Origin of the sequence: Bradyrhizobium sp. 159 (assembly GCF_023073795.1) — a bacterium.
GTDB lineage: Bacteria > Pseudomonadota > Alphaproteobacteria > Rhizobiales > Xanthobacteraceae > Bradyrhizobium.
In genome coordinates this window covers 1-56,501 of the sequence record NZ_JADPKE010000053.1, presented here as the reverse complement: position 1 = coordinate 56,501, position 56,501 = coordinate 1, and the positions used below count along the sequence as shown (strand labels likewise).

Below are 56,501 nucleotides of genomic sequence, written 5' to 3'. Positions count from 1 at the left end.
AGCCGGGCGATCCAGCCGGCCACCACGAAATCGGTCTTGAAGGCGTAGATGGCCGAGCGCAGCGGCTCCAGCATGTTCGGCTTGATCACGGATGGCGCACGGAACAAGCCGGAAGCGACACGCGCGAGCAACTCCCGCTCGGTGAGGCGGTCCTGGACCAGGCTTGCGTGAACGTCGATCGCACGCGCGAGCGCGATCCGGTCCAGCGCCAGCTCCTGATCGTGAACGCGATAGGCCGCAAGCCCGGAGAGCAGGGCTCCGAGCAAAGCGATGAAGCCGATGATGAAACCCAGCCGGACCACTTCGACTACTCAGGCGAAAGCAAGAGGTCGGCAATAATTGTGGACCATATGAACGCCGCTCGAACGGCCATCTGCCGAAACAGGGTGAACCCCAGTGGCGGAGATAATGGAGGAGGAGGCATCAGTACGCAACGTAGGTCGGCTGACAAGCTTAATCCGCCCGGCCGATGGTCAGGCCGGAATGGCTGCCCCGAGGCGGAGGTAGTTAATCTCCGTGTCTAAAATTTGTTCCGCCGCTCTGGGCCTGCTTCACCCGTCAACGGCGAAAATCACCTGCGCCAAGTCGTCGCGTCGGTCAGCCTGCCCGCCTCAGGCCACCTTTGGCCTCGATGAACTCGACAATGCGGTCGAGCCCCTGGCTCTTCTTCAGGTTGGTCATGACGAAGGGACGCTGGCCGCGCATGCGCTTGGCGTCCGTCTCCATCTTTTCCAGGGAGGCCCCGACATGGGGCGCCAGGTCGATCTTGTTGATGACAAGAAGGTCTGACCGGGTGATGCCCGGGCCGCCCTTGGACGGAATCTTGTCGCCGGCGGCAACGTCGATGACGTAGATGGTGAGGTCGGCCAGCTCTGGGGAAAAAGTGGCAGCGAGATTGTCGCCGCCGGACTCGATCAGCACGAGATCGAGGCCCGGAAATTTCGCGCGCATGTCCGCCACCGCCGCGAGATTCATCGAGGCGTCCTCGCGAATCGCGGTGTGCGGGCAGCCGCCGGTCTCGACCCCGGCGATCCGATCCGGTGTCAGCGAACCCGAACGCACGAGGTATTCGGCATCCCATTTGGTGTAGATGTCGTTGGTGATCGCGGCGATGTCATAGCGCTCGCGCATGGTCTTGCAGAGCAGGTCCATCAGCGCGGTCTTGCCCGATCCGACCGGGCCGCCGACGCCGACACGTAAGGGGCCGTGAGACGTAGCCATTGATTCCTTCCTATCGTCGTCCTGGCGGAGTGTGACGCAACGTGCTCACGATCTGAACAGCCGCGTATATTGTGTCTCGTGCCGGAGGCTGGCGAGATCGGCGCGGAAAGTCGCGCTGCCGAGATCGTCCAATGTCGCCTTCAGGGCACGATTGGCGGTCGCGGCGACGGCGGCTTCCAGCGTCACCAGCACACGCTGGCTGTCGGTCTGGCCCAGCGGAATGAGACGGCTGGCCGCGGAAATCCAGTTTGAGACCAGCGCATGCAGGAAAGCGTGCAGCGTCGGCGCCAGCGGGACACCATGCATCGCGGCGACCACGCCGACGGCGACCGGATAGACCAATGGCGCGCGGCATGCCGCGACCATCACATCCAGCCCATCGGCATCCCACGCCGCGCGCGCGATGTCGATGAAGGCGCGGCCTTGGGAGGTCGTTTCCAGCTGTCGTTCGCGCGACGGCACGAAGGCGGCCGCGAGCTCGGCGGTATCGTTCAAAGTGGTGCTCTCGTCGGCTTCCGCGGCGCGATAGGCATGGACCAGGAACGTCGCATCGCAAAGGCCGGAGCCGTCGCCGAGCATAGTGTCGAGCCAGTCGGCCAGCGTCGCGGTATCGGTGATGTCGCCGGCCTCGACGGCCCATTCGATGCCGCTGGAGTAGGAGAAACCACCGACAGGAAACGCCGGCGACAACCAGGTCATCAACCGGTACAGCGCCGCCGCCTCGCGCTCGGCGAGGTCAGCGGCGCCGACCGGCTCATTTGTGGTCATGAGCATGCTTGTGGCCGTGGTGATGGTCGCGGTGGTCGCAATGCTCGTCGTGGTGATGGTGATGATCGTGACCATGATCATCATGGTCACGTTCGTGATGATGGTGGCCGTGATCGTGATGCGCATGGGCGTCGTGACCATGCGCGTGACCGGCGTCGGCATAGGCGCCGCCTTCGGGATCGAACGGCGCCTCGATCTCGATCACGCGGGCGCCGAGACCCTTCACCATGGCTTCGATGACGTGGTCGCGGCGGATACGCAAGGCCTTGGCCATGATCTGCGTCGGCAGGTGGCGGTTGCCGAGGTGCCAGCCGACGCGGATGAGATGGTGCGGATCGTGGCCGCGGATCTCCAGCAGCGGTTCGGGCGCCGCCACCACCTCCACCAGCCGGCCGTCCTCCAGCACCAGCGCATCGCCGCCGCGCAGCGCGACGGCATGCTCCAGGTCGAGCAGGAATTCGAGCCCCCGCGTCCCCGTCATGGCCATGCGGCGACGGTGCCGATCGTCGAAATCAAGCACCACCGTATCCACGGGTGCTTCCGTGAAGCGGTGCTGCCCCCTGACCTGCGTCGCCCGGATCATGCGTTTACCCCGTTTACCGTGTCTCGACCTTCTCGGGCGTGATCACCTCGATCTTCGGCGGCGCCGTGAAGCACTTCACCGCGACGCGGCCGAACGTCTTCATATGCTCCATGGCACGATGCGGCACCAGCGCCTCGGCGTTCTCCCACTGCTCGACGAACACCATTTTGGCAGGGTCGGTGACGCTCTCGTGCAAATCATAAGCGATATTGCCGGGCTCCTTCCGCGTCTCCTTGATGCAGGCGGTGGCGGCTGCAATGAATTCGGCGCGCGTTTCGGGCTTGATGGTCAAGGTGGCAACGACATAGATCACGAGAAATCCTCCCGGCTTTTCTTCTGGGTTCAAGATACCGGCGGGACATTAGACCAGGCAGGGTCGAACTCAAGACCGGAAAACAACCCCGAGGCATGCAGCACAGGCTATTTCAGTACATGAAATATCGCTGCGCCATCGGCAGCACCTCGGCGGGGGCGCAGGTGAGCAGCTCGCCGTCGGCGCGCACCTCATAGGTCTCCGGATCGACCTCGATCTTGGGCATGGCGTCGTTGTGGATCATGCTCTTCTTGGAGATCTTGCCGCGGGTATTCTCGACGGCATAGAGCGTCTTATCGATGCCGAGTTTTCGCGCAAGACCTCCGGTGACGGCGGCCTTCGAGGTAAAGACAACGGAGGACGCCGTGCGCGCCTTGCCGAAGGCACCGAACATCGGTTGGTAGTGCACCGGTTGCGGCGTCGGGATCGAGGCGTTGGGATCGCCCATGGGCGCTGCGACGATGCTGCCGCCCTTGACGATGCAGTCCGGCTTGACGCCGAAGAAGGCCGGCGACCACAGCACGAGATCGGCGAGCTTGCCCTTCTCGACCGAGCCGATCAGTTTCGACACGCCGTGCGCGATCGCGGGATTAATGGTGTATTTGGCGATGTAGCGCTTGACGCGGAAATTGTCGTTGCCCTTGCCCTTGTCCTGCGGCAGCGATCCGCGCTGCTTCTTCATCTTGTCGGCGGTCTGCCAGGTCCGGATGATGACCTCGCCGAGGCGGCCCATCGCCTGCGAGTCCGAGGACATCATCGAGAGCGCGCCGAGATCATGCAGGATGTCCTCGGCGGCGATGGTCTCCTTGCGGATGCGGCTCTCGGCGAAAGCCAGATCTTCCGCGATCGAGGGGTCGAGGTGGTGGCACACCATCAGCATATCGAGATGCTCGTCGATGGTGTTGCGCGTGAAGGGCCGCGTCGGATTGGTCGAGGACGGCAGCACGTTTTTCAGGCCCGCGACCTTGATGATGTCGGGGGCGTGACCACCGCCCGCCCCTTCGGTGTGGAAGGCATGGATGGTGCGGCCCTTGAACGCCTTGATCGTATCCTCGACGAAACCGGATTCGTTGAGCGTGTCGGTGTGGATCATGACCTGGATGTCGTGATCGTCGGCGACCGACAGGCAGTTGTCGATCGCTGCTGGCGTCGTGCCCCAATCCTCGTGCAGCTTCAGCGCACAGGCGCCGGCTCTGATCATCTCGACCAGCGCGGCGGGCCGCGAGGCGTTCCCTTTGCCGGAAATGCCGAGATTAACCGGAAAGGCGTCGAACGACTGGATCATCCGGGCGATATGCCAGGGCCCCGGCGTGCAGGTCGTGGCGAAGGTGCCGTGCGAGGGGCCGGTGCCGCCGCCCAGCATCGAGGTGACGCCGCTCATCAGCGCGTGCTCGATCTGTTGCGGGCAGATGAAATGGATGTGGCTGTCGAAACCGCCGGCCGTGAGAATCTTGCCTTCGCCCGCGATCACATCGGTGCCGGGACCGATGATGATGGTCACGCCCGGCTGGATGTCTGGGTTGCCGGCCTTGCCGATCGCGGAAATCATGCCATCCTTGATGGCGACGTCGGCTTTCACGATGCCCCAATGGTCGACGATCAGCGCATTGGTGATGACCGTGTCGGCGGCGCCCTGCTTGTTGGTGACCTGCGACTGGCCCATGCCGTCGCGGATCACCTTGCCGCCGCCGAACTTCACCTCTTCGCCGTAGGTTGTGAAATCCTTCTCGACTTCGATGATGAGGTCGGTATCAGCTAGACGCACCTTGTCGCCGGTGGTCGGGCCGAACATGTCGGAATAGACGGACCGCTTTATTTTGACGGACATCACAAGCCCCGTATGCGTTTGAATAACTGGTCGGTCACAGCACGGCCCTCGCTGCTTTCACGGCATCGTCGAACTTCTCGTCGAGCCACGCGTTGCCGCCGCGGCAGCCCGCAACGACTTGCGTGGCCCACTCAACGTAATCGACGAGTTCGTCGTGCTCCTCGGCACTCAAATCGGTTTGAATGCGCGCCGCTGTATTGCTGATCTTGTCGGCAATCTTGATCAGCTTCGCGCCGGCGGATTTTTTTGGCGCGTCCATCGCCTGCCGACGCCGTCGCTCGGCTTTCGGCAGACTCATGTCGTCGGTGCATTCCGCGACGAGGGCGGCGACACGCTCGGAGAATCTCTGCGCCAGCTCCTCGCGCGTGGTGTCGGTGTCCTCGATGGAATCATGCAACCATCCGGCCGCCACCAGCTCGGCATCGGCACCACCGGTCGCGGTCGCAAGCAGGTTCGCGACCTCTGCGAGATGATTGATATAGGGCTCGTTGCCGCGCCCCTTGCGCGCCATGCCGTTATGACGGCGCGCAGCGAGTTCGGCAGCTTCAGAGACGAGGCGGATGGGTGAGAGCATGGCTTAGGCCTCCTTCGCGCCATCAGATACACCGATCTCTCCGTTCCCTCCCCTCTTGCGGGGGAGGGCCAGGGAGAGGGGTGCTCCGGGCTCCGCTACCTGAAGGATGGCGAGAACCACTCCCTCCAGGTTCTTCATTACGTCGTTATTGGTGAAGCGCAACACGCGATATCCGCGCGACGCGAACCACTCGTCGCGCACCTCATCGTGACGTATGCGCGCCGCGAATTCGTGGCTTTCACCGTCGACCTCGACGACGAGCTTGCAGGAATGCGCAACGAAATCGGCTATGTAATCGCCCATTGGAGCTCGACGGCGAAACCCGAGGCGAGCCAAGCGGTGAGCTTTAAGATGGCGCCAGAGAAGCGTCTCCGCGGGCGTCATCGCCCGCCGCAATTGCTTGGCACGGGTTCTTTGCGACCGGGAGACTTCGTCGTGTGGCATACCCCCCTCCCCGCCCCTCCCCCGCAAGGGGGGAGGGAGCGCGACAGTTGCGCTCACCTCACCGTGGATCACTGCACTCGCCTCAATCGCGTCGCGCTGCGCTCGCCGTTATTGCACTCACAGCCTCCCCATCACCTCGCCACGAAAACCGTAGATCGTCTTCTTGCCGGCCATGGCGACGAGCTGGACATCGCGGGTCTGGCCCGGCTCGAAGCGGACGGCGGTGCCGGCCGCGATGTCGAGGCGCATGCCGCGGGCGCGTCTGCGGTCGAACTTCAACGCCGGGTTGGTTTCAAAAAAATGGTAGTGCGAGCCGACCTGGATCGGACGGTCGCCGGTGTTGGCGACTGTCAGCGTCACGGTCTTGCGGCCAGCATTAAGCTCGATCTCGCCGTCCTGGATGAAGAGTTCGCCGGGAATCATGTCTGCTCCTACCTGATCGGCTCGTGGACGGTGACGAGCTTGGTGCCGTCCGGAAAGGTCGCCTCGACCTGGATATCGTGGATCATCTCCGGAATTCCCGGCATCACCTGATCGCGGGTCAACACCTGCGCGCCGGATTGCATCAGTTCGGCGACGGTGCGGCCGTCACGGGCGCCTTCGAGGATAAAATCGGAGATGATCGCGACCGCCTCGGGATGGTTGAGCTTGACGCCGCGGTCCAGCCGGCGGCGCGCCACGATGGCGGCCATGGAGATCAGAAGCTTGTCCTTTTCGCGGGGAGACAGGTTCATGCGAAATCTCTTCCGTTCAACACGTCAATTCAACCACAGCCGCGGCAGCACGGCGCCGGTGCGCGCCAGCACCGCCATCATGTCAGCGCGCAAACGCGCCGCATCTTGGGCACAGAACCGCGCCATTGCAAAGCCATTCCAGGCGGATATCCCGACCTCGCCCGCGAACGAGTCCGATGCTTCGCGCAGGCGCTCAACCAGGGCCTCGTCTCCAGGCAGGATCAGGGCCGTGCCGATCGCGGCGCCATCTTTGGCAACGGCAGATCGGCCGAGTTTTGCGCCGATATTGCCGTCGAGCCTGATGGTTTCGGCGAACACCAGCTTGCCGCCGCGAGAGAGCCGCCAGCGATCGACAAACTCGCCCTGCTCCATCCGCTCGCCCATGGCGGTGCGACCGAACACCACGATCTCGCAGAGCAGAAGCGAAGCCGTCTCATCGAGCGCGATGTCGAAGCGGCGATGGACACGGGCGCGATCGAACAGGATGGTCTCCTGAGGCAGCCAGGACAGATGCGCGCCTGCGCCGACCTTCAGCGCGATATTGAGCTCGGCCGCCTGTCCCGGCGCACGATAGACCTTTTCTGCGGCCGCAGTAGTCAGCGTCAGCCGCGCAGCATCAGCGGCCGTGATCTCAATGTCGAAGCGGTCGCCGCCAGCGACCCCGCCGGCCGTGTTGACGAACACGCCAGACAGCCCCTCGCCTTCTGGCGACGGAACGCGCACGCGCAGCGAGCCGCTTTCATGCAACGTGCCACGCCGCGTCACGCCGTCGCGCGCCTGAACATCGAAGCTCACCGCGCCGCGGGCACGGTTCGCCTCGAAAACGGTTGATGTGACTGAAAAGTCGCTGCGCATCCGCCTCCCCAGCCGGTCGCGGCAGAATGGCCTACAGCGCCATCTGGCGGCTGATTTCGCTCGCGTCGAGATTGGAGCGGTCGCAGGTGAACTTCACCGCGCCGCGATCCATCACCGCGAAACTGTCGCCGAGTTCGCAAGCAAAGTCGAGATATTGTTCGACCAGCACGATCGCAATGTTGCCGAGGTTGCGCAGGTAGGAGATGGCGCGGCCTATGTCCTTGATGATCGACGGCTGGATGCCTTCGGTCGGCTCGTCGAGCAGCAGCAGCTTTGGCCGCATCACCAGCGCGCGCCCGATCGCGAGCTGCTGCTGCTGACCGCCGGAGAGGTCGCCACCGCGCCGGCCGAGCATGGATTGCAGCACCGGGAAGAGCGAGAACACGTCATCCGGAATGTGCTTGTCCTCGCGCTTGAGCGGGCCGAAGCCGGTCTTGAGGTTCTCCTCGACCGTGAGCAACGGAAATATCTCGCGGCCCTGCGGCACGAAGCCGATGCCCCTGCGCGCGCGCTCGTAGGGCTTCAGGCCCGTGATGTCTGTGCCGTCGAGCACGATCGCGCCCGAGGAGATCGGATATTGCCCGACCATGGCGCGCAAGAGCGAGGTCTTGCCGACGCCGTTGCGGCCGAGCACGCAAGTCACCTTGCCCGGCTCCGCCGAGATCGAGACGCCGCGCAGCGCCTGCGCCGCGCCGTAGAACAGGTTGATGTCCTTGACCTCAAGCATCGCTCAGCGTCCCAGATAGACTTCGATGACCCGCTCGTTGGACGAGACCTGGTCGATGGTGCCTTCCGCCAGCACGGTGCCTTCATGCAAGCAGGTGACCTTGACCCCGAGCTCGCGTACGAAAGTCATGTCGTGCTCGACCACCATCACGGTGTGGGTCTTGTTGATCTCTTTCAGCAGCTCGGCGGTGAGATGCGTCTCGACGTCGGTCATCCCGGCGACCGGCTCGTCGACGAGGAGCAGCTTTGGGTCCTGCGCGAGCAGCATGCCGATCTCGAGCCACTGCTTCTGGCCATGGCTGAGGCTGCCGGCGAGACGGTTGCGGGCGTCGGTGAGCCGGATCGTCTCCAGCACCTTGTCGATGCGCTCGGACTCCGCTTTGCTGCCGCGCCAGAACAGCGTGCCCCGGACCGAGTGATCGACATTGAGCGCGAGCAGGAGATTGTCCTGCACGCTCTGGCTCTCGAACACGGTCGGCTTCTGGAATTTGCGGCCGATGCCGAGCTCGGCGATCCGGGTCTCATCGAGCCGCGTCAGATCGGTGACCCCATCGAACAGCACAGCGCCCTCGTCCGGCTTGGTCTTGCCCGTGATGATGTCCATCATCGTGGTCTTGCCGGCGCCGTTCGGGCCGATGATGGCGCGCATCTCGCCGGGCTCGAGTGTCAGCGACAGGTTGTTGATGGCGCGGAAGCCGTCGAACGAGACGTGCACGCCGTCGAGATAGAGCATCGCGGAGGTGGCGCGGGTATCCATGACGTTCATCGCGCTACTCCGCCATCTTGGGTTCGGTGACGCCATCTTCGGCCGCAGCGCTCGCAATGGCCGCGGCGGTGCGCTTTTCCTTCGATGAGTCCCACCAGGCGTTGAAGGTGCCGACGATGCCCTTCGGCAGCAGCAGCGTCACCAGGATGAACAACGCACCCAGCATGAACAGCCAGTACGGCGCGAGCACGCCGGAGGTGAAGAAGGTCTTGGCGTAATTGACGACGACGGCGCCGAGCGCCGCGCCGACCAGTGTGCCGCGGCCGCCGACCGCAACCCAGATCACCGCCTCGATCGAATTGCCCGGCGCAAATTCGGATGGATTGATGATGCCGACCTGCGGCACGTAGAGCGCGCCGGCGACGCCGGCCATGCAGGCCGACACCGTGAACACGAACAGTTTGTAGGATTCGACGCGGTAGCCGAGGAAGCGCGTCCGCGATTCCGCGTCACGCACCGCAATCAGCACCTTGCCTAGCTTGGAGGAGACGATGGCGCGACAGATCAGGAAGCCGACGATCAGCGCCAGGCAGCTCAGCGCGAGCAATGCGGCGCGCGTACCCTCCGCCTGCACGTTGAAGCCGAGGATGTCCTTGAAATCGGTCAGGCCGTTGTTGCCGCCGAAGCCGAAATCATTGCGGAAGAAGGCGAGCAGCAGCGCATAGGTCATCGCCTGCGTGATGATCGACAGATATACGCCTGTGACGCGGGAGCGGAAGGCGAGCCAGCCGAAGCAAAAGGCGAGAAGGCCCGGCACGACCAGCACCATCAGCGCCGCAAACCAGAACATGTCGAAGCCGTACCAGTACCAGGGCAGCTTCTGCCAGTTCAGGAACACCATGAAGTCGGGCAGGACCGGATTGCCGTAGACGCCGCGGGTGCCGATCTGTCGCATCAGATACATGCCCATGGCGTAGCCGCCGAGTGCGAAGAAGGCGCCGTGGCCGAGCGAGAGGATGCCGCAATAGCCCCAGATCAAGTCGATCGCGAGCGCGAGGATGGCGTAGCAGACATATTTGCCCCAGAGCGCGACGAGATAGGTCGGCACCTGAAGGAACGAGCCCGCAGGCAGCAGCAGGTTGGAGAGCGGGATGAGGATGCCGCAGGCCGCGACGACGGCGAGGAAAATCGTCGCGCTGCGGTCCAGCGATCGCGTCAGCATGTGAGGGGTCATGCTTCCACCGCACGGCCCTTGAGCGCGAACAAGCCGCGCGGCCGTTTTTGGATGAACAGGATGATCAGAACCAGGATGGCGATTTTGCCGAGCACGGCGCCTGCGACCGGCTCCAGGAACTTGTTGGCGATGCCGAGCGTGAAGGCGCCGACCAGGGTGCCCCAGAGATTGCCCACGCCGCCGAACACCACGACCATGAAACTATCGATGATGTAGCTCTGGCCGAGATTGGGGCTGACATTGTCGATCTGCGACAATGCCACGCCTGCAATGCCGGCGATGCCCGAGCCGAGCCCGAAGGTGAGCGCATCGACGCGCGAGGTGGCGATGCCCATCGAGGCCGCCATGCGGCGGTTCTGCGTCACCGCGCGCATCTCGAGGCCGAGCGCGGTGTAGCGCAGCATCGCGAGCAGGATCGCGAACACGGCCAGCGTGAAGCAGAGGATCCAGAGCCGGTTATACGTGATAGTGATCTGGCCGAGTTCGAACGCGCCGCTCATCCAGGAGGGATTGCCGACCTCGCGGTTGGTCGGGCCGAACATGGTGCGCACCGCCTGCTGCAACACCAGCGACAGGCCCCAGGTCGCCAGCAGCGTCTCCAGCGGACGGCCGTAGAGAAAGCGGATGATGCTGCGCTCGATGAGGACGCCGATGGCGCCGGCGACGAGAAAGGCGAGCGGCACGGCAATCAGCAGCGAATAGTCGAACAGGGCGGGATAGCGGGTACGGATCACCTCCTGCACCACGAAGGTGGTGTAGGCCCCGATCATCACCATCTCGCCATGCGCCATGTTGATGACGCCCATCACGCCGAAGGTGATGGCGAGCCCGATCGCAGCGAGCAGCAGCACCGAGCCGAGTGAGAGGCCGTACCAGGCGTTCTGCACCATCGACCAGACCGCAAGCGAGCTTTGGATCGAGCCGATCGCGCTCGCGGCAGCCTTGGTCACCGAGGCCGGCTGGTCGCCCATGCCGGTGAGCAGCGCCAGCGCCTCCTGATCGCCGCGCGCCTTGAGCGTGGCGACGGCCTCCAGCTTCTCGACCTCGGTGGCGTCCGACTTGAACAGCAGGATGGCCGCCCGGGCTTCGCCTAGCGCAGCCTTGACGGATCGGTTGGTTTCCTTGGCGAGGGCGCCATCGACGGCTTCGAGTGCGGTCTCCTCATGCGACTTGAACACGGATTGCGCGGCCTGGAGGCGCGTTCCGACATCCGGCGACTGCAGCGTGAGGCCGCCGACCGCGGCATCGACGCTGCGGCGCAGACGGTTGTTGAGGCGAACCGCGCTCGCGCTGTCGGGAATGCTGGTCACCGGCTGGCCGGTCGCGGCATCGATCGACTTGCCGTCGGCGCCGGTAACATAGACCTTCTTGCTATCTGGATCGGCCATGAGGCGGCCGTCTTGAAGCGCGCTGATGATCGGCAATGCCAGCGGGTTGCCGCTGCTTGCGACCGCGCCGATCGCCTCTTCCGTATCGGAAAAATCGTCGTTGGCGAATTTTGTGACCGCATCCTCGAACGGACCGGCGAAGGCCGGCAGCGCGAACGCGATCAGGAACAACGAGAGCAGGAGCGAACGGAGACGGGCGGACAAATGGGCTGGCACTGTGAATGACCCCGGCGGAAATGGGTGGAGAAGGCGGCGGGATCGCCGCCCTCTCCAATCTTGCAATGGAGCGTCAGATCGGGATCAGGAGCCCGAACCGAGGCACTTGTTGGTCTTGGTATTGAAGTTGCCGCACTTCTTGCCGACCCAGTCGCCGATCAGGTCCTTGGAGCCGTCGAGCTCCTTCGACCAGGCATCGCCAGCAACGAGACCCGGGGTCTTCCAGACCACGTCGAACTGGCCGTTGCCCTTGATCTCGCCAATGAACACCGGCTTGGTGATGTGGTGGTTCGGCAGCATCTTCGACACGCCGCCGGTCAAGTTCGGCGCCTCGATGCCCGGAAGCGCATCGATCACCTTGTCCGGATCAGTCGACTTCACCTTCTCGACTGCCTTCACCCACATGTTGAAGCCGATCACGTGTGCTTCCATCGGGTCGTTGGTCACGCGCTTCGGGTTCTTGGTGTAGGCCTGCCAATCCTTGATGAACTTCTCGTTCGACCCGTCCTTGGTCTTGATCGACTGGAAGTAGTTCCAGGCGGCGAGATGCCCGACCAGCGGCTTGGTGTCGATGCCGGCAAGCTCTTCCTCACCCACCGAGAACGCGACCACGGGGATGTCCTTGGCCTTGATGCCCTGGTTGCCGAGTTCCTTGTAGAAGGGAACGTTGGCGTCGCCGTTGATGGTCGAGACCACCGCGGTCTTCTTGCCAGCCGAGCCGAACTTCTTGATGTCGGCAACGATCGTCTGCCAGTCGGAGTGACCGAACGGCGTGTAGTTGATCATGATGTCTTCCTGAGCCACACCCTTCGACTTCAGATAGGCTTCCAGGATCTTGTTGGTGGTGCGCGGATAGACGTAGTCGGTGCCCGCGAGCACCCAGCGCTTCACCTTCTCTTCCTTCATCAGATAGTCGACGGCGGGAATCGCCTGCTGGTTCGGCGCAGCGCCGGTGTAGAATACGTTGCGCTCGCTCTCCTCGCCCTCGTACTGCACGGGGTAGAACAGGATGTTGTTCAGCTCCTTGAAGACCGGCAGCACGGACTTGCGCGACACCGAGGTCCAGCAGCCGAACACGACCGCGACCTTGTCCTTCGTGATCAGCTCGCGCGCCTTCTCGGCGAACAGCGGCCAATTGGAAGCGGGGTCGACGACGACGGCCTCGAGCTTTTTGCCGAGCACGCCGCCCTTCTTGTTCTGCTCGTCGATCAGGAAGAGGATGGTGTCCTTCAGCGTGGTCTCGCTGATGGCCATGGTGCCGGAAAGGGAGTGAAGCACGCCGACCTTGATCGTGTCGTCCGCGGCCTTGGCGCCAGTCAATGAAGCCAGACCGAGCATCAGCCCGGCGGTCGCGGCGAGGACGCCGCGGCGGCTAAATGACGCCGCTATATCGTGAGTGGATTTGCTAAGCATGAGTGTATCATCTCCCTGACGCAGACGTGAAAAACGCTGCGAAACGGCCCCACGGCCGCCTGCGATTAACGGATTCGCAAGAACCATGCCATGGGCTAGACAGCCCTCAAGCCGTTGGTTTTGCTGTGAAAACGGCTTATTTTCTAAGTCTCGCCGCGATCTGCTCGCCTAAACCCTAGGCAATGGGAATGTATGCGAAAGCGGCAGATGGCCTGTTTTATATGCAAATCGTCCGTCTTGGCTAAATTTCCGGCACAACTATTTCTGCGCCGCAACCACCGTTTAGGACGAACCCGCCTTGAAAGCGCCCCGACGATGTTCCATATGAACGGTCGAGACTGCTTGCGAATCAAGCCGTCGTTGCGAGCTGCGTGTTCTTAAGCCCCTACGGGCCTCTGGCTTGCCCCATATCTCCCAAGCCCATCCGACACCCCAAACACGCAGGTGTCTTCTCGACACCCTATGCGCGCGCCGCGCCGAATGCGCCGGGCGCCCGCCTTTGACATGGAAAGAACCCCTCTTTTGACTTCGTTTCAGGATTTCGGCCTCGCCGAACCCATCGCACGCGCTCTTCGTGAAGAGAACTACGTCACCCCCACCCCGATCCAGGCTCAGACCGTCCCGCTGGCGCTGACCGGCCGCGACGTCGTCGGCATTGCCCAGACCGGCACCGGCAAGACCGCGTCCTTCGCGCTGCCGATCCTGCATCGCCTGCTCGATAACCGCATCAAGCCGCAGCCCAAGACCGCCCGCGTCCTGGTGCTGTCGCCCACCCGCGAGCTGTCCGGCCAGATCCTCGACAGCTTCAATGCCTATGGCCGCCACATCCGCCTGTCCTCAACACTCGCCATCGGCGGCGTGCCGATGGGCCGCCAGGTCCGCTCGCTGATGCAGGGCGTCGAGGTTCTGGTCGCCACTCCCGGCCGCCTGCTCGATCTTGTCCAGAGCAACGGGCTGAAGCTTTCAAGTGTCGAATTCCTCGTGCTCGACGAGGCCGACCGCATGCTCGACATGGGCTTCATCAACGACATCCGCAAAATCGTTGCCAAGCTGCCGATCAAGCGGCAGACGCTGTTCTTCTCGGCCACCATGCCGAAGGACATCGCCGAGCTCGCCGACGCTATGCTGCGTGATCCCGCCCGCGTCGCGGTGACCCCGGTCTCCTCGACCGCCGAACGGATCAACCAGCGCATCCTCCAGGTCGACTTCTCGGCCAAGCCGGCCTTCCTCGCCAAGCTGCTGAAGGAAGAACCGGTCAACCGGGCGCTGGTCTTCACCCGCACCAAGCACGGCGCCGACAAGGTCGTAAAGACACTGGAGAAGGCGGGCATCCCCGCCAGCGCCATTCATGGGAACAAGTCACAGAACCATCGCGAACGAACGCTGGGCCAGTTCCGGTCGGGCGAGATCCGTACCCTGGTCGCCACCGACATCGCCGCCCGCGGCATCGACGTCGACGGCATCACCCACGTCATCAATTTCGATCTGCCCAACGTGCCCGAGACTTACGTCCACCGCATCGGCCGCACTGCGCGCGCCGGCGCCGACGGCACCGCGATCTCGCTGGTTGCCGGCGGTGACGAGCTCGGCTATCTCCGCGACATCGAGCGCCTGATCCGCGTTGCGTTGACGCGTGAGGACCACCGCACCGATGCCGGTCGCCGGGATGCCGGTCCTCCCCCGCCGCAGCAACGACAAGGTCGGCCAGGCCGCCCGGGCCAGCGTCCGCAGGGCGCACGGCACGGGCAGGGTGACGGGCGGCGTGCCGACGAAAGGCATGGCGACGGGCGCCACCACAGCGCCGGCAAGCAGGGCGACGGACGCCCCGGCGAGGGACGGCATATTGACGGGCGGCCCGGCACTGGCCCGAAAGCTTCGAAGGCATCTCGTCGCCGCCGTTCCGGTGCTAAGATGCATTCGTCGCTAACCGACCGTCCGGAACAGCGTTCCGCGCATAGCGCCGGGACGCCTGATGGGATACAAGGCGTTGCCTTTTTGCGCCGCGAGAGTCGGCCGAACGGTCAACCGAATCGCAAACCCTTTTCGCACTAGCCGTCCACGACCTGGAGAAATTCATGGCTAAGGAAGAGCTGATCCAGTTCGAAGGACTGGTCACCGAAATCCTCCCCGACGCACGCTACCGCGTGCAGCTCGACGCCGGACACGAGATCGTTGCTTACACCGCCGGCAAGATGAAGAAGAACCGGATCAAGACGCTCGCGGGCGACCGCGTGACGGTGGAGATGTCGCCCTATGACCTCGAGAAGGGCCGACTGATTTTCCGCCACAAGGACGAGCGTCCCGCCACGTCCGGCGGCCCGCCGCGGGGTGGAGCGCAGCGCGGCGGCCAGTTCCGCCGCCGTTAGTCTTCGGGCGCCTCAGCGCGGAAGTAAAATTCTGGTCTGTATGCTGATCCGCCGCGCACCTCGCGGCGGATCAAAAAATCGTACGCTCCGGATTGTTTTGAAGCCCTAATTCCGATAAAATGAATTAATCGATTTTCGGCCGGACGACATTAGCATCCACCGGTACAGCCGGTTCAGACACGCTGACGACCTTTCCAAAAATTCGATCTAACCTGCCTGCGCGAGCGGGCTCTTACATGGTGCTATCTAGAAGGGACTACCCCAGTGAGCATGGGAACCGTGAAGTGGTTTAACGCGACCAAGGGTTATGGCTTCATTCAGCCCGATGACGGTGGCAAGGACGTGTTCGTTCACATCAGCGCCGTCGAGCGCGCCGGCCTCGGCTCGCTGCACGAAGGCCAGAAGGTCTCCTACGAGATCGTGGCCGACCGCCGCTCCGGAAAGTCGGCAGCGGACAACCTCCGCGCCGCAGGCTGAGCCCGCCGGGCCCATAGCCCGGATATTGCCCCGGACCAGCTCAGGCGAGCCAAGGAATCAAAAAGGCCGTGCGCAACGCACGGCCTTTTTCATGTCGGAAGGAGGCGCTGCGATCAGTAGACCGTGCAGGCCGTAGCCGGGCTGTAATAGACGCAGGTGGACTGGCGCGGGCGGGTATAGGCAACATCGCTCAGCGTGACCGCGTTCTTGAGCACGTAACCGATCGTCGGCGTGTAGGTGTAGCTGACCTCACTGAAGATCAGGTAGGTGCCGCCGACCGCAAGCGTCGTGGGAATCGTGACCGGGGACTTCTCCGTGCGCGGCGCGGATCCCTTGCTCCACTGCACATGCGCCTGCAGGGTCGATGGGTCGACATAGAGTTCGCTGATCGTCGCCGACACCGTCGTGGTGGGATACGGCGTCATGACGCCGGTCGAGGCCGCGAAGAAATTGGTCATGTCGGTATCGCCGACCGAAATCGATTGCGAGGTGAGGTCGGACAGCGTCCGCGCCATCAGCGTCACCTTGCGATCGATCGCCACCGCCGACGAGAACTCGACCGTGCCGAAGAACATCACCAGCATCAGCGGCACGATCACCGCGAATTCGGTCGCCGCGAGCGCCCTGCTGTCCGCGACGAACTCGCCCACGGCGCAGCGGGCCGCCCACCAGATTCTCGACATCGTCTGCATCGTTCCGTCCAGATCCATTGGTCTTAGTAAGGCTCGTTCTTGAACGCGGCCGTGGCAACCAGCAGCCGCTTGCTGCCCGCAAGATTGGAGGTGTTGTAGCCGAGGCCGGTGACGAACAGCGGCCATTGATAGAACAGCCGCACCACCACGATGTCGCCCGCACCGCCCGGGCTGTAGCTCGTGTTCGTGTCGAAATTTCCGGAGCCGTCGATATGGGTCGGCAGCGTCACCGCAGCGAAGGACGAGAAGCTCGTGACTTCGACATAGAGCTTGCTGCAATCGAACAGCGCCGGAATCTGGCTACAGACATAGGACTTGAACGTTGCTTGCGTGCAGGGCTTGCTCACGCCGGAGACGGCGCAGGCCGTCACTGAACCGGATTGCGCCTGCCCGGTCAGAACCACGCGCGCGGAATTCTGCGTGATGGTCTCGAGCACCTGGCCCGCGAAGAACATCAGCGCCGTCTCGATGATGGCGAACAGCAACGCGAAAAACACCGGAGCGACCAGCGCAAACTCGACGACCGCGGAGCCGCGGCGGTTACCGCGAAACCGGCGCAGCGCGGCGAGCAGCGTGAACCTCGTTGGTGCAGGCGATGGCATCGCGTCAAATTCCCCGGCAACGGCAATCATCTGCCCGTTTCAATAGCGAAAACTGATTGTTTAAGTGTTTCAGGCGATCCGCTCCGGTCAGACCGCCTCATTAAGCATGCGTTAACCGCGAACGCCCAAGCACAGGCAGGCAGACAGGACGGCCACGCGGAAACAAGGGCGCGCGGAGAGAAGAACTCCTCGTGGGAGGCGCCAGCGTCCGGGCCGGTCAGGCGATCCTGCCCGAGCAACTTCGCCGGTTCTGCTAGTTGGTCTTGGCGCCGGCTCCGGCCGTGCCGCTGGCATTGCCGCTCAGTGTGCCCGCCTGGTTCATCGTGTTGTTGAAGTAGGCATCGCTGTCGCCGAGCGTGACGCGGCGCTGGCAAAGCGGCAGGCAGCTATAGGACTCGCGCTCGATCCCGCGATAGACGGTGACGAGCCGGTCGCTCGGACCTTCGACCTGGATCTGGCGGTCGACCAGGATCTCGCCGCCCCGGTCGAGCGCGATGAAATTGGTGGCACCATAGCCTTTCCCGGTCACGACGATCATGCCGCCAGGCTGGAGCGTGACGTCCGCGATCAGGGGATTGCCGACCACGATGGTCGCGACCTTGCCGGGGAGCCGTACCAGCTTGGCCTGGTCGACATTGACGGCGATGGTATCGGCGGTGGGCTCGGCAAGGCCGGCACCAGGCAACGCCAGCATCGCGGCCGCAACCAGAAGGCAGACGCGCGCCTGACGGCGCAGCAATTCTTTACGCATACTCTTACCCCCGGGACGTCACAAACCGGCAGAAACGATCAGACAGCGGAGCCGGTGCCCGACCCGACTAACCTGCCCTTAATTCGTGAACGTTCCGCAAACTCGCCGACTATTGTTTGAAGGGAGCTTCCGAATCGTCGGCGCCGCGCTAACGGCGGAACGGATAGGCGAGTTGCCCGCCGATTTCCTTCGGCATGGTCGCTTCGTCCTTGCCATAATCCTGCGGCAGCCTGCCCTCCGGCATCCGGAAGGTGCCGAACAGCACGTCCCAGATCGGGAACGTCCCGGCAAAGTTGGTGTCGCCGCCCTCTTCGAGCGAGGTGTGGTGCCAGCGGTGGAATACCGGCGTCGCCAGCACGTATCTGAACGGTCCGAAGGTCCAGTTCAAATTGGCGTGCACGAAGGCCGAATGAAAGGTGGTGAACGGACCGACCCAGATCATCACGTTGGGGGAGATACCGGCCATCAGCAGCACGACGTCGACGCTGATCGTCCCGAGCATGAGGTTGACGGGATGGAAGCGCGCCGCGGAAATCCAGCCGATCTCCTCCGACGAATGATGAATTGCGTGGTACTTCCAGAAGCCACCGTCGTGGAAAAGCCGGTGCAGCCAGTACAGCATGAAATCGGACAGCACCAGGAACAGCACGGCCTGTAGCCATAGCGGCAGCTGTGACAGCGGGCCATGGCCGTTGTCGTAGAAAGCGATGAGGTCGTCGGCATCGCGGATGCTGAAGACGACGCCGGCGCCCACGATCAGCAGTCCGATCCGCATGGTGCGGGCGAACACCGGCACGAAGAACCAGTAGCAGATGTCGGTGAGGATCTCCCGCTTGCGCCACCACGGCGCGCCGGGATTGCAGGCCCAGAAATGCTCGAGCACGGTGAAGATTGCTGCGAGCACCAGGGTGACGGGGACCATCTTCTGGATCGTCTCGCCGAGCATCAGGGCGACTTGCATGGGCAGGCTCGACATCGTCGCCTCACTTCCGAATTGCTGGTCCCGCCTAGGCCTACTCCGCTAGATTTAAGGGAGGGTGAAGCCGGCGGTGCATGCGCTGCATTCGGAACAGACCGAATTCAACTGCCGCGTTAAGACGAAATTCACTCTGGCCAAAAGCACCGCGCCACAAGCGGGTTTGCTCGAATGAATTAACGCTACCGAAAGAGCTCGACTCTCATGTTCGTCGCGTCAAAGACAGCGCCGAACGAGGCGATCCCATCCAGACGGAGTTTTGTTCATGAAGAACCTGATTGCGCGTTTCGCGAAGGACGAATCCGGTGCCACCGCCATCGAATACGGTCTGATCGCCGCCGGCATCGCGCTGGCCATCATCACCGTCGTCAACAATCTCGGCAGCACGCTGAACACCAAGTTCGGCTCGATCAGCACGTCGCTGAAGTAAGCGGCTTGACGAGCGACCGCAAAAGCCCCGGACCTCCGGGGCCTTTGTTTTTCTGAAGACGGCGAGTTCCAGTGGCGTTGCGCGAGTACAGAACCGATGCCGCCGTCGCGGCGAACGAGGCGGTGTCGCAGACCAGCTCGCCGGCCTATTGGGTCTGCCTTGCGCTGCTGCTGGCGACGCTCGTCCTCGCCGTGCGCATTGCCAGCCTCTGGTGAGCACGCTTGCGGCGGTGCCACCCCCGCCGCCCGGCTGCCGTTGTCGGTTTGTTTAGCACTGCCGGCTAGCATCCGCGCCGCCAGCTTCCGCGACACAACCAGGCCTCAAGACGCAGCCCATGATCCTCGACCTTGCGCGCCTTCTGCTCTTCCCGGCCCTCATGGCGTTCGCCGCCGCGAGCGATCTCTTCACGATGACGATCTCGAACCGCGTTTCGCTGGCGTTGGTCGCAGGCTTCTTCGCCCTCGCCCTCGCCGGTGGCATGGCACCTTACGAGGTGCTGAGCCATGTCGGTGCCGGCGCACTTCTCCTGATCGTGGCCTTCTCCTGCTTTGCGATGGGCTGGGTCGGCGGCGGCGATGCCAAGGTCGCGGCCTCGGTCGCACTCTGGTTCGGCTTTGCACATCTGATGAACTTCCTGCTCTACGCGTCGCTGTTCGGCGGGGCGCTGACGCTGCTCCTGCTCCAATTCCGGCAATGGCCGCTGCCCTACGGACTGGCGGGCCAGGCCTGGCTCGCACGGCTGCACGCCAAGGAGAGCGGCATTCCCTATGGAATCGCGCTCGCACTGAGCGCGCTGATGGTCTACCCGGAGACCGAATGGGTGAAGGCGATCGACCTCGCTCACCTCGTACTGCGCTGAACGCACCGGGTAAACCAGGCGTTAAGGCGATTTAGATACGCCTCATTAACCATGCTTTGACGAATAGCTGGTCAACTGCCGATTACGGCGGCGGCAGCGTCGCGGCGTTTTGTTGGAAACTGAAGCGTATGAATAGGGCACGCATTGTCGTCCTGACGGTCGCCATCGGCGCCGGCGGCGTCGCCGCGTACCTGGCGAGCGGCACGGACAATTCTGCGCCGCCTCCGGCTCCGGTCGCGCAGCTTCCGACCGTCGACGTTCTGGTCGCCAAGAACGATATCGGTCTCGGCCAGACAGTGAAGCCGGACGACGTGCAATGGCAGACTTGGCCGGCCGCGACCGCCAGCGCCACCTTCATCCGCCGCAACGAGCGTCCCGAGGGCGCGAGCCAGGTGACCGGCTCGATCGCGCGCGCTCCCTTCATCCAGGGTGAGCCGATCCGAGACCAGAAGCTGGTCAAGGCCGACGGCTCCGGCTTCATGGCGGCAATCCTGCCTTCCGGTATGCGGGCGATCTCGACCGAGATCTCGCCGGAGACCGGCGCAGGCGGCTTCATCCTGCCCAACGACCGCGTCGATGTGATCCTCACGCGCCGCCTCAAGAACCCGGACCAGAGCAGTGGCGCCCCGGACATTGTCACCTCCGAGATCATCCTCGCCAACATCCGCGTCCTGGCCATCGACCAAGCGCCGAAGGAGAAGGACGGCCAGAACACGGTGGTCGGCAAAACCGTGACCTTGGAGCTCAATGCGGCCCAGACCCAGGCGCTTTCGTCGGCCCGCCAGGCCGGAACGCTGTCGCTGGCATTGCGCAGCATATCCGACGTCAAGCTCAGCGAGATCACGCTCGACGAATCCGCGCAGAAGCGCGACGGCGTTTCGATCATTCGCTACGGCATTCCAAGTCAGACGGCAAAAGCACGATGAACACAGTCGATATGAAATGCAGGGCAAATCTGGCGACGATGCGAACCTCAGTGGTTCGCGCCCTGTCGTTTTCGGCCGTCCTCGCGCTGACGCTGAACCCGGCCCTCAGCCCGGTGGTCGCCGCCGACTACCGTCCCGTGGTGCCGGTCGCGGCCGACGGCCAGATGAACGCGCGTTTCCTCTCGCTCGGCATCGGCAAATCTGTCGTCATCGATCTGCCGCGGGACATCAAGGATGTGCTGGTCGCCGACCCCAAGATCGCCAATGCGGTGGTCCGCTCGGCGCAGCGCGCCTACATCATCGGCGCCTCGGTCGGCCAGACCAATATCGTGTTCTTTGATTCCGCCGGCCAGCAGATTGCGGCCTATGACATCGCGGTCAAGCGCGACCTCAACGGCGCGCGGGCCGCACTGAAGCAGATCCTGCCCAACTCCGACATCCAGATCGACGGCCTCGGCGACGGCATCGTCCTGACCGGCACGGCTGCGAACCCGCTCGAAGCGCAGCAGGCCAATGATCTCGCCGCGCGACTCGCCGGCGGCGCCGACAAGGTGGTGAACTCGATCGTGGTCCGCGGCCGCGATCAGGTCATGCTGAAGGTAACGGTGGCCGAAGTCCAGCGCAACATCGTCAAGCAGCTCGGCATCGACCTCTCCGCGAACCTGAACTACGGCACCTCCGTGGTGAGCTTCTCCAACTCCAACCCGTTCACGGCCCTTGGCCGCAATCTCGTGGACGGCAACAACCTGACCACGAAATTCGGCGCGACGCCGTCCGTGCAGGCCACCCTCCGCGCGATGGAGACCGCGGGCGTGATCCGTACGCTGGCCGAGCCGAATCTCACCGCGATCTCCGGCGAGTCGGCGACCTTCATTGCCGGCGGTGAATTCCCGGTGCCGGCAGGCTATGCGTGCGATCCGACCACGCATGTCTGTACCACCCAGATCAGCTTCAAGAAGTTCGGCATCTCGCTCAACTTCACTCCGGTGGTTCTGAGCGAGGGCAAGATCAGCCTGCGCGTGATGACCGAAGTCTCGGAACTGTCGAACGAGAATGCGATCACGCTCTCCCAGGCGGTGACCTCGACGTCGGTGAACTCGCTGACGGTGCCCTCGATCAGGACCCGTCGCGCCGAGACTTCGCTGGAAATTCCCTCGGGCGGCGCGATGGCGATGGCCGGCCTGATCCAGCAGCAGACCAAGCAGGCGGTCAGCGGACTGCCGGGGCTGATGCAGCTCCCGATCCTCGGCACGCTGTTCCGCAGCCGCGACTTCGTCAACAACGCGACCGAACTGGTCGTGATCGTGACGCCTTATGTCGTTCGCGCGGTTGCGCAAAAGGATCTGTCGCGGCCGGATGACGGCTTCGCCGCGCCTTCCGATCCGCAGGCCGAGCTGATCGGCAACATCAACCGCATCTACGGCGTGCCCGGTCGGACCGAACCGGCCAGAAATTACCGCGGCACCTACGGCTTCATCACCGACTGAAGCGGAACGGGGACTTCAAGATGATCACAAGACCACCCCAGCTTCGCAAACGCGCCATCCGCCTCGGTGGCGCGCTCGTCGGCATGGCGCTCGCCCTCGGCGGCTGCCAGCACGACGAAGCGGTCACCGCCTCCATTCCCGACGATTACAAGCAGCGCCATCCGATCGCGATCGAAGAGCAGAACCGCTCGATCGTCGTCTTCGTCGGCCACGCCCGCGGCGGCTTGACCGCCGCCCAGCGCGCCGACGTGATGGGCGTCGCCTCGGCCTGGCTGCACGAGGGCACCGGCGCGATCCGGATCGACGTGCCATCCGGCACGCCCAACGCACGTCCGGTCGCGGATACCATGCGTGAGATCCAGGCGATGCTGGCGGCGGCCGGCGTTCCGCCGCGCGGCGTCAACGTTCGCCCCTATCAGCCGGAAGACAAGCGCTTCCTGCCGCCGATCCGGCTCACTTACTCCAAGATCGCCGCGGTCGCGGGTCCCTGCGGCCTGTGGCCGGAGGACATCGGCCCCTCGATGAAGAACAAGAGCTGGTTCGAGAACAAGGACTATTACAATTACGGCTGCGCCTATCAGCGCAACCTCGCTGCGATGGTCAACAATCCGTCGGACCTCGAGCAGCCGAGGGCCGAAACGCCGTCCTACATGGCGCGTCGCACCACGCTCCTCGAGAAGTATCGCAAAGGAACGTCGACGGCGGTCTCCTATCCTGAAGCCGACAAGGCCAAACTCAGCGACACCGGCAAATGATCAGCTACGCTCGCCAGCCTCAAGAAGAGCAGCCGGAGGCCCCACCCCCGCCGGTCGATGAGCATATTGCGCCCTCGCCGCGTGTCTCGGTCCAGGCCTTCTGCGAGACCGTAGAGACCGCTGCCGCGGTGCAGTCGGCCGGCGAGGATCGCCGTCTCGGCAAAGCCCATCTGAAGATCCAGATGGGCGGCATGGCGGCGGCGATCGAAGCCTATCGCTCCGCCCCGACACCAAACGTGATCGTGCTCGAAAGCGACGGCCGCAACGATCTCCTGGGCGGGCTCGACCAGCTTGCCACCGTCTGCGACGCCGGCACCCGCGTGGTCGTGATCGGCCGCATCAACGACGTGATGCTCTACCGCGAGCTGGTGCGCCGCGGTGTCAGCGACTACGTGCTCGCGCCGGTCGGCGCGATCGACGTCGTGCGCTCGATCTGCAACCTGTTCTCGGCGCCCGAAGCCAAGGCAGTCGGCCGCATCATCGCCGTGGTCGGCGCCAAGGGCGGCGTCGGCGCTTCCACCATCTCCCACAACGTTGCCTGGGCGATCGCGCGCGATCTCGCGATGGATGCGGTCGTCGCCGATCTCGACCTCGCCTTCGGCACGGCCGGGCTGGACTACAACCAGGACCCGCCACAGGGCATCGCCGACGCCGTGTTCTCACCCGATCGCGTCGATACAGCCTTCATCGACCGTCTGCTGTCGAAATGCACCGACCATCTCAGCCTGCTGGCGGCGCCCGCGACGCTCGACCGCGTCTATGACTTCGGCTCCGACGCTTTCGATGCCGTATTCGACACGCTGCGCTCCACCATGCCCTGCATCGTGCTCGACGTGCCGCACCAATGGTCGGGCTGGACCAAGCGCGCCTTGATCGGAGCGGACGATATCCTGATCGTGGCCGCGCCAGATCTGGCGAATTTGCGCAACACGAAGAACCTGTTCGACCTTTTGAAGGCCTCGCGCCCCAACGACCGGCCGCCGCTCTACTGCCTGAACCAGGTCGGTGTTCCGAAACGTCCCGAAATCGCCGCCACGGAATTCGCCAAGGCGATCGAGAGCCAGCCGATCGCCTCGATTCCGTTCGAGCCGCAGATCTTCGGCTCGGCGGCCAATAACGGGCAGATGATTGCGGAGATCTCGGCCAATCACAAGTCGATCGAGATGTTCCTTCAGATCGCCCAGCGCCTGACCGGCCGGAGCGAGACCAAGAAACAAAAGTCGTCCTTGTTTTCACCCCTGATTGAGAAGTTGCGGGGAAAATAGCCGCCGCATGGAGTTGTTAAGTGTTCGGTAAGCGTAGCGGAACAGACACCGACCTTCGGGCTCCCAAGCCCGGCGCCGTGTTGCCCGAGCCTTCCCAGGCTCCGGCGGCAACGGTGTCGCGCGGCCCGCTCCCGCCGGCCGTCGCCTCGCCACCGCTTGCCCCTGCCAAGGCCCCGCCGCCTCCCGCCATGGAGAGCCGGCGCTCGGACAATTATTACGAGGTCAAGGCGACCATCTTCGGCGCGCTGATCGAGGCCATCGACCTCGCCCAGCTCGCCAAGCTCGATTCCGAGTCCGCCCGCGAGGAAATCCGCGACATCGTCAACGAGATCATCGCGATCAAGAACATCGTGATGTCGATCGCCGAGCAGGAGGAACTGCTCGACGATATCTGCAACGACGTGCTCGGCTATGGCCCCCTCGAGCCCCTGCTCGCGCGCGACGACATCGCCGATATCATGGTGAACGGCGCCGGCACCGTCTTCATCGAAGTCGGCGGCAAGATCCAGCGCACCGGAATCCGGTTTCGCGACAACCAGCAGCTCCTCAATATCTGTCAGCGCATCGTCAGCCAGGTCGGCCGGCGCGTCGACGAATCCTCACCGATCTGCGACGCGCGCCTCGCCGACGGCTCCCGCGTCAACGCTATCGTGCCGCCGCTCGCGATCGACGGCCCCGCCCTCACCATCCGCAAATTCAAGAAGGACAAGCTGACGCTCGATCAGCTCGTCAAGTTCGGCGCGATCTCGCCGGAAGGCGCAGAGATCCTCCAGATCATCGGACGGGTCCGCTGCAACGTGCTGATCTCCGGCGGTACCGGCTCGGGCAAGACGACGCTGCTCAATTGTCTGACCAACTACATCGAGCACGACGAGCGGGTCATCACCTGCGAGGACGCGGCCGAGCTCCAGCTCCAGCAACCTCACGTGGTCCGGCTCGAAACCCGCCCGCCCAACATCGAAGGCGAAGGCCAGGTCACCATGCGCGAGCTGGTGCGCAACTGCCTTCGTATGCGCCCCGAACGCATCATCGTCGGCGAAGTCCGCGGCCCCGAGGCGTTCGACCTGCTTCAGGCCATGAACACCGGCCATGACGGCTCGATGGGAACGCTGCACGCCAACAATCCGCGCGAGGCGCTGTCGCGCTGCGAATCCATGATCACTATGGGCGGCTTCTCTCTGCCCTCGCGCACCATTCGCGAGATGATCTGCGCATCCATCGATGTCATCATTCAGGCCGCACGCCTGCGTGACGGCTCGCGCCGGATCACCCACATCACCGAAGTGATGGGCATGGAAGGTGACACCATCATCACCCAGGATATCTTCCTCTACGACCTGATCGGCGAAGACGCCAACGGCAAGATCATCGGCCGGCACCGCTCGACCGGCATCGGCCGCCCGAAATTCTGGGAACGCGCCCGCTATTACGGCGAAGAGAAGCGCCTTGCCGCCGCGCTCGACGCCGCGGAAGTGGCGCCGACAACGTGAGGAGGTCAGCGTCGTGAACATGCAGGTCCTCGCGCTCGCGTTTCTCGCCACGGCCGCCGTCGGCGGCATCGCCTGGGTCTTCCTCTATCCACTCCTGTCAGGGGAGCGGAAAGCCGAAAACCGCCGCGCGGCGATCGCGCGTGCCGACGCGCCCGCGGCCAAGCAGACCGAGAAGAGCCAACGAACGCGCCGTGAGCAGGTCGAGACTTCGCTCAAGGATCTCGAGGCGCGGCGCCAGCAGGAGAAGCGGGTTCCGCTCAGTGTCCGCCTCTCGCAGGCAGGGCTCGACTGGACGGCGCAGAAATTCTGGGTGGTGTCCGCCGTCGTGGCGGGCGTGCTGTTCGCGGCCGCTCTGTTCGTCGGGGGCGGCCTGCTCGGTGCCGCCGGCCTGGCTTTTGCTGGCGGCTTCGGCCTGCCGCGCTGGGCACTGGGTTTCCTCAAGAAGCGCCGCGAGTCCAAGTTCCTGGCGGCGCTGCCTGATGCGGTCGACGTGATCGTGCGCGGCATCAAGGCGGGTCTGCCGCTGTTCGAATCGATCAAGGTCGTCGCTGCCGATTCACCGGAGCCGCTGCGCACCGAGTTCCTCCAGATCATCGAGACGCAGGCGATCGGCATGCCGCTCGGTGAGGCCTGCTTGCGTCTCTATGAGCGCATGCCGCTCCCAGAGGCGAACTTCTTCGGCATCGTTATCTCGATCCAGCAGAAATCGGGCGGCAACCTCTCCGAAGCGCTCGGCAACCTCTCCAAGGTGCTGCGCGACCGCAAGAAGATGAAGGAAAAGATTCAGGCGATGTCGATGGAGGCGAAGGCCTCGGCAGGCATCATCGGCTCGCTGCCGCCGATCGTGATGTTCCTCGTCTATCTCACGACGCCGCACTACATCTCGCTGCTTTGGACCCACCCGACCGGCCAGCTGATGCTGGTCGGCTGCGTCGTCTGGATGTCGATCGGCATCATGGTGATGAAGAAGATGATCAACTTCGATTTCTGACGGTGCCGTATGGTCGAGTTTCTCGTTTCGAAGCTACATGACGTCCGCTTCATGACCATGCTGCTGGCAGCCATTGCCGCCAGCGCCACCGTCTATACGCTGGTGATGCCGCTGTTTGCCGGCGAGGGACTCTCCAAGCGCATGAAGGCGGTGGCGAGCGAGCGTGAGCGCCTCCGGCAGCGCGAGCGCGAGCGCCTCAACAAGAACGAGAAGGTCTCGCTGCGCCAGTCGCCGAAGCAGCTCGTCTCCAAGGTGGTCGAGGACTTCAACCTCACCAAATGGCTGGCGCAGGAGGCCGCCCGCGACAAGCTCATCATGGCGGGCTACCGCGGCCAGGCGCCCTACATCACCTTCCTGTTTGCCCGCATGGTCGCTCCGATCGCGCTCTTCATCGGTACCGCCATCTACGTCTTCTTGATCGCGCACCTTGAGCAGGCGCTGCCGGTCAAGATCGGCATCTGCGTCGGCGCGGCCTATCTCGGCCTCCAGGCGCCGATGCTGTTCCTCAAGAACGCGATCTCCAAGCGCCAGCTCTCGATCAAGCGCGCCTTTCCCGACGCGCTCGACCTGCTGCTGATCTGCATCGAATCCGGCATGTCGGTCGAAATGGCGTTCCGCAAAGTCGCCACGGAGATCGTCGGCCAGTCGATCGCACTGTCGGAGGAGTTCGCACTGACCACGGCCGAGCTGTCCTACTTGCAGGACCGGAAGATGGCCTATGAGAACCTGGCGCGGCGCACCGGGCTCGAAGGCGTCAAGTCGGTCTGTCTGGCGCTTCAGCAGGCGGAGCGCTACGGTACGCCGCTCGGGCATTCCCTGCGTGTCATGGCGCAGGAAAACCGCGACATGCGCATGAATGAGGCCGAGAAGAAGGCCGCTGCGCTACCGCCGAAACTGACGGTGCCGATGATCCTGTTCTTCCTTCCGGTCCTGTTCGTCGTCATTCTCGGACCGACGGGCATCAAGATCACCGAGCTGCACTGACGCGAGAGACCCCCGCGCGCGGTCCAAGATCAGGCCGATTAATCGGGCTGGCCGAGCGAGGCGACCGGCGTCCGCTTCGGCGCCCCGCGCGGAGCGTCGTTGCGGTTCAGCATTTCCTTGAGATAGGCGACATTGGCCGCGGCCTGGTCCGGCGGCAGGTCCGCCTTCACGATGGTCTCGGCTTCGGCGAAGCGCCCTTGCAGGCCGACGACCAGACCGAGATTCTGCCGCACCCGGGCGCTCGCGCGCGGCGAAGCGTAAGCCTGTCGCAGCGCCTCTTCGGCCTTGGGCAGGTTCCTCGTCAACATGTAGGACAGGCCGAGATTGGAGAGGACGCCGGGATCACCTGGTGCGATCTTCAGGGCGCTCGCATAATAGGAGCGCGCCTCGTCGTGCCGGCCCATCTGGTCGAGCGCAGTACCTTGCACCGAGAGCAGGCGCCAGTCCGGATTGTCGGGCGAATGCGCCTTCGACAGCACGTCGAAGGCCTGCTGGAAATTGCCGTTGTCGGCGAGCGCGCGGCCGTACTGGGCGAGCAGCGCCTTGTTGCCGGGATTGGCGATGGTCGCCTGCTCGAGCACGGCGGCGGCCTGGGCACGCTGGCCATTGGCGCGCAAGGCCTGACCATAGGCGAGCGCGGCGTCAGCATCCTTGGGATTGGCGCGATAGCGCTCGCCATAGACTTCGGCAGCGCGCGCGGGATCGGCCGGAGCGGCTTCCGCCCGCGGCCCGACCGAGCCCGTGACCTCGGAGAGCTTCGACATGCCCGTGCAGCCGCCGAGGCCCATGGCCAACGCCGCGACCAGCGAGGTGGACGCAAGAAGCCGGGCAAGACTGAACCGTTGACGCATGACACTTTGACTCTCGAGCCGATTGATCGAGCCGAACGCGCCAGCAATAGACTGTTAACCCTAACGGCCAGTTAACACCGACGAGTGGGAGATACGAGAGCTTCCCGACGGCGGTTTCGTCCCGCCGGTCAATATTCGATGGCAAGTCGCTTGCGGATTTCATCGACGCGTTTGTCCAGCGCATCGAACCGCGCATGGACGGAGCGGTCGTGCAGATAGAAGAAGTAGCCGCCGGCAAGGAACGCGAAGATCCAATGATGATGCTCGACATAGCCGAAAATCGCCTCAACGGCCTGGCCGATGAATGTGACTACGCTCCACACAAATTCCATTGCATCCTCCCGGCAGGCGTCCTCGGCCGCCGGCGATTTCCATATCTGGCGGCCGTGCTCGGAACCTAGCATGGCCCCCTCGCTGCGAGTAGCGGCTCGCTGAACGGTGACAGCAAAGCCGATTGCGGCGGCGCCGAAACTCTGCGAAGTCTCGTCCGTTCGTACGACCCGCTTGATCTGACGATCCGGACCCGCCAAATGCCTTCTGTCTTCGAGACGTCGCCCACTGCCATCCCGATCACCTTCGTCACCAAATCGAGCTGGGATCAGGTCGCCGAGGCGCTGCCGGCGGCGCAGCGCCAGTTCGCGGCCGCGAGTGCCTTTGCCGCCAAGCCTGGCGGCTATCTCGCGCTGCCCGCGCCGGACGGCGCAATTGCACAGGTGCTGTTCGGCCTCGAGGACGAAGGCGCCAGATCGCGCGACCTGTTCCGGCCGGGCGCCCTGCCTGGGCTGCTGCCGCCGGGCACCTACCGTTTTGCCAATTCACCGCACGATGCACGGCTGGCGGCGCTGGCCTTCGCGCTCGGCAGCTACCGCTACGCCCGCTACCGCAAGGCTGACAGGCCCGGCGTCCGGCTGGTGCCGCCTGATGGCGTCGACGCGACCGAGATCGATCGCGTCGCCGACGCGGCGATGCTGGCACGCGATCTCATCAACACGCCGGCCAACGACATGGGACCAGAGCAGCTCGCCGCAGCCGCGCAGGCGCTCGCCGCCGAATTCGGCGCAAGCTTCGCCTGCACCATCGGTGACGATCTGAAGACGAATTTTCCGCTGATCCATGCCGTCGGCATGGCCTCTAGCCGTGCGCCGCGACTGATCGACATCGGCTGGGGCGATCCGGCTCATCCCAAGGTGACGCTGGTCGGCAAGGGCGTCTGCTTCGACACCGGCGGACTCGACCTGAAGCCGTCGAGCGGCATGCTGATCATGAAGAAGGACATGGGTGGCGCCGCCAATGTGCTGGCGCTCGCAGGCATGGTGATGGATGCGAAGCTGAAGGTCCGATTGCGCGTGCTGATTCCGGCCGTGGAGAACGCGGTCGCCGGCAACGCCTTCCGCCCCCTCGACATCTTCACCTCGCGCAAGGGCATCACGGTCGAGATCGGCAATACCGACGCGGAAGGCCGCCTCGTCCTCGCCGACGCGCTGGCGCTGGCCGATGAGGAAAAGCCGGAGCTGCTAATCGATTTGGGCACGCTGACCGGCGCGGCACGCGTTGCGCTGGGGCCGGATCTACCGCCTTTTTACACCAATGATGAGACGCTGGCGGCCGATGTCGCGCGTTGCGCGGTAAGGGAGAACGATCCGTTGTGGCGCATGCCGCTGTGGCCGCCTTACGATGCCTGGCTGGACTCCAAGACGGCGACCATCACCAATGCCCCGTCGGGCGGCTTTGCCGGCTCGATCACCTGCGCGCTATTCCTGCAACGCTTCGTCGAGCATGCCAGGAGCTGGCTGCATGTCGACATCTACGGCTGGACGCCGTCGGCGAAGCCGGCGCGGCCGGAGGGCGGCGAGTGCCAGGCTGCGCGCGCTCTCTATTCATTGCTGAGTGAGCGCTATGCATGATCCACGGCTGACGCCGGTGCGGGGCGACATCGCCGCGAAATATCTCCAAGGCAAGGTGGAGGCGAAACGCTTCGTCACTGGCGAGGAATTCGAGGTGGTCGAGGCCATCGCGGCCGTGCGTGAGCAGCCATCCTCGAATGCGAAGTTGATGACCGAGGCGCTGCGCGGTGAGCGCGTCACCATTTACGACCGCAACGGCGAAGGCTGGGCCTGGGGCCAGCTCAATGCCGACGGCTATGTCGGCTGGCTGCCGGATGCGGGCCTGGCTCGCCCCGCGGCAACGCCGACCCACGTCGTCAGTGTACTCCGGACGTTTGCGTTTCCCGGCCCTTCAATCAAGCTGCCGCCGGCCGACACGCTGGTGCTTGGATCAAAGCTCACGATCGTGCGCGAGCATGGGGCCTTCGCGGTGACGGGCGACGGAACGTTCTTGCCGAAGATCCATCTCGTCCCGCTCGATCATCGCGAGCCGGACTTCGTCGCCGTCGCCGAGCGCTTCGTCGGCACGCCCTATCTCTGGGGCGGCAAAAGCAGCTTTGGCATCGATTGCTCGGGCCTGGTGCAAGTCTCGCTGACTGCTGCCGGCATCGGCTGCCCGCGCGACAGCGACATGCAGCAGGCAGGCCTCGGCCGCGCGCTCGAGGCGCATGAGTGGGACAAGCTGCAACGCGGAGATCTGATCTTCTGGAAGGGCCACGTTGCCATCGTGCGCGACGGGGCCACCATGGTTCACGCCAACGCCTATCACATGGCCACCGTGATCGAACCAACCGGGCCGGCGCTTGCGCGCATCAGGCAGGCCGGCAGCGAGGTCGTCGCGATCAATCGGCTCGCTTAATCTCGTGGCGGCGGGCGACAGCTCTCCGTACAGAGAGGTGAAGCACTACGTCGCCACCGAGCCGTTGCCCGCAGTCTCCAGCCGGAACGCGGCGGCGAACAGCGCTCGGGTGTAATCCGTCTTCGGGTTCTTGAACAGCTCGGCGGCCTGCCCCTCCTCAACCACTTTGCCGCCGCGCATCACGATGAGATGGCTGGCGAGCGAGGCGACGACGCGCAGATCGTGCGAGATGAACATGTAGGTGAGCTCGCGCTTGCGCTGGAGCTCCCGCAACAGATCGACCATCTGCGCCTGGAACAGCATGTCGAGCGCGCTGGTCGGCTCGTCTAACACGACGAAATCCGGCTCCAGCACCACCGCCCGGGCGATGCTGATACGTTGGCGCTGGCCGCCGGAGAATTCATGGGGATAGCGGAAGCGCGTCTCTGGATTGAGTCCGACATCCTCGAGCGCCTTGACGACGCGGCCCTCGCGCTCCTCACGCGAGAGATTCGGCTGGTGCACGGAGAGCCCTTCGGCGATGATGTCGGCGACCGACATGCGCGGGCTGAGCGAGCCGAACGGGTCCTGGAACACGATCTGCATGTCGCGCCGGAAGGGCCGCATTTCCTTGAAGCGCAAGCCCTGGATGTCCTTGCCCAGGAACACGATCCGGCCGTTCGACGAGATCAGCCTTAGCAATGCGAGCCCCAGCGTGGTCTTGCCCGAGCCGGATTCGCCGACGACGCCGAGCGTCTCGCCCTTGCGCACCGCGAGGCTGACGCCGTCGACCGCCTTGATGTGGCCGACCGTCTTGCGCATCAAGCCGCGCTTGATCGGGAACCAGACCCTCAGATCGTTGGCCGACATCACTAACGGCGCACCCGGCTGCGGCGGCGCCGGATCGGGCTTCGGCTCCGCCGCGAGCAGGTCGCGCGTATAGGGATGCTTCGGGCTCTTGAAGACCTGCTCGACCGGCCCGTGCTCGACGATCACGCCGCCCTTCATGACGCAGACCGTATCGGCGATGCGGCGGACGATACCGAGATCGTGGGTGATGAAGAGCAGGCTCATGCCGAGCCGCGCGCGAATCTCAGCGAGCAGCGCCAGGATCTGCGCCTGCACGGTGACGTCGAGCGCCGTGGTCGGCTCGTCCGCAATCAAGAGGTCCGGCTCATTGGCGAGCGCCATCGCGATCATCACGCGCTGGCGCTGGCCACCGGAGAGCTGGTGCGGATAGCTCTTCAGCCGCGTCTCCGGCTCGGGAATACCCACCTGGGTCAATAGCTCGAGCGTCCGCTTGCGCGCCTCGGCATTGCTGGTCGGATTATGCAGCTGGATCATCTCGCCGATCTGCGCCTCGATCGTGTGCAGCGGATTGAGCGAGGTCATCGGCTCCTGGAAGATGATGGAGATGTCGCTGCCGCGAATCCCCCGCATCTGCTGCTCGGACTGGTCGATCAGCTCCTGCCCTTTGAAGCGGATGCTGCCGGAGGGATGCGAGGCGTTCGGATAGGGCAGCAGCTTCAGGATCGAGAGCGCGCTGACCGATTTGCCGGAGCCGGATTCGCCCACCAGCGCCACGCATTCGCCGCGCTTGATCTGGAACGAGACCTTGTCGACCGCGAGCGTGGTAGCGCCGCCCTGGTGGAAGGCGACAGAGAGATCGCGCACGCTGAGCAGAGGCTGGTTGATCGCGTCCATTGGCTCACCTGAACGTCTTGCGCGGATCGAAGGCGTCGCGCACGGCTTCGCCGATGAAGATCAAGAGCGACAGCATGATCGCGACCGAGAAGAAGCCGGAGAAGCCGAGCCAAGGTGCTTGCACATTGGCTTTCGCCTGGGACAGCAATTCGCCCAGCGAAGGCGATCCCGGCGGCAGGCCGAAGCCCAGGAAATCGAGCGCCGTCAGCGTCATCACCGAGCTCGACACGATGAAGGGCAGGAACGTCATGGTCGCGACCATGGCGTTCGGCAGCAGGTGGCGGAACATGATGACCTGATTAGACACGCCAAGCGCCCGCGCCGCCTGAATGTATTCGAAGTTGCGCCCGCGCAGGAACTCGGCCCGCACGAGACCCACCAGTGAGACCCAGGAGAACAGCAACAGGATGCCGAGCAGCACGAAGAAGCCGGGCACGAGGACCGAGGACAGGATCAGGAGAAGGTAGAGCGAGGGAATCGCCGTCCAGATCTCGATGAAGCGCTGGAAGATGAGATCGACCCGACCGCCGAAATAGCCCTGCACCGCCCCCGCCGCGATGCCGATCACCGACGAGATGATGGTGAGACACAGGCCGAACAGCACCGAGATGCGGAAGCCGTAGATCAGTCGTGCGACCACGTCGCGTCCCTGATCGTCGGTGCCGAGCCAGTTGTATTCGAGGTCGCGGCAGCTCTTCAGCCCCTTCTTCTCCACCACCGGCTTGCATTGCTTCTCGGTCAGCATCCAGGTCGGCGGCGACGGCGCCGGCGTCGGCAGGTCAAGATTGTGGGTATCGTAAGAATAGCGGATCAGCGGCCAGACGATGCTGCCGCCCTTGTCCTTGATCAGCTTCTGCAAAAAGGGATCGCGGTAGTCGGCCGCAGTCTCGAAGTCGCCGCCGAAGGTGGTTTCCGAATAGGTCACGAAGGCCGGCCAATAGAGCCGGCCGTCGAACTTGATCAGGAAAGGCCGGTCGTTGGCGATCAACTCGGCGAACAGCGAGACCACGAACAGAATAATGAACATCCAGAACGACCAATAGCCGCGGCGGTTCGCCTTGAAGTTCTGCCATCGCCGCCGGTTGAGCGGCGAAGGCGCGAACGACTTGCGCGTGATTGGAACGACCTCACCCAGCGGAGACTGCGTCGTGGTCTCGATCGGCGTCGGCGCGATAATTGTCATCAGACCTCCCGCGCCTCGAAATCGATCCGGGGGTCGATCCACATATAGGTCAGGTCGGAGATCAGGTTGATCACGAGGCCGACCAACGAAAAGATGTAGAGCGTGCCGAACACCACGGGATAGTCACGGTTGAGCACGCTCTCGAAACTGAGCAGCCCGAGCCCGTCCAGCGAGAAGATGGTCTCGATCAGCAGCGAGCCCGAGAAGAAGGCGTGGATGAACGTCCCTGGAAAACCGGCGATCACGATCAGCATCGCATTGCGGAACACATGGCCGTAAAGCACCCGGCCCTCGCTGCACCCCTTGGCGCGCGCGGTCATGACATACTGCTTGCGAATCTCGTCCAGGAACGAATTCTTGGTCAGGAACGTCATGGTGGTGAACGCGCCGAGCCCCATGGCGATCAGCGGCAGCGTCAGATGCCAGAAATAATCGAGGATCTTCCAATACCAGGGAAACTGCGACCAGCCGTCCGAGGTCAGTCCACGCAGCGGGAACCAGTTGAAGAACGAGCCGCCGGCAAACAGGATGATGAGGAGGATGGCGAACAGAAATCCGGGAATGGCATAGCCGAGCACGAGCACGGTCGACGTCCAGGTGTCGAAGCGCGTGCCGTCCTTGACCGCCTTGCGGATGCCAAGTGGGATCGAGATCAGATAAGTAATCAGAGTCAGCCAGATCCCGAGCGAAATCGAGACCGGCAGCTTCTCCTTGATCAGCTGGATCACGCTGACATCGCGGAAATAGCTCTTGCCGAAATCGAAGCGCGCGAAATTCCAGACCATCAGGAGAAAGCGTTCCGGTGCCGGCTTGTCGAAACCGAACTGTACCTCGAGCTTCTTGATGAAGTCAGGATCAAGACCTTGCGCGCCGCGATATTTCGAGTTGATAGCGTCGCCACCGGCCCCGACTTGCCCCGGTGCACGCTGAGCGAAGTCGCCGCCGCCCGATATGCGCGAGCTGCCGCCGGTGTCGGCGCCGGAGAGCTGCGCGATCACGCGCTCGACCGGGCCACCCGGCGCGAACTGCACGACGATAAAGGACACGAAGAGAATCCCGAGCAGCGTCGGGATCATCAAGAGGATGCGGCGGGCGATATAGGCGCTCATGATTATTTCGCCTGCTCGAGCTTGGCGGCCTTGGCGGGTTCATGCCACCAGATGTCGGGTGCGCCGACGCCGTTGGCATAACGCGGCAGCTTCTGAGGGTGGCCGAACTGATCCCAATAAGCCAGCCGGTGCGTCTTGTTGTACCATTGCGGCACCCAATATCGGCCGGCGCGGAACAGACGGTCGAAGGCGCGGCACGCGATGGTCAAATCTTCTCGGCTGTCCGCCGCCATGATCTTTTCGATCATGGCGTCGATGGCCGGGCTGGCGACGCCTGCGAGATTGTATGAGCCTTTGGTCGCAGCGACCTGCGAAGAAAAGAATGCGCGCATGGCGTCGCCGGGCGTCGCCGACATGCTGAAGCGCTGGATCGTCATATCGAAGTCGAACTCTTCCTGGCGCGCCCTGTATTGCACGGCATCGACGAGGCGCACGCTCGCTTCGATGCCGAGCGTCCCCAGGTTCTTGATGTAGGGCGCGTGGTGCGGCTGGAAGGAGGGCTCGTCCAGCAGGAATTCGATCCTGAACACCTCTCCGTTCGGCAGCACCCGCTTGCCATCCTTGATCGGGACACCGGCTTCGTTTAGCAATTGCTGCGCCTTGCGCAGCAGGCTCCGGTCTTGCCCGGAGCCGTCCGAGACCGGCGGCGTGAATGGGGCCGCGAACACGTCGTCCGGCACATGGCCGCGAAACGGCTCCAGCAGTTTCAGCTCGTCCGGCGAAGGAGGCGCGTCGCCCGCCATGAGATCCGAGTTCTGGAACGGTGACACCGTACGGGCATAAGCGCCGTACATGATAGTCTTGTTGGTCCACTCGAAGTCAAAGGCATTGATGAGGGCTTCGCGCACGCGGGGGTCTTTGAACTTGTCACGCCGCGTGTTGATGAACCAGCCCTGCGCGCCTGACGGCGTTTCGTCGGGCACGACCTCGAGCTTGACGCGACCATCCTTGACGGCCGGGAAGTCATAGCGCGTCGCCCAGATGCGTGAGGTGAATTCCTCACGGTAGAGATAGTTCTTGCCGGTGAAGCCTTCGAAGGCGACATCACGGTCGCGATAGAATTCATAACGCACGACGTCGAAATTGTAGCTGCCGCGGCAAACCGGCAGATCGGCAGCCCACCAGTCCTTGACCCGCTCGAATTCGATGTAGCGATTGACCTCGAATCTCCCGACCCTGTACGGCCCCGAGCCGAGCGGAATATCCAGCGTCGATTCGTCGAACGGCCGGGACGCGTAATACGCTTTCGAAAAGATCGGCAGGCCCGCGGCATAGAGCGGCACGTCGCGCGCCCGCCCCTTGGCAAAGGTGACAACGAGCGTGGCATCGTCGATCGCTTCCGCGCTCACCATGTCGCGGAGCTGCACGATGAGCAGCGGATGCCCCTTGGTCTTCAGCGCGGTCAGTGAGAACGCGGCATCATGCGCGGTGAGCTTGGTGCCGTCGTGGAATTTCGCCTCCGGCCGCATCGTGAAGCGATAGACCAGCCGGTCCGGCGATATCTGCACGGATTTGGCGGCCAGCCCGTACATCGCGTCCGGCTCGTCACTCGCCCGCACCATCAGCGGCGAAAACGTCATGTCCATGCCTTGCGCGCCGTCGCCCTTGAGGATGAAGGCATTGAGCGAGTTGAAGGTCTGGTAGGACTGGTTATACGATTTCGCCGACGGGATGAGCGAGAACGTGCCGCCCTTCGGCGCGCCCGGATTGATATAATCGAAATGATGGAAATCGGCGGGATATTTGAGATCGCCGAACGCCGAGATGCCGTGGGCCTCGGGCGGCATTTCCGATGCCGTTGCGCCGCGCTGCCAGGCGGCGCCGAGCGCACCGGCGGCACCCAGGGCAAGCACATGCCGGCGTGAAAGCTGCGCCATGCGCAAAGGCTCCCTCAAGAGCGTTTTCCGATCCGCGCCGCTTTTTCGGCGTCATACCACCACAGCGTCGGCAGGCCGGACCGTCCATATTTCGGCATTGGCTCGGCGTGGCTGAAGCGATCCCAGCGGGCATAGCGCGCGAACGGATAGGTGAACTGCGGAACCACGTAGAAATTCCAGAGCAGCACGCGATCGAGCGCATGGGTGGCGGCGACGAGGCCAGCGCGATCCTTGGCGAAGATCACCTTCTCGATCAAGGCATCCACGGCAGGGTTCTTGATGCCGATGGTGTTGCGCGCACCAGGCACGTCGGCCGCCTGCGAGCCCCAGAACTCGCGTTGCTCGTTGCCCGGCGAGAGCGACTCGCCCCACTGATCGATGATCATGTCGAAGTCGAAGCTGCGCAGCCGGTTCTGGTACTGCGCATCGTCGACGGTACGAACCGACGCATTGACGCCGATTCGCTCCAGCGACGGCTTGTAGAACAGTGCGATTCGCTCTGATGAGGGATCCTGCACCAGGATTTCGATCGTCAGAACCTTGCCCGAGGCGTCTACCAGCTTGTGGTCGCGGACTTCGAAACCGGCCTCTTTCAGCAGCTTTGCCGCTTCGCGCAGATTGGCGCGCACGGCCTCTGGAGTGCCGCCGACCGGATTCTGGTAAGGCGTGGTGAAAACTTCCGGCGGCACCTTGTCCTTTACCGTTTCAAGGATCTGCAGCTCCTCCCCCTGGGGCAGCCCGGTCGCGGCGAGTTCCGTGCCTTCGAAATAGCTGTTGATGCGCTTGTACTGACCGAAGAAGAGCTGCTTGTTCATCTCCTCGAAATCGAAGGCATAGTTGAAGGCGCGCCGCACCCGCGCGTCCTTGAATTGGGGACGCCTGATGTTGACGACGAAGGCCTGCATGCGGCCGGAATCGTTGATCGGAAATTCTTCCTTGATGACCCGCTTCTCCGCGACCGCCGGGAAGTCGTAGGCCGTCGCCCATTGCTTGGCGGAGTTTTCCGCGATCCAGTCGGCCTGGTCGGCCTTAAAGGCTTCCAGCGCCACGAGGTTGTCACGGAAGAACTCGAAGCGCAGCTCGTCGAAATTGTTGGTGCCGATCTGGCTGGGGAGATTGGCACCCCAATGATCTTTCACCCGCTCCAGCTTGATCGAGCGTCCCGCCACGAATTCCTTGATCCGGTACGGCCCGGAGCCCAGCGGGATCTCCAGCGTGGTCGCGCTGACGTCGCGTTTGCGCCCCTGGGCGTCGGTGCCTTCCCACCAATGTTTCGGCAGCACGGTCAATTCGCCGACGATGGTCGGCAGTTCGCGGTTGCCCGGCCCGTCGAAGCTGAACTTGACGTCGCGCTCGCCAACTTTCTCCGCCTTGCTCACGTGGCGATAGTAGGACGCGTACATGGGGCTCTGCTGCTTGAACGTCTCCAGCGAGAAAATGACGTCCTCCGGCGTCACCGGCTTGCCGTCATGCCAGCGGGCTTCCTTGCGCAGGCGATAGATCACCCAGGAAAAATCGTCCGGATGTTGTGCCGCCTCGGCAAGCTCGCCGTACTCGGTCGCCACCTCGTCCTGCGCCCGGGTCATGAGCGTTTCGTAGATCATCGCCGCGGCTGGAGCGAGGGAGCCCTTGATGCCGGCGACCGCGAGGTTGAAATTGTCGAAGGTGCCGATCGAGATCAGGCGGGCAACGCCGCCTTTGGGCGCATCCGGATTGACGTAATCGAAGCGCTTGAAGTCGGCGGGGTACTTGATATCGCCGAACAGCGACAGAGCATGGCGCCAAGGAAGCCCGTTTTCATTGGCTGATTGCGCCGCTGCCGTGCCGATGACGGAAACGCGGCCCATGGAACTGAGGGCGGGGAGAGCTGCGGCCGCAGTGCCGGAGAGCAGGAGATCGCGTCGGGTAATGGCCAAATCAACATTCCCTGTCTTGAAGGAGGCTACTCCTTTAAGTTCCCAATATAGGCGAGGTTTCGACCGAGTAGGTTGCTTTTTGCTCATCTTGAAAGCCCAGCCGGCCTATCGGATGCGGCCAAACGCCCCGATGACGTCGCCGCGAGGCCGGATAAGCAAACGGCCAGGCTTTTCAGCCTGGCCGCAGATTCCAAGAGAGAATTTTGAGGCTTACTTAGACGCCGTCGGCAGCGGCTGCGGATGCTCCGACAACGAATTCAGATAGGCAATGACGTCGGCCCGCTCGGAATCCTTCGGGATACCAGCGAAGCCCATTGCAGTGCCCGGGATGAAGCCCTTCGGATTGGCGATGAACTTGTTGAGATCGTCGAACGTCCAGGTGCCGCCCTTGGCTTTCATGGCGGCCGAGAAGTTGAACCCGCGGCCTTCGCCCTTCGGCTCGCCGACAACGCCATAAAGGTTCGGACCGACGCGATTCGGGCCGCCCTTTTCGAAGGTATGACAGGCGCCACACTTCTTGGCGGCCGCCGCGCCCTTTTCGACGGAGGCGGTCTGGAGCAGCTTTTCGATCGGCTCCGAGGAGGCTGCAGCGGCGGCGCCGCCCTCCTTGCCGTGGCCAGCATCTTCCTTCACCGCGATCTCGAAGCCCGGCTTTTCCGGCATCTTCGGCGAGAAAAGCGCCTGGGCGGTGAAGCTCGTCACGAGCAGCACGAGACAGGTGCCAAGAACAGCACCGAGAATCTTGTTGAGTTCGAAAGAATCCATTTCCGGCCAGGCCCCACCGCAAGAAGGAAACGGCGGCCCAAGCGGCCGCCAGGACGAGCCTCGGGAGAAAACGTTCCTTATTGTTTCCCCGAGTTTTGTCATTGAGATATCGGTTTGCCCCGGGTCTGGCAACCCGTATAAGCGACCGGGCTTTCAGCCCGTCCCCATGCCATTTCTCGGCGCGGAAAGCGCTCCGTTTCCAGGCCCTTGACCCAATGATCGATCCCCGCATCCTGGTGCTGATCCCGGCCCGCATGGCCGCCACCCGCCTGCCCGGCAAGCCGCTCGCCGATATCGCGGGCCAGCCGATGATCGTGCACGTGCTGCGCCGCGCCGAGGCCGCTGCAATCGGCCGGGTCGCGGTCGCAACCGACACGGCGGAGATCGCCTCGGTCGTCACAGCCCATGGCGGTGAGGCGGTGATGACCCGCCCGGACCATCCCTCGGGCTCGGACCGCATCCACGAGGCCATGCAGAAGCTCGATCCGGACGGCAAGGCCGAGATCGTGATCAATCTCCAGGGCGATTTCCCGACCATCACGCCGCAGACCATCCGCGAGGTGCTGCCACCCTTTACCGAGCCTGCCGTCGATATCGTGACGCTGGCCTCGCAGATCCACACCGAGGAGGAGGATCTCGCCCCGAGCGTCGTGAAGGCGGTAGGCTCGCCGATCGGGCCGCGGCGGCTGCGGGCGCTCTATTTTACCCGTGCCACGGCTCCCTACGGCGACGGACCGCGTTACCACCATATCGGACTCTACGCGTACCGCCGCGCGGCGCTGGATCGATTCGTGTCGCTGCCACGGTCTCCCCTGGAAGTTCAGGAAAATCTTGAGCAACTCCGGGCGGTGGAAGCCGGCATGCGCATCGACATCATGGTCGTCGACAGCGTGCCCCGTGGCGTGGACACGCCGCCCGACCTCGAAACCGCGCGCAGCATCCTTTCCAAATCCTGAGCCGCTGTTACAAGACCGACCATGAGCAAGCTGAAAGTCGCATTCCAGGGCGAGCCTGGGGCCAATTCCCACATCGCCATCGTCGAGGCCTATCCTGAGGCAGAGCCGATGCCCTGCGCCACCTTCGAGGACGCGCTGTCAGCGATCTCGTCCGGCGAGGCCGATCTCGGCATGATCCCGATCGAGAATTCGGTCGCGGGCCGCGTCGCTGACATCCATCACCTGCTGCCGGCCTCCGGCCTCTTCATCATCGGCGAATGGTTTCTGCCCGTTCGACATCAGCTGATGGCGGTGAAGGGTACCAAGCTCGATGACGTCAAGAGCGTGGAGAGCCATGTCCACGCACTCGGCCAGTGCCGGCGCATCATCCGCAAGCTCGGCATCAAGCCAATCGTGCACGCGGACACTGCCGGCAGCGCCCGCGACATTTCCGAGCGCAAGGACAAGACCGTCGCCGCGATCGCCTCGCGCCTGGCCGCGAAAATTTACGGCCTCGACATCCTCGCCGAGGACATCGAGGACGAGGCCCACAACACCACGCGCTTCGTGGTGCTGGCGCGCGAGCCGAAATGGGCAGCCCAAGGCTCGGGCCCGCTGGTCACGACGTTCGTCTTCCGGGTGCGCAATTTGCCGGCCGCGCTCTACAAGGCGCTCGGCGGCTTTGCCACCAACGGCGTCAACATGACCAAGCTCGAAAGCTACATGGTCGACGGCAATTTCTTCGCCACGCAGTTCTATGCCGACGTCGACGGACATCCCGACGACAAGGGCCTCGCCTTTGCCATCGAGGAGCTGAAATTCTTCTCGCGCGAATTCCGCATTGTCGGCGTGTATCCGGGGCATCCGTTCCGCGCGACGTTCAACGAGGCGCAGGATTGATAACTGTCGTTCCGGGACACGCGAAGCGTGAACCCGGAACCTCGAGATTCCGGGTTCGATGCTTCGCATCGCCCCGGAATGACGGTGAGTGACTAGGACGCCTGCTTCGCCAGCCCGAACGCCTCCGCCAGCAGCGAATATGATTTCTTCCGCGCCTCGTGGTCATACACGGCGGTGATCACCATCAGCTCGTCCGGCTTGCTCGCATAGATCAGCGGCTGAAGCTTCTTCTGCACGGTTGCCGGGCTGCCGACGAACAGGCGCGAGCGGTTGCGGAGGATCGAGATGCGCTCGGCGTCCGTGTAGGGATAGGCCAGCGCCTCCTCGATACTCGGCAGCGGAAGATATTGACCGCGGTCGCGGCGAAGGCGGTTGAGGTCGAAGGAGCTGGCGAGCCTTTCGGCCTCCTCATCTGTGTCGGCCACGATGGCCGCGACCGCGAGGATCGCATGCGGGCTGGCGCGCCAGGCGGAGGGCTGGAAGCGGTTGCGGTAATGCACCATCGCATCGATCGCGTCGTGGGAAGCGAAATGATGGGCGAAGGCGAAGCCCATGCCGACCTGCGCGGCGAGCTCCGAGGAATAATCGCTCGAGCCGAGCAGCCAGATCGGCGGCAGGGCGGTGTCGTCAGGCATGGCGACGACGCTGTTGTAAGGGTGGCCCGAGGGGAATTCGCGGGTCTCCCACAAGATCAGTTCGTGCAGCCGCTCAAGAAAATCGTCGCCCTCGCGGCGGTCGAGCCGGCTGCGCAGCGCGTAGGCGGTAGCGCCGTCGGTGCCCGGGGCGCGGCCGAGACCGAGGTCGATACGTCCGGGAAACAGCGCCTCCAGCATCTTGAAGCGCTCGGCCACGACCAGCGGCGCGTGGTTGGGCAGCATCACACCGCCGGAGCCGACGCGCAGGTGCTTCGTCACCGCCGCGATCTGCCCGATCATCACGTCGGGCGCGGGGCTCGCGACGGAGGCGAGGTTGTGATGCTCGGCGAGCCAATAGCGGAGATAGCCGAGCCCGTCGACGTGGCGTGCCAGATCGATGCTGTTGCGCAGCGCCGCGGCGGGCTTGGTACCGGTGGTGACGACCGACAGGTCGAGGAGTGAGAGCGGGATCATGGCGCGTTAACGTAACGAAGGGCTGTGCGGCGGCAATGGCAGGCTGCGCAGGCCTGACGTGTAAGGGCTTCGCGGGTACGCTGAGACACCCGATTGGGACAATTGTTACCTCCATGTGCCAAAATTCGGTCTGCCCACCTGCCAAATCGGAACGAAGAAAAGGGCAATATCGACAATAGCACTTTTGTATCAATACATTACGTCTCTGGATGGTTTTTCCCAATGAGATCGCAAACTGCGCCAGAATTCCTTCTAGTCACATCCTTGGTGGGCAATTTCCCATCCCTGATGGGCTGTCGACTAGACCGCCTTTGCCCTATTTTAGGTCTCCGCGAGGTAGACGACCGCCGGCTGAAATTTGGAGTGAATGGTGCCATGACTGACGTGACGACGCCTGGCCAAGCCAACGGGCAAGACGGGCACCTGAAGCGGCCTGCGATCTCCTTCGAGTTTTTTCCGCCCAAGACCGAGGAGATGGAGCGGAATCTCTGGGACACCATCAACCGCCTCGCGCCGCTCGACCCGCAATTCGTCTCGGTGACCTACGGCGCCGGCGGCTCGACCCGCGAGCGCACCCATTCCACCATTTCCCGCATCCTGAAGGAAACCGCGCTGCTGCCGGCGGCGCATCTGACCTGCGTCGGCGCCTCGCGCGGCGAGATCGACGAGATCGTCGACCGCTATCACGAGGTCGGCGTCCGCCACATCGTGGCCTTGCGCGGTGATCCCGTTGGCGGCATCGGCACGCCCTACTTCAGCCATCCCGACGGCTACCAGACGTCCGCCGCACTCGTTGCCGCCATCAAGAAACGGCATTCCGACATCGAAGTGTCCGTATCCGCCTATCCCGAGAAGCACCCCGAGGCGCGCGACTTCGATGCCGACATCGACACGCTGAAGGCCAAGGTCGATGCGGGTGCGTCGCGCGCGATCACCCAGGTGTTCTTCGATAACGACCTCTACTTCCGCTATCTCGACCGCGTCCGCGGCCGCGGCATCAACATCCCGATCGTGCCGGGCATCATGCCCATGCACAATTTCAAGCAGGCTCGTAATTTCGTCACCCGCGCTGGCACCACCGTTCCGGACTGGTTCGCCGCGAAATTCGAGGGCCTCGATGACGACGCCGAGACCCGCAAGCTGGTGGCCGCAACCGTTGCGGCCGGCCAGGTGCAGAAGCTCGCCAAGCACGGCGTAGACACCTTCCATTTCTACACCATGAACCGCGCCGATCTCGTGTTCGCGATCAGCCATTTGCTCGGCATTCGCGCCAAGAGCGCGCAGAAGGCGGCGTAAGACAACATGACCGTAACCATCTCTCCCAAGCGAACTGCCCTGCTCAACGCCGCGCGCGAACGCATCCTCGTGCTCGACGGCGCCATGGGCACGATGATCCAGAACCTCCAGCTCGACGAGGCCGCCTTCCGCGGCGAGCGCTTCAAGAACTTTCACCGCGACCTGCGCGGTAACAACGATCTCTTGATCCTGACCCAGCCGCAGGCGATCGAGGACATCCACGCCGCGTACTTGCGCGCCGGTGCCGACATCGTCGCGACCAACACGTTCTCGACGACCTCGATCGCGCAGGCCGATTACGACCTCGCCGACATCGTCTACGAGATGGCGCGTGAAGGCGCCCGCCTCGCCGGCAATGCGGCAAGGCGCGTCGCGGCCGAGGACGGCAAGCCGCGCTTCGTCGCCGGCGCCATCGGGCCGACCAACCGCACCGCCTCGATTTCGCCCGACGTTTCCAATCCCGGTTACCGCGCCGTCACCTTCGACGATTTGCGAAAATCCTATGGCGAGCAGATCCACGGCCTGATCGACGGCGGCGTCGATCTGCTGCTGGTCGAAACCATCTTCGATACGCTCAACGCGAAGGCGGCGCTCTACGCGATCGCCGAGATCACGGAAGAACTCGGAATCGACATGCCGGTGATGGTATCGGGCACCATTACCGACAAATCCGGCCGCCTGCTCTCCGGACAGATGCCGGAAGGGTTCTGGAATTCGGTGCGCCACGCGAGGCCGATCACCATCGGCTTCAATTGCGCGCTTGGCGCCGAGGACCTGCGCGCGCATATCGCCGATATCGGCCGCGTCGCCGATACGCTCGTGTGTGCCTATCCCAATGCCGGCCTGCCGAACGAGTTCGGCCAGTATGACGAGAGCCCGGAGTACATGGCGCGCCTGATCGGCGAATTTGCCCGTGACGGCCTCGTCAACATCGTCGGCGGCTGCTGCGGTACCACACCGGACCACATTGCAGCGATCGCCGCCGCCGTGGCCACGCACAAGCCGCGCATCGTGCCGGAGATCGCGCCGCGCTTGCGGCTCTCCGGCCTCGAGCCGTTCGTGCTGACGGATGCGATCCCCTTCGTCAATGTCGGTGAGCGCACCAACGTCACAGGATCGGCCCGCTTCCGCAAGCTGATCACCGCCGGCGACTACACTGCCGCGCTGCAGGTCGCGCGCGACCAAGTCGAGAACGGCGCGCAAATTATCGACGTCAACATGGACGAGGGCCTGCTCGATTCCGAGGCGGCGATGGTGACCTTCCTCAACCTCGTCGCCGCCGAGCCCGACATCGCCCGCGTCCCCGTGATGGTCGATTCCTCGAAATTCTCGGTGATCGAGGCCGGCCTGAAATGCGTGCAGGGCAAGCCGGTCGTCAACTCGATCTCGATGAAGGAAGGCGAGGACAAGTTCATTCACGAGGCCAAGATCGCCCGCCGCCACGGCGCGGCCGTGGTCGTCATGGCGTTCGACGAGGTCGGCCAGGCCGACACGTTCGCGCGCAAGACCGAGATCTGCAAGCGCGCCTACGACATCCTCGTCAACCGCGTCGGCTTCCCGCCCGAGGATATCATATTCGATCCCAACATTTTTGCGATCGCGACCGGCATCGAGGAGCACAACAATTACGGCGTCGACTTCATCGAGGCGACGCGCTGGATCCGCCGGAACCTGCCCGGCGCGCACATCTCCGGCGGCGTGTCCAATCTGTCGTTCTCGTTCCGCGGCAACGAGCCGGTGCGCGAAGCCATGCACTCGGTGTTCCTATATCACGCCATCAAGGCCGGCATGGACATGGGCATCGTCAATGCCGGGCAGATGATCGTCTATGACGACATCGATCCGGAGCTGCGCCAGACCTGCGAGGACGTCGTCCTCAATCGCGATCCGGGTGCGTCCGAACGTCTGCTGGCGCTCGCGGAAAAATTCCGCGGCAAGAAGACGGAAAGCAAGGAAGCCGATCTCGCCTGGCGCGAATGGCCGGTGGAGAAGCGGCTGAGCCACGCGCTGGTGCACGGCATCACCGAGTTCATCGAGCAGGATACGGAAGAGGCCCGCAAATTGTCCTCGCGCCCGCTCGACGTGATCGAAGGACCGCTGATGGCCGGCATGAACGTGGTCGGCGACCTCTTTGGCGACGGCAAGATGTTCTTGCCGCAGGTGGTGAAGTCTGCGCGTGTCATGAAACAGGCGGTTGCTTATCTCATGCCGTTCATGGAGGAGGAGAAGGCGCGCAATCTTGCGAACGGCATCGGCACGGAGGGCTCCTCGTCCGCCGGCAAGATCGTGCTCGCGACCGTGAAGGGCGACGTTCACGATATCGGCAAGAACATCGTGGGCATCGTGCTCCAGTGCAACAATTTCGAGGTCATCGATCTTGGCGTGATGGTGCCGGCGGCCAAGATCGTCGAGACCGTGAAGGCGGAGAAGGCGGACATCGTCGGTCTGTCCGGCCTGATCACGCCCTCGCTCGACGAGATGGCATTCTTCGCCGGCGAGTTGCAGCGCGAAGGCCTCAAGCTGCCGCTGCTGATCGGCGGCGCCACCACGAGCCGCGTGCATACCGCGGTGAAGATCGACCCGAGCTATCGCGCCGGCCCGGTCGTGCACGTCAACGACGCCAGCCGCGCCGTCGGCGTGGCCTCCGCGCTGCTCTCGCCGGAGAAGCGCGAGGCCTATGCCGCCGAGGTGCGCGCCGAATACGCCAAGATCTCGGAGGCGCATTTGCGTGCGCAGGCGGACAAGAAGCGGCTGAAGCTGGCGGCTGCCCGCGTCAACCGCGTGCCGGTGGACTTTGCAGCAAACAAGCCGGTGAAGCCGACCTTCCTCGGCATCAAGAGCTTCGACGACTATGACCTCGCCGAGCTCGTCGACTGCATCGACTGGACGCCGTTCTTCCAGACCTGGGAGCTCGCCGGGCGCTTCCCCGCCATTCTCCACGACCCCAAGGTCGGCGAGGTCGCGCGCTCGCTCTACGACGATGCGCGCAAGATGCTCGACACCATCGTGAAGGAGAAATGGTTCCGGGCACGCGCGACGATCGGCTTCTGGCCGGCGAATGCGCAAGGCGACGACATCGTGCTCTATGCCGATGAAAGCCGGACCAAGAGCATGGCGACGCTGCACACGCTGCGCCAGCAGCTCGAAAAGCGCGAGGGCCGCTTCAACGCGGCGCTCGCCGACTTTGTCGCGCCCGTCGGCACCGGCGTGCCCGACTATGTCGGCGGCTTCGTCGTCACCGCTGGCATCGGCGAGGACGCGGTCGCCGATCGTTTCAAGCTGGCGAACGACGACTATTCCTCGATCCTGTGCAAGGCGCTGGCCGACCGCCTGGCCGAAGCCTTCGCCGAGCGCATGCATGCCCGCGTCCGCCGCGAGTTCTGGGCCTATGCGCCGGACGAGGCGCTCTCCAGCGAGGATCTGATCCTCGAAAAATATCAGGGCATTCGCCCCGCGCCCGGCTATCCCGCGCAGCCCGATCACACAGAGAAGGCGACATTGTTCGAACTGCTCGATGCGGAAAACACGGCCGGCGTGAAGTTGACCGAGAGCTTTGCGATGTGGCCGGGCTCGTCCGTCTCAGGGCTCTATTTCGCAAACCCTGCGAGCTATTATTTCGGCGTCGGCAAGATCGAGCGCGACCAGGTTGAGGACTACGCCGCACGCAAGGGCATGAGCGTAGCGGAAGCCGAGCGCTGGCTCGCGCCGGTGCTGAACTACATCCCGTCCCAGCCGGAGGCGGAAAATGCGTTTGCCGCGACGCCCGCGAATGACGAGACGCCGAAGGACCTCGGCTCGCATCCGCCGGGCTGCACCTGCGCGGTGCACCTCGTCTGGCAGAAGAAGCGCGCGGGGGCGGGGTAGGCACCCCTCTAAAACAAAAATGAGAAAACAACCCCATGCACAGTAGCGATGGGGTTGAAAAGGCTGAGCAATTTCGGTGTAGCCGAAGCCGCGTTTGCGACGTCGGGCAAAACAGGCGTAGTATTGCATCATCGGCTGCTGCGGCCGGCTGACACTCACGCCGAGTCAACGCTGTGATTCCGGGGCGCACGCAGCGCGAGCCCGGAAATCCATCGTGCGGCATCTCATGTGGGCAAATGGATTCCGGGCTCGCGCTAAGAGGCGCGCCCCGGAATGACGGAGCTGGGCAGCCCAAACATATAGCCGCCGATCCTCCCCTGGAGGGGTCCGGGACGAGCGTAGCTCGCCCGTGGATCGGTTCGCATGCAGCGCAGCGGAATGCGGACCGAGGTGGGGTGACAGTCTATCCGCGCACGCACTGCCCGTGCGGAGAGATCACCCCACCCCGCTCGCGCTTCGCGCGATCGACCCACGAGCGAGCTTCGCTCGTCTCGGACCCTCCAGGGGAGGGTGACGGCCTCACCCCTTCGGCGGAGCCAAGGGCTGCACGATCTCCTGGAACGGGGAGAGTGCCTCGCAGCGCTCGGCATGCGCCGCGAGGGCCGGATAGCGCGAGGCGTCGAACAGCTGCGGATGCGCTTCGCGGGTGAAGCGGACGACGCAGGCCGCTGCAACATCGGCATGACCGATGCGGTCGCCCAGCCAGTACGGCGTCGTCACCTTGGCGCGCTCGGCCTCGAGCACCTTCAGCACGTCCGCGATTTGTGCTTGGCAGCGCTCGACCCATAGCGCAAGCTGCTCCTTCCGCAGCACGCGCTCGTAGAGCAGGCTCACCGCCTTGTCGCCGAGGCCGGAGGCGAGCGCGCAGATGCGCAAATGGCGCCGCCGCTCGGCGCCACTGCGCGGCAGCATCGCCTTCTCGGGACCAACGAGCTCGTCGAGATAATCCAGGATGATCGTGCTCTCGATCAGCGCCTCGCCGTCGTCGAGCACCAGGGTCGGCACGCGGCGCAGCGGATTGTACGGCGCGATTTCGTCGGCATCGCCGAAGGTCGACCACGGCTTGTGCTCGAAGGCGAGGCCATAAAGCTTCAGCGCCATGGCGACGCGGCGGACGAAGGGGGAATCGTATTGGCCGATCAGGAACATGGTTGTCGCTTTTCTCGATCATTGAACAAGGCAGGGCCGATCAGTCTCCACGACCAGTTCGGTGCGGCGCAACAAAAATCTCGGAAATGGAGCATTGCGCCGGCTGCAACGAAGCGTCAGTCGCACGGTACGGACCGCCCGCTCAAAGGCCGTCCTGAATCGAGCGCTTGATGGCGGCGATCGCCGTCTCGTTGCGCTTGTACATCGTCCACTGCTTGATTCGTTTGGCGCGCACCAGCTTCGCGGCAGTCAGCACCCGCATGTGCTCGCTCAATGTCGGTGCGCTGACGCCGAGCTTTTCGGCGATCAGCAATCCGCAGACGCCGTCCTCGACCAGGTCGCCGTCGGCCTGCTCGCGAAAATGCTTCCGCGGATCCCGCAGCCATTCCAGGATCTGCAGGCGGCGTTCGTTGGCGAGCGCGCGCAAGGCAACGGCAAACTTCATTTAGCCATTTTGCTAATTACCTAATGGATGTCAACGCTCCCTTGCGCTATTCTGGACGGTATCATGACAAAGACCATGGACATCACGCGGGAGCGGATTGCGGCGACCGAGGCGGTCATCCGCCCGCATATCAGGCGCACGCCGCTTCTAAAGGCCGATCTCGCCGATTTCGACCTGCCGGCCGCGCCCGTCACGTTCAAGCTCGAAATGCTGCAGCATTCCGGATCGTTCAAGGCGCGCGGCGCCTTCGCCAATCTGTTGCTGCGCCAGGTGCCGCAGGCGGGTGTCGTCGCCGCATCCGGCGGCAATCACGGCGCGGCGGTCGCCTATGCGGCGCAGCAGCTCGGCATTCCCGCCACGATCTTCGTGCCCGACATCACCTCGCCGGCCAAGGCCGAGCGGATCAGGGGGTACGGCGCCAAGCTGATGATCGCGGGCAGCCGCTACGCCGATGCGCTCGTCGCGAGCGAGGCGCATGTCGCGCAGACCGGCGCGCTGGCCGTCCACGCCTACGACCAGGCGGAAACCCTGCTCGGACAGGGCAGCGTCGGACTGGAGTTGGAGCAGGACGCACCCGACATCGACACGCTGCTGGTGGCGGTCGGCGGCGGCGGGCTGATCGGCGGCATTGCGGCCTGGTACGCCGACAGGACGCGCATCGTCGCGGTCGAACCGGAGCAATCGCCAACCCTGCACGCTGCGTTTGAAGCGGGCGCTCCGGTCGATGCGCCGGCCGGCGGCATCGCCGCCGACAGCCTTGCGCCGCGGCGCGTCGGCGAATTGATGTTTCCGGTGGCGCGGGCTCATGTGGAGCGCGTCATCCTCGTCAGCGACGATGCGATCCGCAAAGCCCAGGCCGCGCTGTGGTCGCACTTGCGCCTCGTGGCCGAGCCCGGCGGCGCGGCCGCCTTTGCCGCGTTGCTCTCCGGCCGCTACCGTCCCTCAGCAGGCGAGCGCATCGCGGTTCTGGTCTGCGGCGCCAACACCACGGCGGTAAAGTTCGACGGCTGAGTGGGAATGATGAGGGGACCACGTGGACTGCCGCGCGTTGCCCTGGGAATTGGAAGAGCGATGACGGCGGCCACACGCCGTCATTGCGAGCGCAGCGAAGCAATCCAGAATCTCTCTGCGGAGACAGTCTGGATTGCTTCGTCGCAACAGCTCCTCGCAATGACGGCGGGGAGACAGCCGCGATTAATCAATGATCGGCACATGCCTCGCCGCCGTGCGCGACACCGTACCATCGAGACGCGGATCGTCCGCCACCTCGATCTGGCGGCGGAAGGCGCGAAAGCCGGACCGCTGGTAGAAGGCAACGGCCGATGGATGGTCGAACGTGCAGGTGTGCACCCAGACGCGGCGGACGTCGCGTGACCACGCAAGCTCCAGCGCGCGGTTCATCAGGAAGCGGGCGGCGCCGGTGCCGATTAGCCTAGCGGTGACGCCGAAATAGGTCAGCTCGCACTGGCCGGGCTCGCGGAAGCCGAGCTCGAGCAGGCCTTCGTCGCTTCCGTCCGCGACCAGGGCGTAGACCTCGATGCCAGGCGCGTGGATGATCGCAGCGAGCTCTGCATCGGTCATGCGGGCTCGTGAGAACCACAACCACTCCTCGCCGACACGGCGGAAGAGGTCGCGGTACCAGGCAAGCGCGGGGGTATCGACCTTGCGCAGGGTCCACGCGCCAGGGGGATCGTCGCGGCGCTCCGGAGGTGCGGTCATCTCCAAATGCGTGACAACCGCCGCGATCTTGCCGGCGGGCACGTCGGAATAGCCGTCCGATATCATCATCGCGGCGTCAGGGTGATGGCTTCTGCGGTAGCGGCTTCGACCGCGGGTTGGCTGTAGAGCAGCGGCACATATTGTCCGGTCGCCCAGAGCGGGTGAGGTCGCGGTAGTGGCCGCTGAACGGATCGCCGGATTGCCCCGGCGTGTTGATGGTGCGGCTCGCGTCCCAATTGCCGACGTCGAGCACCATCCGAAACGAGGCGCCTGAGATGAGCTGGTAGTCCGAGCGGCGATAGGTGGCGGCGCGCGGAACGTTGGCTGCGCCGCCGAAGGCGAGCGGGCCCACCGACATTTGCGCTGCGGTCGCCTTGTCGGCAAGCGGGATCAGCGCGTGGTCGAACTTGGCAACATGCAGGCGGCCCCAGCGCCAGGTCGATGCATCGTCCCCGAGCTTGCCGGCGACGTCGGCAACCGCAGCGCCCAAGCTCTCGCGCAGGATCTGGTCGCGTGCGGCAGCGGGATCGGCGCCGAGCGCGGCATCAGGGGACTCGAGATAGGCGACGATCGCCGAAATGCTGGATGCCTCGGGCGCAATCAAGCCCACCGCCTTGGGCGCCGTGGTCTTCAGCAGCGTGGGGCCGAGATGATTGGCGATCCAGACCTCGAACAATGCGGCGGCGGCACTGTCGGCGGCATCGCGCGCGTCCCATGGCCTCAACAGCTCGAGACCCTTCTTCACATTGGCATCGTCCGAAGTCAGAGGCTGCAGCAGCTTGACGAGGCGCCGCCCCAGCATCGCGGTATCGTCGTTCTGCAAATCCATGGCGTCGGCGAGTGTCACTTTGCTGTTGGCCTGGAGCACCTCGACGATGCGCTGCCAGCGGGCGCTGTCGGCCCATTCGAAGCCGACCTTGCGTTCGCTGATGGGGTAATCAGGCGGAAGGTTCATCTGGTTGGCCGTGGCCAGAAAGCCCTGCTTGGGCTGATAGGCTTTTGGCAGATCGTCGAGCGACAGAAAGCCCTGCCAGTCATAGCGGCCATCGCCCGGCACCGGCATCAGACCGTCATAGTTGACGCGGCGCGGAGTCTTGCCTGCGGCAACCCAGCCGATATTGCCGCGCGTATCGGCATAGACCTGGTTCTCCGAGGGCGCGCCCCAGCGCCGCATCGCCGCGAGAAAGCCGTTCCAGTCCTTCGCGGTCATGTAGTCGGACGAGCCGAAATAGGCGGAAGTGCCGGGCTCGAACCAGATCGAGCGCACCGCGAAGGCGCGCTTGTTGCCCTCGTCGACATGAATCACCGGACCGTGCCGGGTGAACTTCAGCTCGATTTCGCGATCGCCCTCGCCTTTCACCTGCTCGGTCTCGTGGACGATGCGCATGTCCTCCCAACCATTGCCGTAACGGTACTGATTGGGATTTTGCGGATTGAGCTCATAGACGTAGAGGTCTTCCTGGTCGACATTGAAGATGGTGAGGCCAAAGGCGATGGTGCCGTTATGGCCGATCGAAATGCCGGGCAGCGCCGGCTCACCGGCGCCGATCACGGAAAGGCCGGGCGCGTTCAGCCCGACGATATAGCGCAGCGACGGCACGCTGTGCTCGCGATGCGGATCGTTGGCGAGAATCGGGCGTCCGGTCGCGGTGCGCGAAGGCGCGATCACCCAATTGTTGGAGCCGATGGTGTCGCGCTGTTGATCGGCCGCGTCCAGATAGGTGTCGGGATCATGCGCGAGCGCGGCCTGTCGCTCTTTCGGCTGCGGAAAGGCGACCGGGCGCGTCGCAAGGTCATAGGCCGCGAGCACCGCCTTCGGGACGCTACAGGGATCGAGGCCATCGGGGACTTTCGTCGTCCAGGCCGGCTCGAGCTTGACGCGAAACCGATCGGCCTCGAGGCCCGCCGCGCAGGCAACCAGGGAGCGCTTGACCTCCGAAGCGATATTGCGGGTGAGCCCATGGCTGCGAATACGGACGACGTCGTCCGCGGTCCAGGGATCCGGCCTGGTGCCGGCGATCCTGAACTCGATCGGCAGCGGCCGCTTGCCATCGCGAACATCCGCGACATAGGCATTGATGCCGGCAACGAACGCTTCCGCGTAGGTCTTCGCCTTGGGGCCATAGGACGCCCACTCCGCGTTCATGTCGCCGCGATAGAGGAACAGCCGCAGCGCCTTATCCTGCTCCGCATAGGCCGGGCCGAAATCCCTGGCGAGCAGCCCGAGCCCGCGCTTGCGCCAGAGATCGATCTGCCAGAGCCGGTCGCGCGCGGCGTTGAAACCCTGCAGAAAGAACAGGTCGTGCTCGTTACCGGCATAGATGTGCGGAATGCCCCAGACGTCGACCAGGATCCTGGCGGGCGCATTGAGGCCGGCGACATCGGTCTTGACTTGGCGCGCGTTCGAGAGCGGGTTCTCCTTTTCGCGTGCGGTTGCGCCGGAAGCGAGCAGCACGCTGCAGACCGCCGCGGTGCACAGCGCCCGCATGACCCGGTTGATATCCGTGTTCATTGTCGTTTCTCCCGTTGTTGTTATTTGAGCGAGCGACGTGAATCCGCTTACGCTTACCCCTCCCCCTCGTCGCTCGCCAGCACGCCCTTCACCGCTCTTGCCCATCCGGCCAGCTTTCGCTCGCGCGTCGTCTGGCTCATGTTCGGCTTGAAGCGGTGCTCGAGGCGCCAGTTGTCGGCGAATTTTGTCGGCTCGGGATAGACGCCCGCCTGGAGGCCGGCGAGGTAGGCAGCCCCGAGGGCCGTGGTCTCCTGGATCACGGGGCGGTCAACCGGGGCGTCGAGGAGATCGGCGAGGCGCTGCATGGTCCAGTCGGAGGCGGTCATGCCGCCATCGACGCGGAGCACGACGCTCGCCGTTTCCGAGCTCGGCCAGTCCGCGCGCATCGCGGCCCAGAGATCGAAGGTCTGATAGCAGACGCTTTCCAGCGCGGCGTGGGCGAGCTCGGCAGGGCCGGTGTTGCGGGTGAGGCCGAACAAGGCGCCACGGACGCGCGGATTCCAATAGGGGGCGCCCATGCCGACGAAGGCAGGGACGAGATAGACGCTCTGCATGGAATCCGACTGATCGGCGAGCGGGCCGGTTTCGGCGGCATGCTTGATGAGCCCTATACCATCGCGCAGCCATTGCACCGCCGAGCCTGCCACGAAGATCGAGCCTTCCAGCGCGTAGGTGCGCTTGCCGTCGAGCTGATAGGCGACGGTGGTGAGCAGCTTGTTCTTCGACACCACAGGCGTGGTGCCGGTGTTGAGCAGCGCAAAGCAGCCGGTGCCGTAGGTCGACTTCATCATGCCCGGGCGGAAGCAGGCCTGACCGATGGTCGCGGCCTGCTGGTCGCCGGCGATGCCTGATATCGCAATGGGCCCGCCGAACAGGTCGGGCGTGCTCTCGCCGAAGCGGGCGGAAGAGTCCTTGACCTCGGGCAGCATCGAGCGCGGCACGCCGATGATCTCCAAGAGCTCGTCGTCCCACTGGCCGGTGTGGATGTTGAACAGCAGCGTGCGCGAGGCATTGGTGGCGTCGGTGGCATGCACCTTGCCGCCGGTGAGGCGCCAGAGCAGATAGCAATCGATGGTGCCGAACATCAGCTCGCCGCGCGCGGCGCGCGCCCGCGCGCCGGGAACGTGGTCGAGGATCCAGGCCACCTTGGTGCCGGAGAAATAGGGATCGATGATCAGGCCGGTCTTCTGCGAGATCACGGGCTCGCGGCCGTCGGCTTTCAGCTTGGCGCAGATGTCTGCGGTGCGGCGGTCCTGCCAGACGATGGCGCGGTGCACGGCCTGCCCGGTGGCGCGGTCCCACACCACGGTGGTCTCGCGCTGGTTGGTGATGCCGATCGCGGCGATGTCCTTTGCATTGATGCCGGCCTGCGCGATCGCCTCGCGGCACACCATCACCGTCGAAGTCCAGATGTCCTCCGGCTCATGCTCGACCCATCCCGAGGCCGGGAAATGCTGCGGAAACTCGGCCTGCGCCTTCGCCGCGATCGAAATGTCGCTGCGAAACACGATGGCGCGCGAAGAGGTGGTGCCCTGGTCGATGGCGAGGACGAAAGACATGGCGGCTACCTCAGCGTTTTCTTGGCGTTTCCCTGGAGGGATCATTGTGTCGCGGCAAGAAAACGGGATTGCCGGCAAGAGGTCAAGATTGGTCTCCGCTTACCCTCCCCTGGAGGGGGAGGGTCGATCGCGCGAAGCGCGAGCGGGGTGGGGTGAAGCCGCAACGGCGGTCTCACATTCCTTTCAGAAAGGATCTTTTACACGCGTTCCGAAGCACCGCGTTCGCGGATGGTCTGCCACCCCACCCCGCCGCGCATTGCATGCGCAGCGACCCTCCAGGGGAGGGTCAGAGAAGGCGCGACTATGAGCGGCGATGTTTCAGTGGTTGTGTCTCCGTCTCGCGCGATCCGTACAGCTCGATGTAGATGCGTTCGCGCACGGCCATCAGATCGCTGGCGATCTCCGAATTCCAGAAGCGGACGACGCGGTAGCCCTCGCGCTCGAGCCAGCGTTGGCGATCGAGGTCGCATGCGGCCACCTCCTCTTGGCTATGGTGTCCGCCGTCCAGTTCGATGATGAGGCGCTTGGCTGGGCAGAAGAAATCGACGACGTAGGGGCCGATCGGCGCTTGGCGGCGGAAGTGCGAGCCGTGCATCGGGAGGTCTTTGAGGACGCGCCACAGCATCCGCTCGTGCAGCGTGGTGTTGGCTCTCAGTTTCTTCGCGGCGGCGCGTCGGATCGATGTTGAGACCATTTGTGTGGCTTCATCCCACCCCGCTGCGCATTGCATGCGCTGAGCAACCGGCGACATGGGTAACAGTTCAAACCGACGACATGGGTAACACAATTCTCGTTTCGTTCAGGCCTGCTGTTGTTGGGGCTGTGGACCCTGG

General features: G+C 64.1%; 54 protein-coding genes and 1 pseudogene (1 of these 55 running past the window's edge). 20 read left to right on the top strand and 35 right to left on the bottom strand.

Going from position 1 to position 56,501, the window contains the following annotated elements:
• From IVA96_RS14270 to urtA, 16 genes are all read right to left on the bottom strand, one after another.
• Positions 1-302, bottom strand: partial view of an HWE histidine kinase domain-containing protein gene (locus IVA96_RS14270; RefSeq protein WP_247277816.1) — the 5' end (the start) only. 1,348 nt of this gene lie to the left of the window's left edge; the window shows 302 of its 1,650 coding nt (coding positions 1-302); it begins with the start codon at positions 300-302; the stop codon falls past the left edge of the window.
• Between the two features lie 295 nt (positions 303-597).
• A complete protein-coding gene (gene ureG / locus IVA96_RS14265) occupies positions 598-1,221 on the bottom strand; it encodes an urease accessory protein UreG (RefSeq protein WP_247277817.1) in 624 nt (207 codons plus the stop codon).
• Positions 1,222-1,266: 45 nt separating this feature from the next.
• On the bottom strand, positions 1,267-1,995 hold the full coding sequence (locus IVA96_RS14260; RefSeq protein ID WP_247277936.1) for an urease accessory protein UreF: 729 nt from the start codon (positions 1,993-1,995) through the stop codon (positions 1,267-1,269).
• Positions 1,976-2,572 (bottom strand): urease accessory protein UreE, encoded by a 597-nt coding sequence (locus IVA96_RS14255; protein WP_247277818.1) that lies wholly within the window; start codon positions 2,570-2,572, stop codon positions 1,976-1,978. The genes IVA96_RS14260 and IVA96_RS14255 overlap by 20 nt, the downstream gene beginning before the upstream one ends.
• 13 nt (positions 2,573-2,585) lie before the next feature.
• A complete protein-coding gene (locus tag IVA96_RS14250; protein ID WP_007599815.1) occupies positions 2,586-2,885 on the bottom strand; it encodes a putative quinol monooxygenase in 300 nt (99 codons plus the stop codon).
• A 112-nt stretch (positions 2,886-2,997) separates the two neighbouring features.
• Positions 2,998-4,713, bottom strand: a complete 1,716-nt coding sequence (ureC, locus tag IVA96_RS14245; protein ID WP_247277819.1) for an urease subunit alpha — start codon at positions 4,711-4,713, stop codon at positions 2,998-3,000.
• Between the two features lie 34 nt (positions 4,714-4,747).
• Positions 4,748-5,287: an HD domain-containing protein gene (locus IVA96_RS14240; protein WP_247277820.1), complete on the bottom strand. Its 540-nt coding sequence runs from the start codon at positions 5,285-5,287 to the stop codon at positions 4,748-4,750.
• A 3-nt stretch (positions 5,288-5,290) separates the two neighbouring features.
• Entirely contained in the window at positions 5,291-5,731 is a 441-nt protein-coding gene (locus tag IVA96_RS14235) for an endonuclease domain-containing protein (protein ID WP_247277821.1), read from the bottom strand.
• Positions 5,732-5,848: 117 nt separating this feature from the next.
• Positions 5,849-6,154: an urease subunit beta gene (locus IVA96_RS14230; protein ID WP_247277822.1), complete on the bottom strand. Its 306-nt coding sequence runs from the start codon at positions 6,152-6,154 to the stop codon at positions 5,849-5,851.
• A gap of 8 nt (positions 6,155-6,162) precedes the next feature.
• Positions 6,163-6,465: an urease subunit gamma gene (locus IVA96_RS14225; RefSeq protein WP_027553946.1), complete on the bottom strand. Its 303-nt coding sequence runs from the start codon at positions 6,463-6,465 to the stop codon at positions 6,163-6,165.
• A gap of 24 nt (positions 6,466-6,489) precedes the next feature.
• Positions 6,490-7,320: an urease accessory protein UreD gene (locus IVA96_RS14220; protein ID WP_247417921.1), complete on the bottom strand. Its 831-nt coding sequence runs from the start codon at positions 7,318-7,320 to the stop codon at positions 6,490-6,492.
• Positions 7,321-7,351: 31 nt separating this feature from the next.
• Positions 7,352-8,047 (bottom strand): urea ABC transporter ATP-binding subunit UrtE, encoded by a 696-nt coding sequence (urtE, locus tag IVA96_RS14215; RefSeq protein WP_247277824.1) that lies wholly within the window; start codon positions 8,045-8,047, stop codon positions 7,352-7,354.
• Positions 8,048-8,050: 3 nt separating this feature from the next.
• Positions 8,051-8,812: an urea ABC transporter ATP-binding protein UrtD gene (urtD, locus tag IVA96_RS14210; RefSeq protein WP_247417918.1), complete on the bottom strand. Its 762-nt coding sequence runs from the start codon at positions 8,810-8,812 to the stop codon at positions 8,051-8,053.
• A gap of 4 nt (positions 8,813-8,816) precedes the next feature.
• On the bottom strand, positions 8,817-9,986 hold the full coding sequence (gene urtC, locus IVA96_RS14205; protein WP_247417916.1) for an urea ABC transporter permease subunit UrtC: 1,170 nt from the start codon (positions 9,984-9,986) through the stop codon (positions 8,817-8,819).
• The gene (urtB, locus tag IVA96_RS14200; RefSeq protein WP_247417913.1) at positions 9,983-11,590 is read right to left on the bottom strand and encodes an urea ABC transporter permease subunit UrtB; all 1,608 of its coding nucleotides are present in this window, start codon (positions 11,588-11,590) and stop codon (positions 9,983-9,985) included. The genes urtC and urtB overlap by 4 nt, the downstream gene beginning before the upstream one ends.
• A gap of 84 nt (positions 11,591-11,674) precedes the next feature.
• Positions 11,675-13,003 carry an urea ABC transporter substrate-binding protein gene (gene urtA / locus IVA96_RS14195; RefSeq protein ID WP_247277828.1) on the bottom strand — a complete coding sequence of 443 codons (1,329 nt, stop codon included), beginning with the start codon at positions 13,001-13,003 and terminating at the stop codon, positions 11,675-11,677.
• 480 nt (positions 13,004-13,483) lie between these two features.
• Between urtA and IVA96_RS14190 the strand changes: the two genes are divergently transcribed.
• From IVA96_RS14190 to IVA96_RS14180, 3 genes are all read left to right on the top strand, one after another.
• A complete protein-coding gene (locus IVA96_RS14190; protein WP_247277829.1) occupies positions 13,484-15,055 on the top strand; it encodes a DEAD/DEAH box helicase in 1,572 nt (523 codons plus the stop codon).
• 23 nt (positions 15,056-15,078) lie between these two features.
• Positions 15,079-15,369, top strand: coding sequence for a translation initiation factor IF-1 (infA, locus tag IVA96_RS14185; protein ID WP_011084263.1), 291 nt, complete (start codon positions 15,079-15,081; stop codon positions 15,367-15,369).
• A gap of 264 nt (positions 15,370-15,633) precedes the next feature.
• Entirely contained in the window at positions 15,634-15,846 is a 213-nt protein-coding gene (locus IVA96_RS14180) for a cold-shock protein (RefSeq protein ID WP_247277830.1), read from the top strand.
• A 113-nt stretch (positions 15,847-15,959) separates the two neighbouring features.
• On the opposite strand, the gene IVA96_RS14175 is transcribed toward IVA96_RS14180, so the two are convergent.
• The 4 genes from IVA96_RS14175 to IVA96_RS14160 all read right to left on the bottom strand — a co-directional run bounded on the left by IVA96_RS14175 (position 15,960) and on the right by IVA96_RS14160 (position 18,867).
• On the bottom strand, positions 15,960-16,538 hold the full coding sequence (locus tag IVA96_RS14175) for a TadE/TadG family type IV pilus assembly protein (protein WP_247277831.1): 579 nt from the start codon (positions 16,536-16,538) through the stop codon (positions 15,960-15,962).
• A gap of 23 nt (positions 16,539-16,561) precedes the next feature.
• A complete protein-coding gene (locus IVA96_RS14170) occupies positions 16,562-17,140 on the bottom strand; it encodes a TadE/TadG family type IV pilus assembly protein (RefSeq protein ID WP_247277832.1) in 579 nt (192 codons plus the stop codon).
• A gap of 253 nt (positions 17,141-17,393) precedes the next feature.
• Positions 17,394-17,891, bottom strand: coding sequence for a pilus assembly protein N-terminal domain-containing protein (locus tag IVA96_RS14165; RefSeq protein ID WP_247277833.1), 498 nt, complete (start codon positions 17,889-17,891; stop codon positions 17,394-17,396).
• A gap of 148 nt (positions 17,892-18,039) precedes the next feature.
• A complete protein-coding gene (locus tag IVA96_RS14160; RefSeq protein WP_247277834.1) occupies positions 18,040-18,867 on the bottom strand; it encodes a sterol desaturase family protein in 828 nt (275 codons plus the stop codon).
• A gap of 265 nt (positions 18,868-19,132) precedes the next feature.
• On the opposite strand from IVA96_RS14160, the gene IVA96_RS14155 reads away from it, so the two are divergent.
• The 10 genes from IVA96_RS14155 to IVA96_RS14110 all read left to right on the top strand — a co-directional run bounded on the left by IVA96_RS14155 (position 19,133) and on the right by IVA96_RS14110 (position 28,054).
• Positions 19,133-19,297 (top strand): Flp family type IVb pilin, encoded by a 165-nt coding sequence (locus tag IVA96_RS14155; RefSeq protein WP_129274995.1) that lies wholly within the window; start codon positions 19,133-19,135, stop codon positions 19,295-19,297.
• Positions 19,298-19,374: 77 nt separating this feature from the next.
• On the top strand, positions 19,375-19,512 hold the full coding sequence (locus IVA96_RS14150; protein WP_247277941.1) for a hypothetical protein: 138 nt from the start codon (positions 19,375-19,377) through the stop codon (positions 19,510-19,512).
• 119 nt (positions 19,513-19,631) lie between these two features.
• The gene (locus tag IVA96_RS14145) at positions 19,632-20,156 is read left to right on the top strand and encodes a prepilin peptidase (protein ID WP_247277835.1); all 525 of its coding nucleotides are present in this window, start codon (positions 19,632-19,634) and stop codon (positions 20,154-20,156) included.
• Positions 20,157-20,284: 128 nt separating this feature from the next.
• Positions 20,285-21,082, top strand: coding sequence for a Flp pilus assembly protein CpaB (cpaB, locus tag IVA96_RS14140; protein ID WP_247277836.1), 798 nt, complete (start codon positions 20,285-20,287; stop codon positions 21,080-21,082).
• Between the two features lie 11 nt (positions 21,083-21,093).
• Positions 21,094-22,569, top strand: coding sequence for a type II and III secretion system protein family protein (locus tag IVA96_RS14135; RefSeq protein ID WP_247277937.1), 1,476 nt, complete (start codon positions 21,094-21,096; stop codon positions 22,567-22,569).
• Between the two features lie 20 nt (positions 22,570-22,589).
• A complete protein-coding gene (locus IVA96_RS14130) occupies positions 22,590-23,324 on the top strand; it encodes a CpaD family pilus assembly protein (protein ID WP_247277837.1) in 735 nt (244 codons plus the stop codon).
• Positions 23,321-24,589, top strand: coding sequence for an AAA family ATPase (locus IVA96_RS14125; RefSeq protein ID WP_247277838.1), 1,269 nt, complete (start codon positions 23,321-23,323; stop codon positions 24,587-24,589). The genes IVA96_RS14130 and IVA96_RS14125 overlap by 4 nt, the downstream gene beginning before the upstream one ends.
• A 20-nt stretch (positions 24,590-24,609) precedes the next feature.
• A complete protein-coding gene (locus IVA96_RS14120) occupies positions 24,610-26,079 on the top strand; it encodes a CpaF family protein (protein WP_247277839.1) in 1,470 nt (489 codons plus the stop codon).
• A gap of 13 nt (positions 26,080-26,092) precedes the next feature.
• Positions 26,093-27,070, top strand: a complete 978-nt coding sequence (locus IVA96_RS14115) for a type II secretion system F family protein (RefSeq protein ID WP_247277840.1) — start codon at positions 26,093-26,095, stop codon at positions 27,068-27,070.
• 9 nt (positions 27,071-27,079) lie between these two features.
• Positions 27,080-28,054: a type II secretion system F family protein gene (locus tag IVA96_RS14110; RefSeq protein WP_247277841.1), complete on the top strand. Its 975-nt coding sequence runs from the start codon at positions 27,080-27,082 to the stop codon at positions 28,052-28,054.
• Between the two features lie 38 nt (positions 28,055-28,092).
• On the opposite strand, the gene IVA96_RS14105 is transcribed toward IVA96_RS14110, so the two are convergent.
• Positions 28,093-28,905: a tetratricopeptide repeat protein gene (locus IVA96_RS14105; RefSeq protein WP_247277842.1), complete on the bottom strand. Its 813-nt coding sequence runs from the start codon at positions 28,903-28,905 to the stop codon at positions 28,093-28,095.
• A gap of 128 nt (positions 28,906-29,033) precedes the next feature.
• Positions 29,034-29,237 carry a hypothetical protein gene (locus tag IVA96_RS35805; RefSeq protein ID WP_346347899.1) on the bottom strand — a complete coding sequence of 68 codons (204 nt, stop codon included), beginning with the start codon at positions 29,235-29,237 and terminating at the stop codon, positions 29,034-29,036.
• A gap of 198 nt (positions 29,238-29,435) precedes the next feature.
• On the opposite strand from IVA96_RS35805, the gene IVA96_RS14095 reads away from it, so the two are divergent.
• A complete protein-coding gene (locus IVA96_RS14095) occupies positions 29,436-30,809 on the top strand; it encodes a leucyl aminopeptidase family protein (RefSeq protein ID WP_247277844.1) in 1,374 nt (457 codons plus the stop codon).
• Positions 30,802-31,647, top strand: coding sequence for a C40 family peptidase (locus IVA96_RS14090; RefSeq protein WP_247277845.1), 846 nt, complete (start codon positions 30,802-30,804; stop codon positions 31,645-31,647). Before IVA96_RS14095 ends, IVA96_RS14090 begins: the two co-directional genes overlap by 8 nt.
• A gap of 45 nt (positions 31,648-31,692) precedes the next feature.
• On the opposite strand, the gene IVA96_RS14085 is transcribed toward IVA96_RS14090, so the two are convergent.
• The 6 genes from IVA96_RS14085 to IVA96_RS14060 form a co-directional block, all read right to left on the bottom strand.
• Complete coding sequence (locus IVA96_RS14085; protein WP_247277846.1) at positions 31,693-33,330, bottom strand: ABC transporter ATP-binding protein; 1,638 nt, start codon at positions 33,328-33,330, stop codon at positions 31,693-31,695.
• 4 nt (positions 33,331-33,334) lie between these two features.
• On the bottom strand, positions 33,335-34,513 hold the full coding sequence (locus IVA96_RS14080; RefSeq protein WP_247277847.1) for an ABC transporter permease: 1,179 nt from the start codon (positions 34,511-34,513) through the stop codon (positions 33,335-33,337).
• Positions 34,513-35,622 carry a microcin C ABC transporter permease YejB gene (locus IVA96_RS14075; RefSeq protein ID WP_247277848.1) on the bottom strand — a complete coding sequence of 370 codons (1,110 nt, stop codon included), beginning with the start codon at positions 35,620-35,622 and terminating at the stop codon, positions 34,513-34,515. The genes IVA96_RS14080 and IVA96_RS14075 overlap by 1 nt, the downstream gene beginning before the upstream one ends.
• A 2-nt stretch (positions 35,623-35,624) precedes the next feature.
• Positions 35,625-37,499: an extracellular solute-binding protein gene (locus tag IVA96_RS14070; RefSeq protein WP_247417895.1), complete on the bottom strand. Its 1,875-nt coding sequence runs from the start codon at positions 37,497-37,499 to the stop codon at positions 35,625-35,627.
• Positions 37,500-37,513: 14 nt separating this feature from the next.
• Positions 37,514-39,415 carry an extracellular solute-binding protein gene (locus IVA96_RS14065; protein WP_247417892.1) on the bottom strand — a complete coding sequence of 634 codons (1,902 nt, stop codon included), beginning with the start codon at positions 39,413-39,415 and terminating at the stop codon, positions 37,514-37,516.
• A 210-nt stretch (positions 39,416-39,625) separates the two neighbouring features.
• Positions 39,626-40,180, bottom strand: coding sequence for a cytochrome c family protein (locus IVA96_RS14060; RefSeq protein WP_247277851.1), 555 nt, complete (start codon positions 40,178-40,180; stop codon positions 39,626-39,628).
• A gap of 215 nt (positions 40,181-40,395) precedes the next feature.
• Between IVA96_RS14060 and IVA96_RS14055 the strand changes: the two genes are divergently transcribed.
• Both IVA96_RS14055 and IVA96_RS14050 read left to right on the top strand, forming a co-directional pair.
• On the top strand, positions 40,396-41,136 hold the full coding sequence (locus IVA96_RS14055) for a 3-deoxy-manno-octulosonate cytidylyltransferase (protein WP_247277852.1): 741 nt from the start codon (positions 40,396-40,398) through the stop codon (positions 41,134-41,136).
• A gap of 21 nt (positions 41,137-41,157) precedes the next feature.
• On the top strand, positions 41,158-42,015 hold the full coding sequence (locus IVA96_RS14050) for a prephenate dehydratase (RefSeq protein ID WP_247277853.1): 858 nt from the start codon (positions 41,158-41,160) through the stop codon (positions 42,013-42,015).
• A gap of 92 nt (positions 42,016-42,107) precedes the next feature.
• Here the strand turns inward: IVA96_RS14050 and IVA96_RS14045 are convergent, their stop codons facing one another.
• A complete protein-coding gene (locus tag IVA96_RS14045) occupies positions 42,108-43,124 on the bottom strand; it encodes an LLM class flavin-dependent oxidoreductase (protein ID WP_247277854.1) in 1,017 nt (338 codons plus the stop codon).
• Between the two features lie 375 nt (positions 43,125-43,499).
• Here IVA96_RS14045 and metF point away from each other — a divergent pair, with 375 nt between their 5' ends.
• Positions 43,500-44,420 (top strand): methylenetetrahydrofolate reductase [NAD(P)H], encoded by a 921-nt coding sequence (gene metF / locus IVA96_RS14040; protein ID WP_247277855.1) that lies wholly within the window; start codon positions 43,500-43,502, stop codon positions 44,418-44,420.
• Between the two features lie 6 nt (positions 44,421-44,426).
• Complete coding sequence (gene metH, locus IVA96_RS14035; RefSeq protein WP_247417888.1) at positions 44,427-48,284, top strand: methionine synthase; 3,858 nt, start codon at positions 44,427-44,429, stop codon at positions 48,282-48,284.
• A gap of 519 nt (positions 48,285-48,803) precedes the next feature.
• Here the strand turns inward: metH and IVA96_RS14030 are convergent.
• Positions 48,804-49,433 carry a glutathione S-transferase family protein gene (locus tag IVA96_RS14030; protein ID WP_247417883.1) on the bottom strand — a complete coding sequence of 210 codons (630 nt, stop codon included), beginning with the start codon at positions 49,431-49,433 and terminating at the stop codon, positions 48,804-48,806.
• Between the two features lie 142 nt (positions 49,434-49,575).
• Entirely contained in the window at positions 49,576-49,878 is a 303-nt protein-coding gene (locus tag IVA96_RS14025; RefSeq protein ID WP_247277858.1) for a winged helix-turn-helix domain-containing protein, read from the bottom strand.
• A 63-nt stretch (positions 49,879-49,941) separates the two neighbouring features.
• On the opposite strand from IVA96_RS14025, the gene IVA96_RS14020 reads away from it, so the two are divergent.
• Entirely contained in the window at positions 49,942-50,889 is a 948-nt protein-coding gene (locus IVA96_RS14020; protein WP_247277859.1) for a threonine/serine dehydratase, read from the top strand.
• A gap of 183 nt (positions 50,890-51,072) precedes the next feature.
• Here the strand turns inward: IVA96_RS14020 and IVA96_RS14015 are convergent, their stop codons facing one another.
• The 4 genes and pseudogenes from IVA96_RS14015 to IVA96_RS14000 form a co-directional block, all read right to left on the bottom strand.
• Positions 51,073-51,666 (bottom strand): GNAT family N-acetyltransferase, encoded by a 594-nt coding sequence (locus tag IVA96_RS14015; protein ID WP_247277860.1) that lies wholly within the window; start codon positions 51,664-51,666, stop codon positions 51,073-51,075.
• Positions 51,663-54,109, bottom strand: a pseudogene (locus IVA96_RS14010) (penicillin acylase family protein). Before IVA96_RS14010 ends, IVA96_RS14015 begins: the two are co-directional and overlap by 4 nt.
• Positions 54,110-54,162: 53 nt before the next feature.
• Complete coding sequence (glpK, locus tag IVA96_RS14005; RefSeq protein ID WP_247277862.1) at positions 54,163-55,668, bottom strand: glycerol kinase GlpK; 1,506 nt, start codon at positions 55,666-55,668, stop codon at positions 54,163-54,165.
• A 301-nt stretch (positions 55,669-55,969) separates the two neighbouring features.
• Entirely contained in the window at positions 55,970-56,362 is a 393-nt protein-coding gene (locus IVA96_RS14000; protein WP_247277863.1) for an endonuclease domain-containing protein, read from the bottom strand.
• Positions 56,363-56,501 lie beyond the last annotated feature (139 nt).

Excerpts from the sequence above, each read along its gene's own strand:
- glpK (WP_247277862.1), bottom strand. The coding sequence starts at position 55,668 with ATGTCTTTCGTCCTCGCCATCGACCAGGGCACCACCTCTTCGCGCGCC.
- metF (WP_247277855.1), top strand. The coding sequence starts at position 43,500 with ATGACTGACGTGACGACGCCTGGCCAAGCCAACGGGCAAGACGGGCAC.
- urtD (WP_247417918.1), bottom strand. The coding sequence starts at position 8,812 with ATGAACGTCATGGATACCCGCGCCACCTCCGCGATGCTCTATCTCGAC.
- IVA96_RS35805 (WP_346347899.1), bottom strand. The coding sequence starts at position 29,237 with ATGGAATTTGTGTGGAGCGTAGTCACATTCATCGGCCAGGCCGTTGAG.
- IVA96_RS14165 (WP_247277833.1), bottom strand. The coding sequence starts at position 17,891 with ATGCGTAAAGAATTGCTGCGCCGTCAGGCGCGCGTCTGCCTTCTGGTT.
- IVA96_RS14055 (WP_247277852.1), top strand. The coding sequence starts at position 40,396 with ATGATCGATCCCCGCATCCTGGTGCTGATCCCGGCCCGCATGGCCGCC.
- IVA96_RS14080 (WP_247277847.1), bottom strand. The coding sequence starts at position 34,513 with ATGACAATTATCGCGCCGACGCCGATCGAGACCACGACGCAGTCTCCG.
- IVA96_RS14085 (WP_247277846.1), bottom strand. The coding sequence starts at position 33,330 with ATGGACGCGATCAACCAGCCTCTGCTCAGCGTGCGCGATCTCTCTGTC.
- IVA96_RS14255 (WP_247277818.1), bottom strand. The coding sequence starts at position 2,572 with ATGATCCGGGCGACGCAGGTCAGGGGGCAGCACCGCTTCACGGAAGCA.
- IVA96_RS14105 (WP_247277842.1), bottom strand. The coding sequence starts at position 28,905 with ATGCGTCAACGGTTCAGTCTTGCCCGGCTTCTTGCGTCCACCTCGCTG.
- IVA96_RS14135 (WP_247277937.1), top strand. The coding sequence starts at position 21,094 with ATGAAATGCAGGGCAAATCTGGCGACGATGCGAACCTCAGTGGTTCGC.
- IVA96_RS14190 (WP_247277829.1), top strand. The coding sequence starts at position 13,484 with ATGCGCCGGGCGCCCGCCTTTGACATGGAAAGAACCCCTCTTTTGACT.
- IVA96_RS14175 (WP_247277831.1), bottom strand. The coding sequence starts at position 16,538 with ATGCAGACGATGTCGAGAATCTGGTGGGCGGCCCGCTGCGCCGTGGGC.
- urtE (WP_247277824.1), bottom strand. The coding sequence starts at position 8,047 with ATGCTTGAGGTCAAGGACATCAACCTGTTCTACGGCGCGGCGCAGGCG.
- IVA96_RS14130 (WP_247277837.1), top strand. The coding sequence starts at position 22,590 with ATGATCACAAGACCACCCCAGCTTCGCAAACGCGCCATCCGCCTCGGT.
- IVA96_RS14260 (WP_247277936.1), bottom strand. The coding sequence starts at position 1,995 with ATGCTCATGACCACAAATGAGCCGGTCGGCGCCGCTGACCTCGCCGAG.
- infA (WP_011084263.1), top strand. The coding sequence starts at position 15,079 with ATGGCTAAGGAAGAGCTGATCCAGTTCGAAGGACTGGTCACCGAAATC.
- IVA96_RS14160 (WP_247277834.1), bottom strand. The coding sequence starts at position 18,867 with ATGTCGAGCCTGCCCATGCAAGTCGCCCTGATGCTCGGCGAGACGATC.
- IVA96_RS14220 (WP_247417921.1), bottom strand. The coding sequence starts at position 7,320 with ATGCGCAGCGACTTTTCAGTCACATCAACCGTTTTCGAGGCGAACCGT.
- IVA96_RS14050 (WP_247277853.1), top strand. The coding sequence starts at position 41,158 with ATGAGCAAGCTGAAAGTCGCATTCCAGGGCGAGCCTGGGGCCAATTCC.
- IVA96_RS14235 (WP_247277821.1), bottom strand. The coding sequence starts at position 5,731 with ATGCCACACGACGAAGTCTCCCGGTCGCAAAGAACCCGTGCCAAGCAA.
- IVA96_RS14020 (WP_247277859.1), top strand. The coding sequence starts at position 49,942 with ATGACAAAGACCATGGACATCACGCGGGAGCGGATTGCGGCGACCGAG.
- IVA96_RS14045 (WP_247277854.1), bottom strand. The coding sequence starts at position 43,124 with ATGATCCCGCTCTCACTCCTCGACCTGTCGGTCGTCACCACCGGTACC.
- IVA96_RS14070 (WP_247417895.1), bottom strand. The coding sequence starts at position 37,499 with ATGGCGCAGCTTTCACGCCGGCATGTGCTTGCCCTGGGTGCCGCCGGT.
- IVA96_RS14090 (WP_247277845.1), top strand. The coding sequence starts at position 30,802 with ATGCATGATCCACGGCTGACGCCGGTGCGGGGCGACATCGCCGCGAAA.
- IVA96_RS14155 (WP_129274995.1), top strand. The coding sequence starts at position 19,133 with ATGAAGAACCTGATTGCGCGTTTCGCGAAGGACGAATCCGGTGCCACC.
- ureC (WP_247277819.1), bottom strand. The coding sequence starts at position 4,713 with ATGTCCGTCAAAATAAAGCGGTCCGTCTATTCCGACATGTTCGGCCCG.
- IVA96_RS14060 (WP_247277851.1), bottom strand. The coding sequence starts at position 40,180 with ATGGATTCTTTCGAACTCAACAAGATTCTCGGTGCTGTTCTTGGCACC.
- IVA96_RS14015 (WP_247277860.1), bottom strand. The coding sequence starts at position 51,666 with ATGATGATATCGGACGGCTATTCCGACGTGCCCGCCGGCAAGATCGCG.
- IVA96_RS14025 (WP_247277858.1), bottom strand. The coding sequence starts at position 49,878 with ATGAAGTTTGCCGTTGCCTTGCGCGCGCTCGCCAACGAACGCCGCCTG.
- IVA96_RS14170 (WP_247277832.1), bottom strand. The coding sequence starts at position 17,140 with ATGCCATCGCCTGCACCAACGAGGTTCACGCTGCTCGCCGCGCTGCGC.
- IVA96_RS14230 (WP_247277822.1), bottom strand. The coding sequence starts at position 6,154 with ATGATTCCCGGCGAACTCTTCATCCAGGACGGCGAGATCGAGCTTAAT.
- IVA96_RS14240 (WP_247277820.1), bottom strand. The coding sequence starts at position 5,287 with ATGCTCTCACCCATCCGCCTCGTCTCTGAAGCTGCCGAACTCGCTGCG.
- urtA (WP_247277828.1), bottom strand. The coding sequence starts at position 13,003 with ATGCTTAGCAAATCCACTCACGATATAGCGGCGTCATTTAGCCGCCGC.
- IVA96_RS14075 (WP_247277848.1), bottom strand. The coding sequence starts at position 35,622 with ATGAGCGCCTATATCGCCCGCCGCATCCTCTTGATGATCCCGACGCTG.
- ureG (WP_247277817.1), bottom strand. The coding sequence starts at position 1,221 with ATGGCTACGTCTCACGGCCCCTTACGTGTCGGCGTCGGCGGCCCGGTC.
- IVA96_RS14225 (WP_027553946.1), bottom strand. The coding sequence starts at position 6,465 with ATGAACCTGTCTCCCCGCGAAAAGGACAAGCTTCTGATCTCCATGGCC.
- IVA96_RS14110 (WP_247277841.1), top strand. The coding sequence starts at position 27,080 with ATGGTCGAGTTTCTCGTTTCGAAGCTACATGACGTCCGCTTCATGACC.
- IVA96_RS14145 (WP_247277835.1), top strand. The coding sequence starts at position 19,632 with ATGATCCTCGACCTTGCGCGCCTTCTGCTCTTCCCGGCCCTCATGGCG.
- IVA96_RS14000 (WP_247277863.1), bottom strand. The coding sequence starts at position 56,362 with ATGGTCTCAACATCGATCCGACGCGCCGCCGCGAAGAAACTGAGAGCC.
- IVA96_RS14125 (WP_247277838.1), top strand. The coding sequence starts at position 23,321 with ATGATCAGCTACGCTCGCCAGCCTCAAGAAGAGCAGCCGGAGGCCCCA.
- IVA96_RS14095 (WP_247277844.1), top strand. The coding sequence starts at position 29,436 with ATGCCTTCTGTCTTCGAGACGTCGCCCACTGCCATCCCGATCACCTTC.
- cpaB (WP_247277836.1), top strand. The coding sequence starts at position 20,285 with ATGAATAGGGCACGCATTGTCGTCCTGACGGTCGCCATCGGCGCCGGC.
- urtC (WP_247417916.1), bottom strand. The coding sequence starts at position 9,986 with ATGACCCCTCACATGCTGACGCGATCGCTGGACCGCAGCGCGACGATT.
- metH (WP_247417888.1), top strand. The coding sequence starts at position 44,427 with ATGACCGTAACCATCTCTCCCAAGCGAACTGCCCTGCTCAACGCCGCG.
- IVA96_RS14030 (WP_247417883.1), bottom strand. The coding sequence starts at position 49,433 with ATGTTCCTGATCGGCCAATACGATTCCCCCTTCGTCCGCCGCGTCGCC.